General features: G+C 66.0%; 56 protein-coding genes and 2 tRNA genes (1 of these 58 cut by a window edge). 41 read left to right on the forward strand and 17 right to left on the reverse strand.

The genetic code is table 11. From position 1 onward, the window contains the following. Positions 1-19 precede the first annotated feature (19 nt). From AC1GI4_RS00005 to AC1GI4_RS00025, 5 genes are read right to left on the reverse strand one after another with little or no spacing between them, the layout of a single operon-like run. Positions 20-2098 carry a glycoside hydrolase family 97 protein gene (locus AC1GI4_RS00005; RefSeq protein WP_479628096.1) on the reverse strand — a complete coding sequence of 693 codons (2079 nt, stop codon included), beginning with the start codon at positions 2096-2098 and terminating at the stop codon, positions 20-22. Next, a complete protein-coding gene (locus tag AC1GI4_RS00010; RefSeq protein WP_479628097.1) occupies positions 2095-3708 on the reverse strand; it encodes an alpha-glucosidase family protein in 1614 nt (537 codons plus the stop codon). Before AC1GI4_RS00010 ends, AC1GI4_RS00005 begins: the two co-directional genes overlap by 4 nt. Then, entirely contained in the window at positions 3708-5501 is a 1794-nt protein-coding gene (locus tag AC1GI4_RS00015; RefSeq protein WP_479628098.1) for an alpha-amylase family glycosyl hydrolase, read from the reverse strand. The genes AC1GI4_RS00010 and AC1GI4_RS00015 overlap by 1 nt, the downstream gene beginning before the upstream one ends. Further along, positions 5498-7024 (reverse strand): tryptophan halogenase family protein, encoded by a 1527-nt coding sequence (locus AC1GI4_RS00020; protein WP_479628099.1) that lies wholly within the window; start codon positions 7022-7024, stop codon positions 5498-5500. The genes AC1GI4_RS00015 and AC1GI4_RS00020 overlap by 4 nt, the downstream gene beginning before the upstream one ends. Before the next feature lie 59 nt (positions 7025-7083). After that, entirely contained in the window at positions 7084-9822 is a 2739-nt protein-coding gene (locus tag AC1GI4_RS00025) for a TonB-dependent receptor (protein WP_479628100.1), read from the reverse strand. 205 nt (positions 9823-10027) lie between these two features. Between AC1GI4_RS00025 and AC1GI4_RS00030 the strand changes: the two genes are divergently transcribed. Beyond that, positions 10028-11059 carry a LacI family DNA-binding transcriptional regulator gene (locus AC1GI4_RS00030; protein WP_294272228.1) on the forward strand — a complete coding sequence of 344 codons (1032 nt, stop codon included), beginning with the start codon at positions 10028-10030 and terminating at the stop codon, positions 11057-11059. A gap of 32 nt (positions 11060-11091) precedes the next feature. Next, positions 11092-12573 carry an MFS transporter gene (locus AC1GI4_RS00035; RefSeq protein ID WP_479628101.1) on the forward strand — a complete coding sequence of 494 codons (1482 nt, stop codon included), beginning with the start codon at positions 11092-11094 and terminating at the stop codon, positions 12571-12573. 129 nt (positions 12574-12702) lie between these two features. Here AC1GI4_RS00035 and AC1GI4_RS00040 read toward each other — a convergent pair whose 3' ends face one another. The 5 genes from AC1GI4_RS00040 to AC1GI4_RS00060 form a co-directional block, all read right to left on the reverse strand. Then, on the reverse strand, positions 12703-13998 hold the full coding sequence (locus AC1GI4_RS00040; protein ID WP_294272265.1) for a sensor histidine kinase: 1296 nt from the start codon (positions 13996-13998) through the stop codon (positions 12703-12705). Positions 13999-14047: 49 nt separating this feature from the next. Further along, a complete protein-coding gene (locus AC1GI4_RS00045; protein WP_294272235.1) occupies positions 14048-14767 on the reverse strand; it encodes a response regulator in 720 nt (239 codons plus the stop codon). A gap of 81 nt (positions 14768-14848) precedes the next feature. Beyond that, the gene (locus tag AC1GI4_RS00050; RefSeq protein ID WP_479628102.1) at positions 14849-15376 is read right to left on the reverse strand and encodes an EF-hand domain-containing protein; all 528 of its coding nucleotides are present in this window, start codon (positions 15374-15376) and stop codon (positions 14849-14851) included. 117 nt (positions 15377-15493) lie between these two features. Continuing rightward, the gene (locus AC1GI4_RS00055) at positions 15494-16735 is read right to left on the reverse strand and encodes a TetR/AcrR family transcriptional regulator (RefSeq protein WP_479628103.1); all 1242 of its coding nucleotides are present in this window, start codon (positions 16733-16735) and stop codon (positions 15494-15496) included. Positions 16736-16905: 170 nt separating this feature from the next. Next, positions 16906-17811 (reverse strand): acyl-CoA thioesterase, encoded by a 906-nt coding sequence (locus AC1GI4_RS00060; protein ID WP_433910286.1) that lies wholly within the window; start codon positions 17809-17811, stop codon positions 16906-16908. Between the two features lie 133 nt (positions 17812-17944). Between AC1GI4_RS00060 and AC1GI4_RS00065 the strand changes: the two genes are divergently transcribed. The 4 genes from AC1GI4_RS00065 to AC1GI4_RS00080 all read left to right on the forward strand — a co-directional run bounded on the left by AC1GI4_RS00065 (position 17945) and on the right by AC1GI4_RS00080 (position 19725). Next, positions 17945-18121 carry a hypothetical protein gene (locus tag AC1GI4_RS00065; RefSeq protein WP_175311425.1) on the forward strand — a complete coding sequence of 59 codons (177 nt, stop codon included), beginning with the start codon at positions 17945-17947 and terminating at the stop codon, positions 18119-18121. A 90-nt stretch (positions 18122-18211) separates the two neighbouring features. Beyond that, positions 18212-19432, forward strand: coding sequence for an AI-2E family transporter (locus tag AC1GI4_RS00070; protein ID WP_479628104.1), 1221 nt, complete (start codon positions 18212-18214; stop codon positions 19430-19432). A 57-nt stretch (positions 19433-19489) separates the two neighbouring features. Continuing rightward, positions 19490-19566: transfer RNA gene (locus AC1GI4_RS00075), tRNA-Asp, on the forward strand. An 82-nt stretch (positions 19567-19648) separates the two neighbouring features. Then, positions 19649-19725: transfer RNA gene (locus tag AC1GI4_RS00080), tRNA-Asp, on the forward strand. A 314-nt stretch (positions 19726-20039) separates the two neighbouring features. Here the strand turns inward: AC1GI4_RS00080 and AC1GI4_RS00085 are convergent. The 4 genes from AC1GI4_RS00085 to AC1GI4_RS00100 form a co-directional block, all read right to left on the reverse strand. Further along, positions 20040-20240 (reverse strand): DUF2842 domain-containing protein, encoded by a 201-nt coding sequence (locus AC1GI4_RS00085; RefSeq protein ID WP_294272252.1) that lies wholly within the window; start codon positions 20238-20240, stop codon positions 20040-20042. Further along, on the reverse strand, positions 20237-20770 hold the full coding sequence (locus tag AC1GI4_RS00090) for a 5-formyltetrahydrofolate cyclo-ligase (RefSeq protein WP_479628105.1): 534 nt from the start codon (positions 20768-20770) through the stop codon (positions 20237-20239). Before AC1GI4_RS00090 ends, AC1GI4_RS00085 begins: the two co-directional genes overlap by 4 nt. A gap of 205 nt (positions 20771-20975) precedes the next feature. Continuing rightward, entirely contained in the window at positions 20976-21296 is a 321-nt protein-coding gene (locus AC1GI4_RS00095) for a cell division protein ZapA (RefSeq protein ID WP_294274312.1), read from the reverse strand. Further along, positions 21296-21493, reverse strand: coding sequence for a hypothetical protein (locus tag AC1GI4_RS00100; protein ID WP_175311420.1), 198 nt, complete (start codon positions 21491-21493; stop codon positions 21296-21298). Before AC1GI4_RS00100 ends, AC1GI4_RS00095 begins: the two co-directional genes overlap by 1 nt. A 188-nt stretch (positions 21494-21681) precedes the next feature. Between AC1GI4_RS00100 and gap the strand changes: the two genes are divergently transcribed. Genes gap through AC1GI4_RS00115 form a run of 3 tightly spaced genes read left to right on the forward strand, consistent with a single transcriptional unit; the run spans position 21682 to position 24364 of the window. Then, complete coding sequence (gene gap, locus AC1GI4_RS00105) at positions 21682-22692, forward strand: type I glyceraldehyde-3-phosphate dehydrogenase (RefSeq protein WP_042483227.1); 1011 nt, start codon at positions 21682-21684, stop codon at positions 22690-22692. Further along, entirely contained in the window at positions 22692-23168 is a 477-nt protein-coding gene (locus AC1GI4_RS00110) for an MOSC domain-containing protein (protein ID WP_479628106.1), read from the forward strand. The genes gap and AC1GI4_RS00110 overlap by 1 nt, the downstream gene beginning before the upstream one ends. Beyond that, complete coding sequence (locus tag AC1GI4_RS00115; protein ID WP_479628107.1) at positions 23165-24364, forward strand: phosphoglycerate kinase; 1200 nt, start codon at positions 23165-23167, stop codon at positions 24362-24364. The genes AC1GI4_RS00110 and AC1GI4_RS00115 overlap by 4 nt, the downstream gene beginning before the upstream one ends. Positions 24365-24496: 132 nt before the next feature. Here the strand turns inward: AC1GI4_RS00115 and AC1GI4_RS00120 are convergent, their stop codons facing one another. After that, on the reverse strand, positions 24497-25015 hold the full coding sequence (locus AC1GI4_RS00120; RefSeq protein ID WP_479628108.1) for a TlpA family protein disulfide reductase: 519 nt from the start codon (positions 25013-25015) through the stop codon (positions 24497-24499). A 117-nt stretch (positions 25016-25132) separates the two neighbouring features. Between AC1GI4_RS00120 and relB the strand changes: the two genes are divergently transcribed. From relB to AC1GI4_RS00260, 28 genes are all read left to right on the forward strand, one after another. After that, positions 25133-25363 carry a type II toxin-antitoxin system RelB family antitoxin gene (relB, locus tag AC1GI4_RS00125; RefSeq protein ID WP_294274304.1) on the forward strand — a complete coding sequence of 77 codons (231 nt, stop codon included), beginning with the start codon at positions 25133-25135 and terminating at the stop codon, positions 25361-25363. After that, entirely contained in the window at positions 25360-25698 is a 339-nt protein-coding gene (locus tag AC1GI4_RS00130) for a type II toxin-antitoxin system PemK/MazF family toxin (RefSeq protein ID WP_479628109.1), read from the forward strand. Before relB ends, AC1GI4_RS00130 begins: the two co-directional genes overlap by 4 nt. 36 nt (positions 25699-25734) lie before the next feature. Beyond that, a complete protein-coding gene (locus AC1GI4_RS00135) occupies positions 25735-26643 on the forward strand; it encodes a class I fructose-bisphosphate aldolase (RefSeq protein ID WP_433910291.1) in 909 nt (302 codons plus the stop codon). 103 nt (positions 26644-26746) lie between these two features. Beyond that, the gene (gene thiE, locus AC1GI4_RS00140; protein ID WP_479628110.1) at positions 26747-27430 is read left to right on the forward strand and encodes a thiamine phosphate synthase; all 684 of its coding nucleotides are present in this window, start codon (positions 26747-26749) and stop codon (positions 27428-27430) included. A gap of 90 nt (positions 27431-27520) precedes the next feature. Further along, positions 27521-27661 (forward strand): hypothetical protein, encoded by a 141-nt coding sequence (locus AC1GI4_RS00145; RefSeq protein ID WP_479628111.1) that lies wholly within the window; start codon positions 27521-27523, stop codon positions 27659-27661. A gap of 44 nt (positions 27662-27705) precedes the next feature. After that, positions 27706-28269 (forward strand): M23 family metallopeptidase, encoded by a 564-nt coding sequence (locus AC1GI4_RS00150; protein WP_479628112.1) that lies wholly within the window; start codon positions 27706-27708, stop codon positions 28267-28269. A gap of 74 nt (positions 28270-28343) precedes the next feature. After that, a complete protein-coding gene (gene efp, locus AC1GI4_RS00155; RefSeq protein ID WP_058716349.1) occupies positions 28344-28907 on the forward strand; it encodes an elongation factor P in 564 nt (187 codons plus the stop codon). Positions 28908-29036: 129 nt separating this feature from the next. Further along, a complete protein-coding gene (locus tag AC1GI4_RS00160) occupies positions 29037-29849 on the forward strand; it encodes an inositol monophosphatase family protein (protein ID WP_056438117.1) in 813 nt (270 codons plus the stop codon). Positions 29850-30046: 197 nt separating this feature from the next. Continuing rightward, entirely contained in the window at positions 30047-30421 is a 375-nt protein-coding gene (gene ndhC / locus AC1GI4_RS00165) for an NADH-quinone oxidoreductase subunit A (RefSeq protein ID WP_056438114.1), read from the forward strand. Beyond that, positions 30412-30996, forward strand: a complete 585-nt coding sequence (locus tag AC1GI4_RS00170) for a NuoB/complex I 20 kDa subunit family protein (RefSeq protein WP_433910294.1) — start codon at positions 30412-30414, stop codon at positions 30994-30996. The genes ndhC and AC1GI4_RS00170 overlap by 10 nt, the downstream gene beginning before the upstream one ends. Further along, a complete protein-coding gene (locus AC1GI4_RS00175; RefSeq protein WP_479628113.1) occupies positions 30993-31748 on the forward strand; it encodes an NADH-quinone oxidoreductase subunit C in 756 nt (251 codons plus the stop codon). The genes AC1GI4_RS00170 and AC1GI4_RS00175 overlap by 4 nt, the downstream gene beginning before the upstream one ends. After that, positions 31745-32980, forward strand: a complete 1236-nt coding sequence (locus tag AC1GI4_RS00180; protein WP_479628114.1) for an NADH-quinone oxidoreductase subunit D — start codon at positions 31745-31747, stop codon at positions 32978-32980. Before AC1GI4_RS00175 ends, AC1GI4_RS00180 begins: the two co-directional genes overlap by 4 nt. Beyond that, the gene (locus AC1GI4_RS00185; protein WP_479628115.1) at positions 32980-33654 is read left to right on the forward strand and encodes a complex I 24 kDa subunit family protein; all 675 of its coding nucleotides are present in this window, start codon (positions 32980-32982) and stop codon (positions 33652-33654) included. The genes AC1GI4_RS00180 and AC1GI4_RS00185 overlap by 1 nt, the downstream gene beginning before the upstream one ends. After that, positions 33654-34964: an NADH-quinone oxidoreductase subunit NuoF gene (nuoF, locus tag AC1GI4_RS00190; RefSeq protein WP_042483195.1), complete on the forward strand. Its 1311-nt coding sequence runs from the start codon at positions 33654-33656 to the stop codon at positions 34962-34964. The genes AC1GI4_RS00185 and nuoF overlap by 1 nt, the downstream gene beginning before the upstream one ends. Beyond that, positions 34964-36982, forward strand: a complete 2019-nt coding sequence (gene nuoG, locus AC1GI4_RS00195) for an NADH-quinone oxidoreductase subunit NuoG (RefSeq protein WP_479628116.1) — start codon at positions 34964-34966, stop codon at positions 36980-36982. Before nuoF ends, nuoG begins: the two co-directional genes overlap by 1 nt. Further along, positions 36979-38034, forward strand: coding sequence for an NADH-quinone oxidoreductase subunit NuoH (nuoH, locus tag AC1GI4_RS00200; protein ID WP_479628117.1), 1056 nt, complete (start codon positions 36979-36981; stop codon positions 38032-38034). The genes nuoG and nuoH overlap by 4 nt, the downstream gene beginning before the upstream one ends. Beyond that, the gene (gene nuoI, locus AC1GI4_RS00205) at positions 38031-38516 is read left to right on the forward strand and encodes an NADH-quinone oxidoreductase subunit NuoI (protein WP_007403979.1); all 486 of its coding nucleotides are present in this window, start codon (positions 38031-38033) and stop codon (positions 38514-38516) included. Before nuoH ends, nuoI begins: the two co-directional genes overlap by 4 nt. A 49-nt stretch (positions 38517-38565) precedes the next feature. After that, positions 38566-39177 (forward strand): NADH-quinone oxidoreductase subunit J, encoded by a 612-nt coding sequence (locus tag AC1GI4_RS00210; RefSeq protein ID WP_007404217.1) that lies wholly within the window; start codon positions 38566-38568, stop codon positions 39175-39177. Continuing rightward, the gene (gene nuoK / locus AC1GI4_RS00215) at positions 39174-39482 is read left to right on the forward strand and encodes an NADH-quinone oxidoreductase subunit NuoK (protein WP_007404079.1); all 309 of its coding nucleotides are present in this window, start codon (positions 39174-39176) and stop codon (positions 39480-39482) included. Before AC1GI4_RS00210 ends, nuoK begins: the two co-directional genes overlap by 4 nt. Next, on the forward strand, positions 39482-41596 hold the full coding sequence (gene nuoL / locus AC1GI4_RS00220; RefSeq protein WP_479630313.1) for an NADH-quinone oxidoreductase subunit L: 2115 nt from the start codon (positions 39482-39484) through the stop codon (positions 41594-41596). Before nuoK ends, nuoL begins: the two co-directional genes overlap by 1 nt. 7 nt (positions 41597-41603) lie before the next feature. Beyond that, on the forward strand, positions 41604-43154 hold the full coding sequence (locus AC1GI4_RS00225) for an NADH-quinone oxidoreductase subunit M (RefSeq protein WP_433911301.1): 1551 nt from the start codon (positions 41604-41606) through the stop codon (positions 43152-43154). Next, entirely contained in the window at positions 43154-44617 is a 1464-nt protein-coding gene (nuoN, locus tag AC1GI4_RS00230; RefSeq protein WP_479628118.1) for an NADH-quinone oxidoreductase subunit NuoN, read from the forward strand. Before AC1GI4_RS00225 ends, nuoN begins: the two co-directional genes overlap by 1 nt. Next, entirely contained in the window at positions 44584-45327 is a 744-nt protein-coding gene (locus AC1GI4_RS00235; protein ID WP_479628119.1) for a biotin--[acetyl-CoA-carboxylase] ligase, read from the forward strand. Before nuoN ends, AC1GI4_RS00235 begins: the two co-directional genes overlap by 34 nt. 9 nt (positions 45328-45336) lie before the next feature. Then, positions 45337-46119, forward strand: a complete 783-nt coding sequence (locus AC1GI4_RS00240; RefSeq protein ID WP_479628120.1) for a type III pantothenate kinase — start codon at positions 45337-45339, stop codon at positions 46117-46119. A gap of 138 nt (positions 46120-46257) precedes the next feature. After that, positions 46258-47892 (forward strand): ribonuclease J, encoded by a 1635-nt coding sequence (locus AC1GI4_RS00245; RefSeq protein ID WP_479628121.1) that lies wholly within the window; start codon positions 46258-46260, stop codon positions 47890-47892. A gap of 4 nt (positions 47893-47896) precedes the next feature. Then, positions 47897-48172: a DUF1467 family protein gene (locus tag AC1GI4_RS00250; protein ID WP_479628122.1), complete on the forward strand. Its 276-nt coding sequence runs from the start codon at positions 47897-47899 to the stop codon at positions 48170-48172. A gap of 1 nt (position 48173) precedes the next feature. Next, positions 48174-48899, forward strand: a complete 726-nt coding sequence (locus AC1GI4_RS00255) for a helix-turn-helix transcriptional regulator (protein WP_479628123.1) — start codon at positions 48174-48176, stop codon at positions 48897-48899. Positions 48900-48931: 32 nt separating this feature from the next. Further along, a complete protein-coding gene (locus tag AC1GI4_RS00260; protein WP_479628124.1) occupies positions 48932-49300 on the forward strand; it encodes a VOC family protein in 369 nt (122 codons plus the stop codon). Positions 49301-49407: 107 nt separating this feature from the next. On the opposite strand, the gene AC1GI4_RS00265 is transcribed toward AC1GI4_RS00260, so the two are convergent. Further along, the gene (locus tag AC1GI4_RS00265) at positions 49408-51744 is read right to left on the reverse strand and encodes a coiled-coil domain-containing protein (RefSeq protein WP_479628125.1); all 2337 of its coding nucleotides are present in this window, start codon (positions 51742-51744) and stop codon (positions 49408-49410) included. A gap of 102 nt (positions 51745-51846) precedes the next feature. On the opposite strand from AC1GI4_RS00265, the gene AC1GI4_RS00270 reads away from it, so the two are divergent. The 4 genes from AC1GI4_RS00270 to AC1GI4_RS00285 are packed head-to-tail and all read left to right on the forward strand — an operon-like array spanning position 51847 to position 55816. Then, entirely contained in the window at positions 51847-52140 is a 294-nt protein-coding gene (locus tag AC1GI4_RS00270) for an Hpt domain-containing protein (protein ID WP_479628126.1), read from the forward strand. A 54-nt stretch (positions 52141-52194) separates the two neighbouring features. Next, entirely contained in the window at positions 52195-53379 is a 1185-nt protein-coding gene (locus AC1GI4_RS00275) for a hypothetical protein (protein WP_479628127.1), read from the forward strand. 35 nt (positions 53380-53414) lie between these two features. Then, entirely contained in the window at positions 53415-54467 is a 1053-nt protein-coding gene (locus AC1GI4_RS00280; protein ID WP_479628128.1) for a hypothetical protein, read from the forward strand. 5 nt (positions 54468-54472) lie between these two features. Then, positions 54473-55816, forward strand: a complete 1344-nt coding sequence (locus AC1GI4_RS00285; RefSeq protein ID WP_479628129.1) for a sensor histidine kinase — start codon at positions 54473-54475, stop codon at positions 55814-55816. Between the two features lie 48 nt (positions 55817-55864). On the opposite strand, the gene AC1GI4_RS00290 is transcribed toward AC1GI4_RS00285, so the two are convergent. Next, a protein-coding gene (locus AC1GI4_RS00290) for a hypothetical protein (protein WP_479628130.1) crosses the window boundary here: on the reverse strand, positions 55865-55906 show its 3' end. It continues 171 nt past the right edge of the window; 42 of the gene's 213 nt are visible here — the last part of the coding sequence; its start codon lies beyond the right edge, outside the window; the stop codon is at positions 55865-55867.

Genomic DNA, 55906 nt, shown 5'->3' on the forward strand with positions numbered 1-55906 from the left:
TATGGGGGAGGAAGATGTTTCAGAGCGCCTTCAACCGGATCGCCTGGCCGCCGCCGGGGGCGAGCGACAGGGTGAGGGTGTCGCCCTTCTTCACCCGCCTGGTCTCGAACGCGATCGAATGCCGCGCATCGGTGGCGTAGGTCGCGCCGGGGCCATCCTTGTACACCTGCGCCTCATAGGTCTTGCCCGAATCGAGGAAGTCGAGCGTCACGGTCATCTCTCGCGCATTCTCGTCGGTGATCGACCCGACATACCAGTCGCGGCTCTTCCGATCCCGACGCGCGAAGGTGACGTAGTCGCCGACTTCGCCGTTCAGGACGCGGCTGTCCTCCCAGTCCACCGGCACGTCGGCGATGAACCGGAAGGCTTGCGGATATTTCGCGTAATTCTCCGGCGTGTCGGCCGCCATCTGCACCGGCGAGTAGAGCACGACGTAGAGCGCCAGCTGCTTGGCGATGGTCGACTGGATCGGGCTGTTGTCGCTGCCGGTCAGGCTGAGCACGCCCGGCGTGAAGTCCATCGGGCCTTCGAGCATCCGGGTGAAGGCCAGGTTGACCTCATGCTCGGGCGGGTTCTTGCCCGGCCAGGCGTTGTATTCCATGCCGCGCGAGCCCTCGCGCGCCAGCCAGTTGGGATAGGTGCGGCGCAGACCCGTGTCCTTGACCGGCTCATGGCTGTCGATCGACACCTTATATTTGGCGGCAGCCTCCAGCACGCGCAGATGGTGGTTCACCATCCACTGGCCCTCATGCCACTCGCGTGACACCGAGCCGTCCGGGTTCACCCGCTCGATCTGCCCGGCATCGGCGACATAGCCGGTCTTGACGACATGCTCGCCATGATCGGCGGCGAACTTGAAGGCCGGGTCGAACTGGCTCTCATAATGGCTGACTGCGCCGCCCGTCTCGTGATGGCCGATCAGCGAGACGCCCTTGGCCTTGGCGTACTCCGCCAGCGCGTCGGCATCGAAGTCCTCCGCCGGGGTCGCGAACTGCATGGCCGAGCCGTTGCCCGCCCAGTCGCCGTCCCAGCCGATATTCCATCCCTCGACCAGCACGCCGGGAATGCCGTATTTCGATGCGAAGTCGATATAGGTCTTCACATTCGCGGTCGTGGCACCGTGGCGAGGGCCGCGCGCCCAGCTCCATTCGCCCTTAATCATCTTCCACCAGACGCCGACGAACTTGCCCGGCTTCACCCAGGATACGTCGCCCAGCTTGTTGGGCTCGTTCAGGTTCAGCATCAGGTGGCTCATATAGAGGCCGCCCGCATCGGGCGCGATCAGGAAGGTGCGCCACGGCGTCGTCCAGGCGCCGGTCTTCACGACCTTGGGCGCGCCCGAGCCGGGGGTCAGGACCGCCTTGAAGCTGTTCCCCTCGGTCTTCATCACCGCCATGCTGGCATAGTCGACCAAGGCCGCCTCATGGATGGCGATGTGCGTGCCGTCGTCCAGCTTCATGGTGATCGGCGTCGCCGCCGTGCCGACCGCGCTGATGGGCGTGCGGTTGTAGAGATACTCCTCTCGATTCCACAGGAAGGCGGGCTTCCACCAGGCGGTTCCGTTCTGCGCGATGTTGAACTCGGTCAGCTCCTCGGCGATGTTCGCATGGGGCATCGCCTGCTGCTCGGGAAATTCGTAGCGGAAGCCGACGCCATCGTCCTGCACGCGGAACACTACGTCATAGCGGCGATGGAGCGCGCTCGACTCCATCAGGCGGACGCGCATCTCGCGGTGATTGTCGCGAATCGTGCGCCATTCGCCCCAGGGCTGGGTCCAGCTGCTGTCCGACTTGGCGTGGGTCACCGTCTCGATCTTCAGCCCACGCTCGATCTTGGGCGCGTCGGTGAACATCATGCCCAGGCGTGAGGGCGCGACGATCGCCTTGCCGTTCCGCGCGATCATATAGACCGCGCGACCGTCATTGTCGGTCGAGACCTGCACCGTGATCTTGCCGTCGGGCGAGGTTTCCACCGCGTCGGGCTGTCCGGCGGGCTTGGCGAATTTGAACGTCTCGTTGACCGCTGGGTTGGCGGGGCCGTTCTGGGCCTGGGCGGCGCTGGCGATCAGGCCGAGTCCCAGAGCGATGGTGGTCTTCATGCAGTCATCTCCCGGATCGCCGCCCCGAACGCGCCCAGGCGTTCGTCGGTGGCGCTATTGATCTGGACTAGCACCCGCCCGCCGCGTGGCAGGGCAGGGGGCAGGGTCACGGGCGTGTCGCCCAGATTGAACAGGCAGAGCAGGCGCTGGTCGCCCTCGCGCCGCTCGAACGCGAGCAACTGTTCGTCGGCGTGGAGCAGCGTCAGGTCGCCGACCGCCAGCGCGGGCGTCTCGGCCCGCAGGCGGACGAGGTGGCGGGTGAGGTTCAGCAGCGAGTCCGGGTCGCCGTCCTGCCGGTTGACCGCCAGCCCGGCATGGTCCGGCCCGACCGGCAACCAGGGCTCGGCATCCGAAAAGCCGCCGTTGATCGCGTTGCTGCTCCACGGCATCGGCGTGCGCACACCGTCGCGCGACAGGGTCAGCGGCCAGTTGGCGATCGCTTCCGGGTCGACCAGTCGCTCGAATGGTACGTCTACCTGGGTCAGCCCCAGTTCCTCGCCCTGATAGACAAAGGCATTGCCGCGCAAGCTGAGCAGCAGCAGCATCTTCATCCGCGCGAACGCCTCGCGATGCTCGGGCGTCGTCCAGCGCGACACGGCGCGCGGCGCATCGTGATTTTCGAACGCCCAGCTCGGCCAGCCCATGCCCGGCTCGGCGGGCCATTTCGCCACCGCCTCGGCTACGATGCGCGGGGTGAGGCGATCGGCATAGAGGAAGTCGAAGCCGTAGGCGGTGTTCAGCCGATGGTCCCCGGCGGTGAACAGCTTCATCTCGCGATCCGCCTCGTCGCCGCCGACTTCGGCCACGGTGAAGCGGTCGCCATAATCGTCCAGCGTGGCGCGAATCCGCTCTAGCAAGGGGACGATGTCGGCGTGGCTCTGGTTGTAGAGCTTCAGCTGGAAGTCGAAGGGCCGGGTGCGCGTCTTGCCATTATCCGGCGCGGGTGGGTTATCGCGCAAGGACGGCTCGTGCATCATGAAGTTGATCGCATCGAGCCGGAAGCCATCGACGCCCCGGTCCAGCCAGAAGCGCGCGGTCGCGAGCAGTTCGGCCTGCACGTCCGGATGATGGACGTGAAGCTGCGGCTGTTCCTTCAAGAAATTGTGCAGATAATATTGCCCGCGCCGCGCGTCCCAGGTCCAGGCGGGGCCGCCGAATACCGACTGCCAGTTGGACGGCGGCGAGCCGTCGGGCTTGGCATCGGCCCAGACATACCAGTCGGCGCGTGCATTGGTGCGGTTGGCGCGGCTCTCGGTGAACCAGGGGTGCTCGTCCGAGGTGTGGCTATACACCTGGTCGATGACGACCTTCAGCCCCAGCGCGTGCGCCCGCGCGACCAGCGCGTCGAAATCGGCCAGCGTGCCGAAGATCGGATCGACATCGCGGTAATCCGCCACGTCATAGCCGAAATCCTTCATCGGCGAGGTGAAGAAGGGCGACAGCCAGATCGCGTCCACGCCCAGGCTGGCGACATGGTCCAGCCGCGCGGTGATGCCGGGCAGGTCGCCGATGCCATCGCCATTGCTGTCGGCAAAGCTGCGCGGATAGATCTGGTAGATCACCGCGCCCTTCCACCAGGGGCGGGGGGCGGTGGGAACGCTCTCGGTCATCAACGGCTCTCCGCCGCGCAGACGGCATAGCCGAAGGCGGGCAATTCCAACATCAGGCTTCCCGGCGCGGCGGCGCTGGGCGAGCAGGTTCCGGCCATGGTCGCGAAGCGCGTCGACCCGGTTTCCACCTGTACGGCCTGGGCGATCGGCTTGGCCGAGGTGTTGAACGCGATCAGATATTCGCGGCCCGTGGCGGGATCGAAGCGCGAGACGGCGAACAGGCCGGGCGCATCACCGCGCGCGCGGATGAGCTGCCGCCCCCGCGTCAGCGCCGGATTGGCGGTGCGCAGCCGGGCTAGCATCGCGATTTCGCGGTAGAGCGGGTGGCTGGGCACGAAGCTGTCGGTCGCGGTCGTCTTGGTCGTGCCGACCAGCTTGTTGTCATTGTAGCTCGCGACCTTGCTGGCGAACATGTCCTCGCGCGCGTCCTGGTCGTTGCCGTCGCCCGCAAATCCCTGTTCGTCCCCCGAATAGATGGTCGGCACGCCGCGTAGCGTCAGCAGCATGGCATGGCCGAGTTCGACCCGCTTCAGGATTTCGTCGTCAGACGCGTTGGGGTTCGCGGCCCGAACGTCGCGGGCGAAGCGGCCATGATCGTGATTGCCGAGGAAGGTCGGCAGGATATCCGCCGTCGCTTCTTCCTTGGCATACAGCACGTCACCCTCGAACAGATTGGAAAGCACGCGCGTCGGCTTGTTCTCCGCGACCGTCTGGATCACCGCGTTCATGAAGGCGAAGTCGAGGACGGCCGGATAGTCGGCGATCTTGGTCCAGCGCGCGAGATAGCCGGGCTCCATCCCCGCCGTCACCTCGCCGAAGATGTGGAAGTTCGGAATGCCCTTGGCCTTCGCGCGCGCCAGCATGGCGGGCACGAAGCTGCGCCAGAACTCCGGGTTCACATGCTTTGCGGTGTCGATGCGATAGCCGTCGATGCCGAAGCGGTCGATCCAGCTGCCATAGATGTCGATCATGCCCGAAATGACGCGCGGATTTTCGGTGTAGAGATCGTCCAGCCCGGAAAAATCGCCGGTGGTCGAGCTTTCGTCCTCGAACGTCGTGTTGCCGCGATTGTGGTAATAGACGGGCTCGTTGAGCCAGGCAGGCGTCTTGGCGTTCTTCTCCGACGCCGGAACGTACGGCGTGTAGGCGTAATTCGGATCGGTCAGCTTCGCGAAGTTCGCCGGGGTCTGGACATCGTCGCCCAGAAAGCCCGGATTGATCGCCGCGCCCTTCACCCCGCCGCGGCGCTGATAGGGATAGCTCGCGCGGTCACGATACGGACAGGGCGAGCCTTCGCCGCATTCGCGATACTGGATCACGTCCGCCGTATGGTTGACGATGATGTCCATATAGACCTTCATCCCCCGGCCATGCGCGGCGTCGATGAAGGCGTGCAGATCGGCCTCGCTGCCCAGATGCGGGTCCACGGTCGTGAAGTCGGTGATCCAGTATCCGTGATAGCCCGCGCTCTCCTGCCCCTTGGCGCCCTGCACGGCCTTGTTCTTGAAGATCGGCCCCAGCCAGATCGCGGTCGCGCCCAGGCCCTGGATATAGTCGAGCCGCTTGGTCAGGCCCTTCAGGTCGCCGCCATGGTAGAAACCCTTGTGCGTCGGATCGAAGCCGGTGGTCAGCGGGCCACCCTTCAGGCCGCCGCGATCATTGGCGGTGTCGCCATTCTCGAAGCGATCGGGCAGCACGAAATAGATCACCTCGTCCTGGGGCAGGCGCTGGCGGTAATCCTGTGCGGCGAGCGGCGTGGCGGTCGCCAGCAGGGCGAGCAGCAGCTTTTTCATGCGAAAACCTTTTGGGCAGGGGCGGCGCCATGCGCGGCGAGGAAGGCGTCGTGCGTCGGCAGCCGGGCGGCCACCTGCGCGGCATGACGCCGGGTGAGGTTGAGGAAATCGTCGAGCTCATGCGCCGACAGCGTCTCCGGGAGCGCATGATGGCCTGCGGGCAGGATACCCTGACCGATCATCACCTGCAGCCAGGCCGCTTCGGCGAACAGCTCATCGCCTTCGCGCCGAAAGCGGCCATTGGCGCGGAACAACGCGATCCGGGCTGCCAGACTTTCGGGCAGCGGCACCGCGCGGCGCTCCGTCCAGAACGCTTCGTGCCGGGCGTTGGCGTGATAGTGGAGGATCAGGAAATCACGGATGGCCAGCCATTCGGCCGCCGTTTCGCGATTATAGGCGTCGATCTCCACCGGCTGGAGCGTCTGGCCGGGCCAATACTCCAGCAGCCGCGCGATCCCCGACTGGATCAGGTGGATGCTGGTCGACTCCAACGGCTCCAGGAAACCCGCCGCCAGTCCCAGCGCGACGCAGTTGCCGACCCAGGCGCGCTTCCGTCGCCCGGTGGTAAAGCGCAAGGGGCGCGGCGCGCCGATCGCTTCGCCGCCCAGCGCGGCCAGCAGGCGGTCGGCCGCTTCGTCGTCGGACAGATACCGGCTGTCATAGACGAGGCCGTTGCCGGTGCGATGCTGAAGCGGAATGCGCCAGCGCCACCCGGCACCATGCGCGATGGCGCGGGTATAGGGGGGCAGGGGGGAGGCGCGCTCGCCCGTCACCGCCAGCGCGCGGTCGCACGGCAGCAACTCGGACCAGTCGTCGAACGGCTCGGCCAGTGTCTCGCCGATCAGCAGCGCGCGAAAGCCCGAACAGTCGATGAAGAGGTCGCCCGGCTCGCGGTGTCCGCTCTCCAGCGCGACATGGTCGACCCGTCCGGCCGCGTCGCGTGCGACCGACGCGATCTTGCCTTCGATCCGCACGACGCCCACCGTCTCGGCATGACGGCGCAGCAGCGCGGCGTACAGGCTGGCGTCGAAATGATAGGCCCAGGCGAGGCCGCTGGGCAGGTCGGGGCGGCCGGGATCGGGGGCGAAGCGGCCCGCCATCGCGGCTTGTGCGCCCGGACTATGGCCCCAGAGCGAGGCGGGGTTCGCCGCGCCGCCGCCGCGCAGCCAGTAATGGTGGAAGGGGACCAGCCCCAGCGCGCGACCGATGCTGCCAAAGGCGTGGAGATAGCCGCTGCCTTCGCCAGACCAGCCCTCGAACCGGATGCCCAGCTTGAAGCTGCCATGGGTGGCGCGCAGGAACTCGGCTTCGTCCAACCCCAGCATCTGGTTGAACAGGCGAATGCCGGGGATGGTTGCCTCGCCCACGCCCACCGTGCCGATCGCGTCGGATTCGATCAGGGTGATACGGGTGGAGGCTGGCACGAACCGCGCCAGCGCCGCCGCCGTCATCCATCCGGCGGTGCCGCCGCCGACGATCACGACCCTTTGGGCGATATGGTCAGCGGCGGGGCGGGAGTCCATGCGGCGTCTCACAGTCGGGAATCCCGCGCCGGGTGGGCACCCGGCGCGGGAAACGGGTATCAGAAGCGATAGGTAAACCCGGCCAGGAACCGGCGGCCATAGCTCTGATAATCGATCACCTCGTCACGGCGACCGCCATTGGTGGTGACGAAGGGCGTGTCGGTCAGATTCTGACCCTGGACGAACAGTGACAGGCCCTTGAACGTGCCTTCCTGGAAGTCATAGCCGATCTGGCCGTCGACGATCGTCTCGTCGATCGCGCGGCGACGGACGCGGTTGGCGCCGAAGCCCGACAGCTCACCCACGAAGGTCGAACGGTAGCGAACCGAGCCGCGGATGTTCAGGCCCCACTTCTCGAAGAAGGCGGTGCCGTTCGCCACCCAGCGCGAATAGCCGGGAATATCCTCGGGATCGCCACCCGGCGTCGGGGTGATCTCGGTCTTGGTGTACGAGCCGCCGCCGGTCAGGCCGAAGCCGTCGAGGAAGCCGACCAGCTGGCCCAGTGGCAATGTGCCCGCCAGCTCGACACCATAGATCTTGCCGCCGGTGCCGTTGATCGGGCGAGTGATCCGCCCCTGCGTCGAGATGCCGACCGGCACGGCGGCGGGCAGGGGTAGGCCCGCATAGTTGTAAGGCTGCTCAAGATTGTAAACGAAGCTCTTGAGATCCTTGTAGAAGCCCTGCGCTGCCAGATAGCCGCGTGTGCCGAAATATTTCTCGACGGTCACGTCGAACGAGTTCGAGCGGATCGGGCGCAGATACGGGTTGCCGCCATTGCCCGAGATGATGCCCTGCGCCGCATCGAAGCCATAGGAGAGTGCGACACGCATATCGTCGAAGCGCGGTCGCATCATCTGACGCGCGGCGGCGACGCGGAACACCCAGTCGCTAGGCAGACGCAGCGACAGGTTAGCGCTGGGCAGGATGTCCCAATAATCGTCGCCCTGAACGATGTTGGTATAGCCGGTACCGTTATAGACCAGCCCGCGCGACTTCTGCTCGGTGCCGACCGCCTGCACGCCGACATTGCCGGTCAGTTCGGCCGAGCCCAGCTGCGCCTTCAGGTCCGCCTGGATATAGGCGGTCATCAGATGCTCGGTGGTGGTGTACGCCTTGGCGGGCACGTCCGGGCTGGTGTTGGGCGTCAGAACGATCACACCGCCCGCCAGCAGCGCACGCGGATCATAGCTGAGCATCGGCCCCAGACCCAGATAGGTCAGGTCGGTCGGCGCCTGGCGATATTGTTGCGGCAGCGGGGCGATGAAGGCGCCGCCCGGCAGCGTGACGAAGGACTCGTTGGGCGCCAGCGACTTGGCGTGATCGGTATAGTTCAGGCCGAAGCGCAGCGCGCTGACGATTGGCGTCTCGACCTCGCGCTCGATCTCGACCCGGTACTGCTTGATCTCGTCGGTGATCTTGCGGTCGTTGAAATAGCCGGTCTGGCGCGTCGAGCCGCCCCAGCCCAGGGGGTCGGTCAACTGGATCAGGTTCGGATCGGAATAGTTCAGCGTCGGCTTGAATACGGTGCCGGTGCGGCCGGTGGTGAAGCCGATCGTGTCGGTCGCGCCCTTGCCCTGCCCATAGCCGGTGCCGCTATAGGTCTCCAGCGTCACTTCGTCGCGGTCGGTGCGCGAATAGCTGAGGTCGATGAACGCGCTCCAGCCGTCATCGCCCTTATACTTGCCGTTATAGCCGAACGAATAGAGCTTGGCCTTGCGCTGGAACGAGTCGTTCCGGATCACGCCCTCGACATTGTTGAAGGTGCCCGAAGTGACCAGGCCGTTGTTGACGACGGCATTGGTCAGCGACGTACCCGAACCCCATTGCAGCGGCAGTTCGATACCGCGCTTGATCTGGTCGTCGTTGAAGTCCGAATAGAAGCCGTCGAGCGTGCTGGTGAAGGTGTCGCTCATCCGCCACTGCACCGTGCCCGAAAGACCCAGCCGCTTCAGCGTGGTCGAGGTGACATAGGATTTGGACCCGCCAATGACGTCGACCGGCTGGCCGCCGACCGTGGTCTGGGCATAGCCCCAGGCATTGCCTTCCTGAATCTGGTACGGTTCGTTGAGGTAGCTGGCGGACAGCGCGACGCCGATCGTATCGTTCGCGAACTGGTCGACATAGGTCGCGCTGGCGCGGTAGCCGAAGTCCTTCGACCCCGCATTCAGCTTGCCGATATCGGCATAGGTGCCGCGCGCGCCGACCGAGATCACGCGCTTGCCGTAATCGAGCGGACGGATGGTCTTCAGGTCGACCGTGCCCGACAGGCCCTGGCCGATCAGCCCGGCATTGGCGGTCTTGTAGATCAGGACCTGGTTGACGACTTCCGCGGGATACTGGTCATATTCGACCGCGCGATTGTCGCCGGTCGAGGTCTGCTCGCGGCCGTTCAGCAGCGTGGTCGAGAAGTCGGGTGCAAAGCCGCGGATCGAGATGGCGTTGGAGCGGCCGTTGACGCGCTGCGACGTGACGCCGGGCAGGCGGGCGATCGACTCGGCGATCGAGGCGTCGGGCAGCTTGCCGATATCCTCGGCCGAGACGGACTCGACGACCAGATCGCGGTTCTTCTTCTCGGCGACGGCGTTTTCCAGCGCGGCGCGAAAGCCGGTGACGACGATATCGCCGGGTTCCGCCTCGGCCTGAGCCTGCTGGGCGGCGGTGTCGGGGGAGGCGGGCGCGGGGACGATGGTGGTCGTCTGCGCGAAGACCGGCGCGGCGATGACCATGGCCAGCGTGCTGACCCCGAGCTTCAGGAACGAGCGCGCGGCATCGGCCGGCGCCACAGGGCGAACCGTCATGAAATCCCCTCCAGGAAACCCCGCCTTCATTCAAGGGACGGGTATGGTTGTTGCCCTCCCTGTGAAATTGTTCGGGTCGAAAAGGAATGAAGCCGCATACGTATTCAATGCGGCCGTTTCGGCCTGTTGCATTATTACGACAGCACTTCGACTTACCCCGCATCAGGAAAGCCGGTAAGCGAAGTGGAGAGGAGGAAGCACGGATTTGGCTGGTTCGCGTAAGCCCACGTCGTTCGACATCGCGCAAATGGCGGGCGTATCGCAGCCGACGGTAAGTCGTGCCCTGCGCGGCAGTCCTTCGGTCAGCGCCGCGACTCGCGCGCGGATCGAGGCGATCGCGAAGACCCTGAACTACACGGTCGATCGGGCCGCTTCCAATTTGCGCAGCGGCCAGACGCGGACTCTGGCGCTGTTGCTGTTCCGCGATCCCTCGCCGGGGCGGACGCTTATCAATCCCTTTTTCCTCGGCATGTTAGGCTCGATCATGGAGAGCTGTGCCGAGGTCGGGTACGACCTGCTCGTCTCGTTCCAGAATCCGACCAGCAACTGGCAGGCGGATTATGAGGACAGCCACCGGGCCGATGGGCTGATCCTGCTGGGCTATGGTGATTATGCCGCCTATCGTGAGCAATTGGAGACGCTGGTGGCGCGCGGCACGCATTTCGTGCGCTGGGGTTCGGTCGCGCCGGGGCAGCCGGGGCTGACCATCGGCTGCGACAATCATGCGGGCGCCCTGGCGGCGACGCGGCATCTGGTCGCGCAGGGACGCAAGCGGATCGCCTTTCTGGGCGATGCGACCGACCATTATCCCGAATTTCACGACCGCTATCGCGGCTATTGCGATGCGCTGGCCGAGGCGGGGCTGACCTGCGACCCCGCATTCCAGGTCGGCGCGATCTCGAGCGAGGAAGAGGGCGAGCGGGCCGCGCGCGAATTGCTGGCGCGGGGCAAGCCGTTTGACGGTATCATGGCGGCGAGCGACCTGATCGCGCTGGCCGCGATGCGCGTGCTGGCCGAGGCGGGGCTGCGCGTACCGGGCGATATCTCGGTGGTCGGCTTCGACGATATTCCGGCGGCCAGCTTTGCGCATCCGCCGCTGACGACCGTGGTGCAGGATGCGGCGGCGGCGGGCCGGTTACTGGTTCGCGCGCTTCTCGCCGAAATTGTCGGCACATCGCCGACGCCCAATCTGCTGCCCGCCACCCTGGTCGTGCGCGGGTCGAGCATCCGGCCATAAATCGCAACGATAACAGAAGTCTGGGAGAGGTTATGGAGAAGCCGCGTCAAGGCTTTTGGGGGTTGTGGAACACCTCGTTCGGCTTTTTCGGCATCCAGATCGGCTTTGCTCTGCAAAACGCCAATGTCAGCCGCATCTTCCAGTCGCTGGGTACGGCCGAGAAGGACCTAGCCTTTCTCTGGATCGCGGCCCCATTGACCGGGCTGCTCGTCCAGCCGGTGATCGGCCATTATAGTGACCGGACCTGGGGCCGTTTCGGGCGGCGGCGGCCCTATTTCCTGGCGGGTGCGGTGCTGGCGACGCTTGCGCTGGTGGGGATGCCCAATGCGGGCGGGCTGGTCGCGGCGGCCATGCTGCTGTGGTTGCTCGACGCCTCTCTCAACATCTCGATGGAGCCGTTCCGCGCCTTTGTCGGCGATATGCTGCCCAGCCGCCAGCGGACCTCGGGCTATGCGTTCCAGACCGGGTTCATCGGCGCGGGCGCGGTGCTGGGATCGCTGGCTCCGATGCTGCTGACCGATGTGTTCCATGTCGCCAATGTCGCCGGGCCGGGCGAGGTTCCGCCCTCGGTGCGCTACGGCTTTTACATCGGCGCGGCGGCGCTTTTCTGCGCCGTGCTATGGACCGTGCTGACCACGCGCGAATATTCCCCCGAGCAACTCGCGCGTTTCGCCGATAGCGACGAAGGCCAGGCGGTGCACAGCGATGCCAAGCCCAGCGGCACGATCCGCACGGCGCCTTTGTGGATCGTCGCGGGCCTCGTGGTGATCGCGGCGGTCAAATGGTTCACCCTCGACAAGCCGGTCTATCTGCTCGGTGGCGGCCTCAGCGCCTTCGGCCTGGCCCAGATCGTCAGCGCGATGCTGGTGCGGGCAGGCAAGGGGCGCAATGCCCTCAGCCAGATCCTGGCCGACCTGTCGGCCATGCCCTCCACCATGAAGCGGCTGGCGCTGGTGCAGTTCTTCACTTGGTCGGCGCTGTTCATCATGTGGATCTACACCACGCCGATCGTCGCCGAGCGCGTCTTCCACACTAGCGACGCCAACAGTGCGGCGTTCAATGCGGGTGCGAACTGGGTCGGCGTGCTGTTTGCGGTCTATAGCGGGGTGGCGACGCTCTGGGCCTTTGCTCTACCACCGCTGGCGCGGGCGATCGGGCGGCGGAACACGCATATCCTGGGCCTGCTGTGCGGCGCGACGGGGTTTGCGTCGTTTCTGGTCATTCGCGACGCGTGGTGGCTGATGGCGTCGATGGTGCTGGTCGGCATCGCCTGGGCGTCGATCCTGACCATGCCCTATGCCATTTTGTCGGCCGCACTTCCGGCAGAAAAGCTTGGGATTTACATGGGGTTGTTCAACATCTTTATCGTCCTGCCACAGTTGATCGTGTCGTCGATCATGGGCGCGGTGGTCGGGTATTTCTTTCCCGACAACCTCGTCTGGGCGATGGCGATCGCCGCCGGGGTGATGACGCTGGCGGCAATTGCGATGCTGCGGGTGGCGAGGGACGCGTGATCCTCCCCGGTACGGGGAGGGGGACCGCCGCGTAGCGGTGGTGGAGGGGGCGTGCCACTGAGGACATCCTTAGCAGGAGCCCCCCCTCCGTCAGGGCTTCGCCCTGCCACCTCCCCGTATCGGTGAGGATTAGCGTGGCAGGGTGATCGTCGCGGCCAGCCCGCCACCGGGCCGGTTGGCGAGGCGGATGTCGCCGCCCGCCTCGCGCACGATCGAGCGGGCGAGCGCCAGGCCCAGGCCGACCCCGCCGGTTTCGCGATTGCGCGAGGTTTCGAGGCGGGTGAAGGGATCGAACACCGTCTCCAGCTGATCCTCGGCGATGCCGGGGCCCTGGTCGGCGACGATGATCGCGACATGCTCGGCCTGCGCATCGATGCGGACATCGGCGGTCTGACCATATTTGACCGCATTCTCGATCAGGTTGCGCACCGCGCGCCGCATCAGCGAAGGGCGCAGCTTCAGCCGCAGCCGCCCGCCTTCCTCGAAGCTGACATCCTGGCCCAGATCGTGAAAGTCGGCGACGACGGCATCGACCAGCGCGTTCAGGTCGACATCGGTCGCCGCCTCGCTGGGGCGCCCCATCCGCGCGAGCGAAAGGATGTCCTCCAGCGTCTTGTTCATCTCGGCGATGGTGTCGGCCATACGCAGCCGGTCCTGCTCGTCCTCGACCGATTCGATCCGCACCCGCAGCGCGGCGAGCGGCGTGCGCAGGTCATGCCCGATCGCGCCCAGCATCCGGTCCTTCTCGTCCAGCATCGCCCCGATGCGCAGGCGCAGGGCGTTGAACGCGGCGATCAGGCCTGACACGTCGAGCGGCCCCTGTTCGGGGATCGGCTCGCCGCGTTCGCGCGGGTCGAACCGCTCGGCCGCGCGGGTCAGGTCGCGCAAGGGGCGCGAGATTCGGCGTCCGATCCACAGCACCGGCAGCAGGATGATGCCGTAGAGGATCAGCGTCTGCGTAATCAGCCGCCAGACCAGGAACAACCCGTCGCTGGGCCAGAAGGATCGTGTAACCAGCCAGCCGCCACCTTTTCGCTGCACGGCGATCAGCAACTCCTCGGCGGGGGGGCGCCGCTTGTCGAAGCGGCGGCGGGGCCAGTCGAAATCCTCCGGTCGGAACGGGCGCACGCCGGTGACGACCTGCTCGACGGGATGCCCCGCCTCGGCAAGACCTTCGCGGATCAGCGTTTCGACTTCCGGTACGCGGGGCAGATTGCGGCGGATCGGGTTGTTCAGCACGGCGCGCACCCGCCCGCGATCGGGCGAGATCGGCTTGCCGGTCGCGGCGCGGTCGATTGCATCGTTTAGACGCGCGATCGCCGGGCCGGAGGTCTGTTCGAGGAGCAGGCTGCGTCGCTCGCGCAGCAGCAGGGTAAAGCTGATCGCCTGCGCCACGAACAGCGCGATGGCGAGCAGCAGCGCCATCTGCGCCGCCAACCGACGCGGCCACAAACGCAAGCTCACAAACCGGCCTTCACAGGCGGGTGACTTCGGCGGCCAGCGTATAGCCGCCGCCCCAGACGGTCTTGATGATCTCGGGCGATTTCGGGTCCGCCTCGATCTTGCGGCGCAGGCGGCTGACCTGATTGTCGATCGCACGGTCGAAGGCGGCGGCCTCGCGCCCCTGGGTCAGGTCGAGCAGCTGGTCGCGGGTCAGCACCTGGCGCGGACGGCTGACCAGCGCGAGGAGCAGATTGTACTCGCCGGTCGAGAGCATCACCGACACGCCCTCGCGGTCGACCAGCGAGCGCTCGCCCGATTTCAGCACCCAGCCCGCAAAGGCATAGGAGCCGCTGTCGGGCGCATGGTGCCGCGCGCCGCCCGCCTGGGTCCGGCGCAGGACGACCTTAACTCGGGTCGCCAACTCGCGCGGGGAAAAGGGCTTTACGACATAATCGTCCGCGCCCATCTCCAGCCCGACGATCCGGTCGGTTTCCTCGGCGCGCGCGGTCAGCAGGATGACCGGCACCTCGCTGGTCGCCGCGACATGGCGGCACAAGCTGAGGCCATCCTCGCCCGGCATCATGATGTCGAGGATGACGAGGTCGATCGCATAGGCGGCCAGCCGGGTGCGTGCCGAGGCGGCATCGCCCGCCTGCGTCACGCGAAAGCCCTGCTTGGTCAGATAGACGGCCAGCGGCTCGCGGATCGAACGCTCGTCATCGACGAGCAGCAAATGCGGCGTTTCGGACATGGGTTCTGGATCTAGCATGACGGACGCAGGCCGCAAAAGGGACGGACAGCGGGAGAGCAGCCCGCCCCTTTCGTCACCGGCTCAGTTGGCGTCGGACTGCGACGGAGCCTGGCCGGGGGCCATCCCGCCGCGATGACGACCACCCCAGCGCGGCGCGGCGGCGCGTTCGGTCGCGTCGATCTTGCCGTCATGATTGGTGTCGAGCCGATCGAACATGGCGGTGGCGCGGGCGCGGAAGGCGTCGGCGGTCATGGGCTGCGGCGCCGGGCGAGCGGGCCGGTCTCCGCCTGCGCGGTCGCCACCGGGGCGGCGCGCGGCGTATTCGGCACGGCGCTGCTCGCGGTAGGCACGCATCTCGTCGGGGGTGACGGTGCCGTCGTGATTGGCGTCCATCGCGGCGAAGCGCTGATCGGCCGCGGCGATCGGGGCGGCGCGGGTGATGGTGCCATTCGCATCGGGCTGCACGCCCATCAGGCCGCCGCGCATGCCCCCATGCATTCCGCCGCCGGGCGGGGGCGGGGCGTCGGTCTGGGCCTGAACGGCGGTTGCGGACAGGAGCGCGGCGCCCAGCAGGAGGGCGGGGGAAAGGCCGAACATGGTCTTTCGCATGATTGGGGCATCCTCTTGGCGGCAAGGTGAAGTCCCTGCCGAACGATGCCCCTTCTGCGCCTCGGCTGTCGCCCGATCATGTCGGGTTGCCCGCGCTTTTGTCGCAAATTGTGCGGTTCAGTTCAAGAAACGGTCATCGAACATGCCATAGAGGATCGTTGAAGCGTAGAGCGCGATGGCGCGGGGGCGCTCCATGGTTCCGGCCCATTTGCGCATGTCGAAGGCGGCATTCTGGATCGCCATCAGCGCCTGGGCTGCGATCAGCGCGTCGACGGCGCGGATCGAACCTTCGCCGACCCCGTCCATGATCGTGCCCGCATAGCGCCGCGCGATCCGGTTCGATCGATCGACCATCTGCGCGCGCACTTCGCCCGACAGGCTGGACAGCGCGCTGGTGCGCAGGAGGGGGCCGCGCTCGGCGAACTGGATGTCGAGCAGCGTCGCGATCGCGCTCGACAGCCGGTGCCAGTGGCTGCCCCCGGCGGCATCGGCCAGTTGCTGCGCGGCGGTGATCGTGTCGAAGCTGCGGCGATAACAGGCCGCGACCAGATCGTCCTTGGCGTCGAGATGGTGATAGAAGCTGCCCTTGGTCACGTTCAGCTCGGAGGCGATGCGCTGTACGCTGGCGCCGCGATAGCCGAGCTGGTTGATGAGCCGCGTCGCGGCCAGCAGGAATGCCTCGCGTCCGGGCTCGCCGTCGCGCGCACCCGGCGCGTCCATGTCAAGCATGGTGGGGCGCCAGGTCGATCCGGGGGCGGCGATGCCATGGGTCAGCACGTCGAGCAGCCGTTCCTCGACCCGGCGATATTGGTCCGGTTCGTAGCGGTCGAGCCACATCGGCAGCCAGAACGTATTCTCCAGCAGGACATGGGCGCGTGCGCCGTACAGGTCAGTATGCGCACGGCTGGGAGCGGGGCCCCACAGGCTGCGGGTCGCGCGGAACACCTTCTGCCACCCGGCCATCAATTGGCCGCGCAGCGGCTCCTCCATGGCGCGCAGGTCCGACAGCACGGCGAAGGGCATTTCCTCGCCGCGTTCGATCCGGGCCAGTCGCTCCATGTTGATCGACAGATAGCGCGCGACGCGGGCCTGCGGCGTCGCTTCGCCGGCGGCCTCGGCCAGCATCTCCAGCAATCGTTCCAGCGTATGCTCGAACGCCGCCGCCGCCAGCTCTTCCTTGCGGCGGAAATAATAGGTGACGCTGGTCGTGTTCAGCCCGACCCGACGCGCGACTTCGGCAAAGGTCATGCCCTTGGCCGATTGCTCGTTGATGACCTGTGCCGCCGCCGCCAGGATGGCGTCACGCTTTTGCAGATAGCGGTCGGTATTCCGCCCCTCACCGACGGACGTCGCCGCCATGCCTTTTCATCCCCTCCGTCATCATCGGCCGCAGCGCGGGCGATCCACGGTATTTAGAAGCGAAAGTCTTGTCCGTCACCGTCATTTCACCGCTTTTGCGACGGAAGTCGGCGATTTCCCAAGGGTCGTCCTAAAGCCGGTATGTCCGATCGGGCCGTATGACGGACGCGTCAGGCTTGCGTCGCGGGTTTGCGGAGCCGGATCAGCCCCTCCTGCGCGACGCTGGCGACCAGTCGGCCGTCGGCGGCAAAGATGCGCCCCCGGTTGAACCCGCGCGCATGGCCCGCCCAGGGGCTGTCGGTCGTGTAGAGCAGCCATTCGTCGGCGCGAAACGGCTCGTGCAGCCATAGTGCATGGTCGAGGCTGGCGGTCTGCATGTCATGGATCAGCCAGTTGATCCCGTGCGGCAGCGTCGAGGTGCCGAGCAGTGCGAAATCGCTGGCATAGGCCAGGATGGCGCGATGGAGTGCGGGATCATCGCCAACCGGCGCGACCAGCCGGAACCAGATCGCCTGGACCGGCTCGCGTGGTTCGGGTGCGAGCAACTGGCGCGGATCGACGGTGCGGAGCTCGATCGGGCGCGGGCGCTCCAGAAAGGCGCGGATGGGGGCGGGGACCCGCTCGCCGAGACTGTCCAGCAGTTCGCGTTCGGAGGGCAGGGTGTCCGGCGCCGGGACATCGGGCATCGCGTCCTGATGGTGCATCCCATCCTCGGGCGTCTGGAACGAACACGCCAGGTTGAGGATCGGCTTGCCCTTCTGCATCGCGATCACGCGGCGGGTGGCAAAGCTGCGCCCCTCGAAATCGCGTTCGACCCGGTAGGTGATGGGGAAGCGCTCGTCGCCGGGACGCATGAAATAGGCGTGGAGCGAATGGGCCGTCTTCGGCGCCTCGGTCGACCGCTGGGCGGCCTGCAGCGCCTGAGCGATGACCTGCCCGCCAAAGACGCGCCCTTCGCCGCCGGGGCGTCGCGCGCCGCGATACAGGTCGGTGTCGATCTCCTCGACATCCAGTAGCGCGACCAGGCCCTGGGCCAGTTGCTCGGGCGTGAAACGGGGAGGGGTATCGCGGTCCATGATCGGCGTGATGCTGTACGTTGACGTAAACGTCAATAATGGCTTGGCCTTCGGGTCATGTCGGTCGGCCTGAAAGGGCTTTGACGCTGTTGGGGGGCTCGCTACACAGTCGGCAACGATCTGGGAGAAGGCGATGGACGGTTTGAACGAAGACGGCGTCTCTGAGCGCGCCGAGTTGCACTTCCTGGCGGCCCTGACCGAGGAGCTGATGCGCCACCTGATGGAGGCGGGGGTGCTCAGCCGGACCCAGCTCCAGTCGATCGAAAATGCGGTGGCCGAGCGCACTGGCGGCATTCCCCGCGCCTGGTAAGGCGACGGCATCCTTCTACATTACCAAAACGTCATGAAATGGCGGCGTTAGCGGCTTTCCTGCGTTCGGAAAGCCGCTAACGTGACTGTCATGAGTGACGCGCAAGACGAGCTGATCGACAAGGCCTATCCGGCCGGTGATTCGGTCCTGGGAACGCCGGTAGGGGTGGGGCCGCGCGATGCGGTGCGGATCGCCATGCGCCGCGACCGGCTGCTGGCCGGGCTGACCCTGACGGCGGGGGCGGGCTTCATCCTGGCCTTGCCCTTCGCGTTGCACGAGGGGGCCGAATTCTTCCTGCCGCTGACCACCGCGCTGGTCATCGCGATCGCGCTGGTCCCGATATTGGAATGGCTGGAGCGGCGGCGCGTGCCCTCGGCGCTGGCGGCGCTGATGTGCGTCCTGTTATTTCTGATCGTCGCCAATATCGCGCTGGCCGCGATCATCGTGCCCGCGACCGACTTCTTCCGCCTGCTGCCCAGCCGGATCGGGCGTATCCAGGACAATCTGGCACCACTGCTCGATCTTTACTCCAGCCTCGAGCGCTATGTGAACAAGGCGCTGCGCCAGGTCGCCTCGACCCCGATCCGCCAGCCGCAGACCGCCGCTGTCTCGCCCCCCAGCTCGATCCTCGAGCTGGCGGCGACCTCGGCACCGGGGCTGATCGTCCAGTTCCTGTTCGGGGTCCTCGTCGTCTTCTTCGTGCTGTCGGGTTGGACCCGGATGCGCAAGGAGACGATTCGTGGGCGCACCAGCTTCGACGGCGCGATGGCGACCGCACGGGTGATCCAGGAGGTCGTGGACGATGTTTCGGCCTATCTGGGCACCATCACCATCATCAACCTGACGCTGGGCGGGGCGGTGGCGGGCGCATTGTCGCTGTTCGGCATGCCCTATCCGCTGATGTGGGGCGGTATTGTCGCGCTGCTGAACTACATCCCCTATTTCGGGCCGGTGATCGGCGCGCTGTTGCTGGCGGTGGGGGGGCTGATGACCTTCAGCGACATCTGGGTCGCGCTGGCCCCCCCTGCGATCATGTACGGCATGCACCTGATCGAGGCGAACCTCATCACGCCCCTGATCGTCGGCCACCGCCTGACCATCAGCCCGGTGCTGATCCTGGTCTCGCTGAGCTTCTGGGGATGGGTCTGGGGCACGTTGGGGGCTTTGCTCGCGGTGCCGCTGCTCATCATCCTGCAAACCGTCCTGAAGGCCGCCGGAAAGCCCGATATTGCAGGCTTCCTGTTCGAGCATGGAACGCTCACCCATCTCGACCGTGAAACCGATCCGCAGGACGTTCCGCAAGAAAAATGAAATGATGCGTTGACAGGCTCGGGAGGCTCGCCTAGTTGGCGCGCCTCGACGCTTTCAGCGGGTGTAGCTCAGTTGGTTAGAGCGCCGGCCTGTCACGCCGGAGGTCGCGGGTTCGAGCCCCGTCACTCGCGCCACTCTCCTTGTGGGAATGGCTGAAAATATCGAAATCCCCATTGGGGCTGATGCCGATTATGGTTGGCATCGTATGGCTTTCAAGCGGGTGTAGCTCAGTTGGTTAGAGCGCCGGCCTGTCACGCCGGAGGTCGCGGGTTCGAGCCCCGTCACTCGCGCCATCCTTCGGGATGGCGCTTTTGTTTTCAGCAGACATGATTGGGCTGGGTGCTCACTTTGGTGTGAGCTAGCCTCGGTGTATGCGCTGCTCTGTTTCTGGAAGCCCTGCTTCCAACATCCCCACCCCCCGTCCAGCCTGAGCGCAGTCGAAGGCCATGCTAAACGCGCGCTGGGGCCGCCAGCCGTACATGGGCAAGCGTGGGGCGTGCACTTCGACTTCGCTCAGTGCGAACGGCCGTGGTGGTGTGCGGAAACCTCAAAAGGCTCAGGCCTATCGCAAAACCCGCTCAGTCTGAGCGCGGTCCAGACCCCCGCCTCAGCGCCCGCCCTCCATCCAGCGCAGCAGGGGCTTCATCGGCGTGATCCACACGATCCCCGCCACGACATAGAAAACCAGCTGCAACACCCAATGCCATTGGCCGACCATGCCCGACAGGCTGGCGACCAGCGCCGCCCAGGCGATGATGATCGCGACGATCAGCAGCATTCCGGCGGGTTTGCGCCAACTGGGGGTCATGGGACGATCCATTCCGATTCGGTGGCGATGGCGTGCAGCGGCACGTCCCAGCTGTCGGGCACCAGTTCCTCAACCTCCTGAACGCCCCAGGCGATGCCGACGCGCCAGGCATCGGGGTTGGCCGCGAAGGCGCGGTCATAATGCCCTGCGCCCTGTCCCAGCCGATTTCCGCGCCGGTCGAAGCCGACCAGGGGTGCCAGGATGATGTCGGGGCGGCATTCGGGAGCATCGGCAGCGGGCTGGTGCAGCCCGAAGGCCCCGACGCTTAGGTCTTCGCCGTCCGCCCATGTCAGGAACCGGATCGGGCTGGCGCGGTCGGTGACATGGGGCAGGGCGATCGTCGCACCGGCATGAAGTGCTGCTTCGACCCACAAGGCCGGGTCCGCCTCCGCGCCGAGCGGTCGATAGGCGGCAACGACCTGATTGGGGGGCAGGCGATCCAGAAAGGGCCGCGCCACCGGCAGCAGGCCGGGGCCATGCGCATCGCGCACCGCCCGCATCCGGGCGCGCAGGGCGCGCTTGTCGATCATGTCAGGAGAAGGCGGGTGGCGGGACCGCCATGGCCGTTTGCCGTAATATCCACCGACGCCCAATACGTCAGGTGGGGACCATGTACGTCGGACCAGGGTCCGGGCAGGGACAGCCCCCTTGGATGAAGAATAGCCTCAGGGATTATCGTGGCTCGTACCGGGCAGAGCCCGCCGCCGACCCATGTAGGCGAGGACTCCGCGTTACTCAAGGGCGCCCATCCTCCGAGCGGCCTTCTTCGTCGAGCGCATCGGCCAGCCCCTCCAGCCGTTCGGCGATGCGGGCGAGCGCCGCCTCACTGACCGCCGCACCCGCCGGAGGGCGCCGCTCCGCCTCTTCCAGCGCGTCGGCCAGCATCAGCGATACGAACAGCAACGCCCGCTCGCCATTATGGCCGCCCGAGGCGCGCAGGGCCGCCGACCAGCGCTGGTCGAGCATCTGGCCCAGCATCCGCACGCGGTCCTCGCCGCCGTCCTGGCAATAGACGGTGTGCGGGCGGTCGCCGACCAGGATCGTGACTTCGGCCATCAGGCGGCGCTCCCCCGGCTGATGACGTCGTCGAGCGCGCTCACCGCCTCGGCCATGCGCGCCTTCAACGCGGCGTGGCGGCGGGCAAGCGCGTCTTCCTTGGCGGCGCGGGTTCGGATCGCCCGTTCGATGCGGGCGATCGCGTGGTCGATCCGTTCGACGGAGGAAAGGACGTCGTCGGCAATGGGTTCGGGCATGAAACGGGCTTAGCAGGCTGGTTTCACGCGGCAACCCGGAATTGGACGGTTCGCCGCGTCGCGGCGGTTGACAGCGAACCCGTCGCCTCCGAAAGGCGTGGCGCGAACGATGGAATCACTCGACGATCCATCCAACCGGGGGCGGTGCCGTCCAAGGCACGGCCCGTAAGAGACAGGAGCTTGCTGGCATGACGGTCAAGGTTGCAATCAACGGTTTCGGCCGCATCGGCCGCCTGGTGGCGCGCGCGATCCTCGAGCGTGGCGAGGGCGCGCTGGAACTGGTCGCGATCAACGATCTCGCCGACGCCAAGTCCAACGCCTGGCTGTTCAGCCGCGACAGCATCCACGGCCGCTATCCGGGTGAAGTCTCGGCCGAGGGCAACGACATCGTGATCGACGGCAAGCGCATCCGCGTCACCGCCGAGCGTGACCCCGCGAACCTGCCGCACAAGGAACTGGGCGTCGACCTGGTCCTGGAGTGCACCGGCTTCTTCACCGACAAGGCGTCGTGCGAAAAGCACATCGCGGCGGGCGCCAAGAAGGTGCTGATCTCGGCGCCGGGCAAGAATGTCGACCTGACCGTCGTGTACGGCGTCAACCATGACAAGCTGACCGCCGATCACACCATCGTGTCGAACGCCTCGTGCACCACCAACTGCCTGGCGCCGGTCGCCAAGGTGCTGAACGATGCGATCGGCATCGAGCGTGGTCTGATGACCACGGTCCACGCCTATACCAACGACCAGAAGATCCTCGACCAGATCCACCCCGACCTGCGCCGCGCCCGCGCCGCCGCCATGTCGATGATCCCGACCACCACGGGTGCTGCCCGCGCGGTGGGTGAGGTTCTGCCGGAACTGAAGGGCAAGCTGGACGGCTCGGCCATCCGCGTGCCGACCCCGGACGTCAGCCTGGTCGACCTGACCTTCACGCCCGCGCGTGACACGACCAAGGAAGAGGTCAACGCGATCCTGAAGGCCGCCTCGGAGAGCGAGGCGCTGAAGGGCGTGCTGGTCTATACCGACGAGCCGCTGGTCTCGATCGACCTGATGCACTCGCCGCAGTCCTCGACCGTCGACAGCCTGGAGACGGCGGTGATCGACGGTAAGCTGGTGCGTGTCGTGTCCTGGTACGACAATGAATGGGGCTTCTCGAACCGCATGGTCGATACCGCGACCGCGATGGCGAAGTTCCTCTGATGACGGACGGGCGGGCGATGACCGGGCGTCTGGCCGGCATCGCCCGCCATGCCGTGCCGAAGGGACCGATGGAGGTGATCGATACCGCCATCGTCACCCTGGACGGCGGTATTGAAGGCGATGTGCGCGGGCAGGTGAAGCCCGGCGGTCGCGGGCGGCGTCAGGTGACGCTGATCGAGCGCGCCGACTGGGAGGCCGCACTCGCCGAGATCGACCGCGACATCCCCTGGCAGGAGCGCCGCGCGAACCTGCTGGTCGAGGATTTCGACCTTCCCCAAATTCCGGGCACCCGGCTTCGTATCGGGCCTGTCCTTCTGCAAATCACCATGGAATGCGATCCGTGCCACCGCATGGACGCGATCGCCGACGGATTGCGCGCGGCCCTGACCCCCGACTGGCGCGGCGGCGTATGCACGCGCGTGGTCGAGGGCGGCACGATCCGCATCGGCGATAACATCAGGATCGAGGAATCATGACCAAGGCCTTCAAGACGCTCGATGATATGGGTGACGTGTCCGGCAAGCGCGTGCTGGTTCGCGAGGATCTGAACGTGCCGATGGCCGATGGCCGCGTCACCGACGACACCCGCCTGCGCGCGACGATCGCGACTGTGACGGAACTGGCCGACAAGGGCGCGATCGTCCTGATCCTGGCCCATTTCGGCCGGCCCAAGGGGCAGCGTAACCCCGACTATTCGCTGGCGATGCTGACCCAGCCGTACAGCGACGTGCTGGGCCGCCCGGTGCGTTTCATCGATGACGTCGCAGGCGAGGCGGCCGAGGCCGCGGTCGCGACGCTGAACCCCGGCGATATCGCGATCCTGGAAAACACCCGCTTCCATGCGGGTGAGGAAAAGAACGACGCCGAGCTGGCCGCGCAGATGGCCAAGCTGGGCGACCTGTACGTCAATGACGCCTTCTCCGCCGCGCACCGCGCGCACGTCTCGACCGAAGGGCTGGCGCGCCAGCTTCCGGCGTTCGCGGGTCGCGCGATGGAGGCCGAACTCGACGCGCTGGAAAAGGCACTCGGCAAGCCCGAGCATCCGGTCGCGGCGGTGGTCGGTGGGGCCAAGGTCTCGACCAAGCTCGCCGTGCTCAAGCATCTGGTCGGCAAAGTCGATCACCTTATCATCGGCGGCGGCATGGCCAACACCTTCCTCGCCGCGCGCGGGGTCGATGTGGGCAAGTCGCTGTGCGAGCATGACCTGACCGGCACGGCGGAGGAAATCCTCGACGCCGCCGACAAGGCAGGCTGCACCGTGCACCTGCCTTATGACGTCGTCGTCGCCAAGGAGTTCAAGCCGAACCCCGAGACTCGCACCGTCAATGTCCACGAAGTCGCCGCCGACGAGATGATCCTTGACCTCGGCCCCAATGCGATCGAGGCGTTGGGCGACGTGCTCAAGAACTGCCGCACCCTCGTCTGGAACGGCCCGCTCGGCGCGTTCGAGACGCCGCCCTTCGACATGGCGACCGTCGCACTCGCCAAGACGGCGGCGGCACTGACCCAGGACGGCAGCCTCGTCTCGGTCGCGGGCGGCGGTGATACCGTCGCCGCGCTCAATCAGGCGGGCGTGGGGACGCAGTTCACCTTCGTCTCGACGGCGGGCGGCGCTTTCCTGGAATGGATGGAAGGCCAGGACCTCCCCGGCGTCGCCGCGCTGATGGCGTGACCTTCAATCCTCCCCATCTTCGATGGGGAGGGGGATCATGCGAAGCATGGTGGAGGGGCGAGGCCACAAGCCGTGACGCCCCTCCGTCACGACTTCGGCCCGCCACCTCCCCTTGCAGGGGAGGAAAAAAGCCTATGACCCCGTCGCCTCGGGCGGCGGGGTTTCCTTCAGCAGCGGCACGAGCAGTCGGTTGAGGTCATCCAAATCGAATGCTGCCGCCTGTGCGTATCGCACGCGTCCGGCGCGATCGATGATATAGTTGGTCGGTACGGCGCCCAGCGTGTTGTACGGCCCCTTGATCCGTTTGGCCGACGGCATGGCCAACGTCGCGAACAAGGGCTTCAGCTTGTAGACCGGCACCGAATCCTCGGTGGCGATCGCAAAGACCTTCAGCCCGTGTGGCCCCTGGATGCGATAATATTTGTCGAGCAGCGGCAGTTCCGCCCGGCACGGCCCGCACCATGTCGCCCAGAAGTTCAGCACGACCACCTGTCTGCGCAGGTCCGCCAGCCGGACATGGGTGCCGTCGATCAGCGTCAGGTCGAAATCGGGGGCCATCTCTCCTACCTTCGGATCCGACCGCACCAGCGCCGATGAACCCGTGGACGCCACGGCCAGCGCCGCCGCCGCAATCCATCGACGCCAAGCCATGCCCACTCCCCCCAATTGCCCCAGATCAGGATGATCCACCCGGCTCTGCCGTGCAAGACCGCTTGATCCCACTTGTCCGACTTGCTAGGTTAAACGCGTTAAACGAAGGAAGTGGCAATGCTCGGCGTCCGCCTCGATACCGAATTGGAAGAGCGGCTGGCGGCTGTCGCGCGCACCCAGGGGCGCAGCAAGAGCGATATCGCCCGCGAAGCCGTGCGCCGCTATGTCGACCTGCACGACGAGGCCTATCGTCGCGAAGCCCGCCGCCAGTCGACCCGTGCGTCGAAGCGCGACACGGCCGAGGATTTCGCTTTCTGGAACGCGCTGGCCAAGGATCCCGAAGCGTGAAGATTTCGCATGCCGCCATCGTGCTGGCGACGATCGGCCGTGATGGCGGCGAGGGGGATGACCATCGCCCGTTCCTGGTTGTTCAGTCCGATCTCTATAACGAGACGCACAACACCATCACCGTCTGCCCGATGACCTCGGTCGTCGGCGGCGAGGCGCTGTTCCGCGTTGCCTTTTCCCCGCGCGAGCATACCGGCCTGACCGTCGAGTGCGAGGTGCAGGTGGACAAGATCCTGTCCATCCCGCGCAATCATATCGTCAAAGTCATCGGCCATGCTTCGCCCACCCGGATGGAGCAGGTCGACCAGGCGCTGCGCCGCTGGCTGATGCTCTGACACCTTTATAGCCCGACACCAATCTGGAGAGACATGATGACCCCGACCGTGAAGGCCATTCTCGACAAGTACGAAGGCACGCCCGCCGCGGTGAAGGCCAATCTCGCCCGCATCCTGATGCAGGGCAAGCTGGGCGGCACCGGCAAGGTCATCATCCTGCCGGTCGACCAGGGTTTCGAACATGGCCCGGCGCGCAGCTTCGCGGTCAACCCGCCTGCCTATGACCCGCATTACCATTTCCAGCTGGCGATCGACGCCGGGCTGTCGGCCTATGCCGCGCCGCTGGGCATGCTGGAGGCCGGAGCCGACACCTTCGCGGGCCAGATCCCGACCATCCTGAAGATCAACAGCTCGAACAGTTGGGGCACGTCGATCACGCAAGCCGTGACGGGCAGCGTGCAGGACGCGGTGCGGCTGGGCTGCTCGGCGATCGGCTTCACCATCTATCCGGGCTCGGACGGCATCTTCGATGCGATGGACCAGATCGCGATCCTGTCGGCCGAGGCGCGGGAGGCGGGTCTGGCCACCGTCATCTGGAGCTATCCGCGCGGCGGCAAGCTGACCAAGGACGGCGAACTGGCGCTCGACGTCGGTGCCTATGCGGCGCACATGGCAGCCCTGCTCGGCGCGCACATCATCAAGGTGAAGCTGCCCAGCGACCATATCGAACAGGCCGAGGCCAAGAAGGTCTATGAGGGCACCGACTGGTCCAACCAGGCCGACCGCGTGCGCCACGTCGTCCAGTCCAGCTTTGCGGGCCGCCGCATCGTCGTCTTCTCGGGTGGCGCCGCCAAGGGTGCCGATGCCGTCTATCAGGACGCGCGCGATATCCGCGACGGCGGCGGCAACGGCTCGATCATCGGTCGCAACACCTTCCAGCGTCCGCGCGACGAGGCGCTGGCGATGCTCGACAAGCTGATCGCGATCTACAAGAACGAAGAATAAGTTCTTGCTAGGGTTGGGCGTTCCGGTTGGGGAACCGGGACGCCCATTCCCCGTCCGCGCCGGGGAGGTGACGGACGCTGTGTCAGGCGCTAGGGGGAGGGGCATGACGCTTGAAGACGATCCCCTGGGCCCCCTCGATCCGCAATTCGCCGACGCCTTTGTGCGCGACATGCGGCGGCCGCCCTGCCAGCTTTACCTGATCTCGCCGCTCGACGTGACCGGCGGCTTTGCCGACCGGCTGGCGCGCGCGCTCGATGCCGGGCCGGTTGCGGCCTTCCAGTTCCGCGTCAAGGACATGGACCAGCACGCCGCGGCCAAGCTGGCCGAGCCGCTCCAGCGTATCTGCGCCGACCGCGAGGTCGCCTTCATCGTCAATGACAGCATCAGCCTGGCCAAGCGTCTGGGCGCGGATGGCGTGCATCTGGGCCAGGACGATGGCGACGCCCGCGAAGCGCGCGACGTGCTGGGCCCGACGGTACAGATCGGCGTGACCTGTCACGACAGCCGTCACCTGGCGATGCAGGCGGGCGAGAATGGCGCGGACTATGTCGCCTTTGGCGCTTTTTACCCGACCACCACCAAGGAGACGAAGCATCGGGCTGAGCCGGTGGTCCTGTCCTGGTGGTCCACGCTGTTCGAACTGCCCTGCGTCGCGATCGGCGGCATCACCCCCGCCAATGCCGCGCCGCTGGTCAAGGCGGGCGCGGATTTCCTGGCGGTGTCGGGGGCGGTCTGGAACGGCGATGAGGCCGCGGCGATCAAGGCCTTTGGCGAGGTTCTAGGCTGAACCTCCTTCCGGCATAGCCGTTGCGCATCGGAAACAAGCGCCGAGGCTTCGCGTTTACCCTGTGAGCGATCCACGGGGTAAGGAGCGGGCGTGAAGAGACTGGCAATCGCCCTTGTCGGCGGCGTGGCAATGGCACTGGTCGCGGTGGGCACGCATCCGGCGGCCGATCGGCCCAGCGCCGATGCGTCGCACCAGCCGATGGTGGGTGCGGCGAGGGGCGCGACCCGATGAGTCGGGCCGGGGGCAGGGGGCCATTGTCGCGTTTTGGTTGGGTGATGCTGGCGCTGATCGTGATCGTGGTCGGTGGCTTCTTGTCGATGCTGTCCTTCGGCTCGGGCGAGGTCGTGGTGCCTGACGTTGCGGCCCCCGCCAGACAGGCGGCGACGGGCAGCTCGGCGGCGCTGGCGATGCCGATCGCCAATTACCCGGTTTCCGCGCTCCACCACGACTGGGGCGATCCGCGCGAGGGGGGCAAGCGCAAGCATCAGGGGCTCGACCTTATGGCGCCGAGCGGAACGCCCGTCGTCGCCGCGCTGTCCGGCACGGTCGAGAAGCTGTTCGACAGCGATCGCGGTGGTCACACCCTGTATATCCGTTCGCCCGACCGCCGCTGGATGCTCTATTATGCCCACCTCAAAGGCTATGCGCCGGGGCTGGCCGAGGGGCAGTCGGTCAAGCAGGGGCAGGTCGTCGGCTATGTCGGCGACACCGGCAATGCGGGGGCGGGCAACATGCATCTGCATTTCGCGGTCAACTGGATGCGCGCCGGGGACGGCTGGTATCAGGGCGAGCCGGTTGATCCCTATCCGCTGCTTGCCGGAAAGACCGCTTCGAGCTAAAGCGGCCGACACAGGAGGCCGGATCGCGTTTCTCGCGCCGGTGTCCTTCGCTCTTTCCAGCAGGTTGAAGACCCATGAAGATCAGCGGCGTGGACATTCGTCCCGGCAACATCATCGAGTATGAAGGCGGCATCTGGCGCGCCGTGAAGATTCAGCACACCCAGCCCGGCAAGGGCGGTGCGTATATGCAGGTCGAGATGAAGAACCTCATCGACGGCCGCAAGACCAACGTCCGCTTCCGCTCCGCCGAGACGGTCGAGCGCGTCCGCCTGGATACCAAGGACTTCCAGTTCCTGTTCGCCGAGGGTGACGACCTGACCTTCATGGACAAGGAAACCTATGAGCAGATCACGCTGCCGCGCGACCTGCTGGGCGATGCCGCTGCCTTCCTGCAGGACGGCATGGACGTCGTGATGGAACTGCACGAGGAAAAGCCGATCTCGGTCCAGCTTCCCGACCAGATCGAAGCGACGATCGTCGAGGCCGATGCCGTGGTGAAGGGGCAGACCGCCTCCTCCTCGTACAAGCCCGCGATCCTCGACAATGGCGTCCGCGTGATGGTGCCGCCGCACATCGCCAGCGGCACGCGCATCGTCGTCGACGTGTACGAACAGACCTACGTCCGCCGCGCGGACTAAGCACGATCGGCGGATGACCGGCGCGACCTGAGCGCGACCCCGTCATCCGCCGTCCCGGCCCGTCGTTCGCGGCGGGCCTTTTCAATTGCAGCGCCCTGGGCAAGCAGCGGCGCGATCGAAAGGACGATCATGGCCTCGCACTCCGGGCTTCTCACCATCATGGAACGCGCCGCGCGCAAGGCCGCCCCGCGTCTCCGCCGCGACTTCAACGAGGTTCAGCACCTCCAGGTCAGCCGCAAGGGCCCTGCCGACTTCGTGTCGATGGCCGACAAGCGCGCCGAGGAAACCGTCTTCGAGGAACTGAAGAAGGCGCGTCCCGACTGGAACTTCCTCATGGAGGAGGGCGGCGAGATCAAGGGCGATCCGTCCAAGCCGCGCTTCATCATTGATCCGCTAGACGGCACCTCGAACTTCCTGCACGGCATCCCGCACTTCGCCATCTCGATCGCCGTCGAGGAGCCGCTGGCCAACGGCAAGCGTGAGGTCACGACCGGCCTGATCTATCAGCCGCTGACCGACGAGAGCTTCTGGGCCGAAAAGGGCCGGGGCGCTTGGTTGCAGGACGGCCGCCTGCGCGTATCGTCGCGCCGCGACCTGTCCGAGGCGCTGATCGCCACCGGCATCCCGTTCCTGGGTCATGGCGACTTCGTTCAGTGGAGCCGTATTTTCGGTGCGATCGCGCCGCAGGTTGCCGGTATCCGCCGCTTCGGCTCGGCCGCGCTCGACCTCGCCTGGGTCGCGGCGGGCCGCTATGACGGCTTCTGGGAGTCGGGCCTGAAGCCCTGGGACGCGGCGGCGGGCATGTTGCTGGTCCGCGAAGCGGGCGGTTTCGTCAGCGACTTCCGCGGCTCGGACAAGTCGCTCGAGCGCGGCGAGTATCTGGCCGCGAACGAGGGCCTGCATTCCAAGCTGCACAAGCTGCTGGCCAACGCGCTGCGTTAAGGTTTTTTGAAGGAATTTGAGCGCGACGGCTCGCTGCCATTGCGCTTAATCCTATCAAATCCCATCTGAAATTCCGTCGAATGGGATGAATGGCACGGTTCAGTTGCGATTCATTCTCATGCCTCCGCTGGCTTGCTCCGGCCGACCCATCGGCCTAAAGCCATCCGCATCCAGTTCCGCATCTGCGAGAGAAAAACTTGGTCGATCTGTCGCAATATCTGCCGATCCTCCTGTTCCTGGGCGTTGCCCTGGTTCTGTCGACGGCCTTCGTGTTTCTGCCCATGCTCGTGGCGCGCCTGACGGGTGCCCATAAGCCCAACGAGCAGAAGCTGTCCGAATATGAGTGCGGCTTCCCCGCGTTCGAAGACCCGCGCAGCCAGTTCGACGTGCGTTTCTACCTCGTCGCCATCCTGTTCATCATCTTCGATCTGGAAGCGGCGTTTCTGTACCCCTGGGCGGTCAGTGTCTTCAGCCTCGGCTGGACCGCCTGGTTTTCGATGATGATCTTCATCGGCGAGCTCGCGCTGGGTCTCGTCTATGCGTGGAAGAAGGGAGCGTTGGATTGGGAGTAAATCTTCACTCCGGTCCGGTTGAGTTCAAGCCGCAGGCCCATGGCGGAGCAGCCCATGATGGCCAGGCCGTCATTCAGCCCGATCAGGGCTTTTTCGACGGGCTGAACGGCGAGCTGACCGACAAGGGCTTCCTCGTCACCTCGACCGAGGAGCTGTTCCAGTGGGCGCGCACCGGCTCGCTCTGGTGGATGACCTTCGGTCTGGCATGCTGCGCGGTGGAGATGATCCACGTCAACATGCCGCGATACGACATGGAGCGCTTCGGCGCAGCGCCGCGCGCGTCGCCGCGCCAGTCGGACGTGATGATCGTCGCGGGCACGCTGTGCAACAAGATGGCTCCGGCGCTGCGTCGCGTGTACGACCAGATGTCGAACCCGAAATACGTCATCTCGATGGGCAGCTGCGCCAATGGCGGCGGCTATTATCATTACAGCTATTCGGTGGTGCGCGGCTGTGACCGGATCGTGCCCGTGGATATCTATGTCCCCGGCTGTCCGCCGACCGCCGAAGCGCTGCTGTACGGCGTGATGCAGCTGCAGCGGAAGATCCGCCGCGCCGGGAGCATCGAACGGTGAGGGCGCCTGCTCCCCGCTTCGCCGCGAATGACGGCGTGATCGATGCCGCGCGCGCCGCGCTCGGCCCTTGGCTGGTCGATGCGCGCGAGCATGTCGGTGAGGTCGCGCTGGTCGTCGATCGTGCGAACCTGGTCCCGGCGATGACCGCGCTGCGCGATACCAAGGGGCTGGAATATCAGCAGCTGATGGAAATCGCAGGCGTCGATTACCCGGAGCGCGACGAGCGTTTCGAGGTGGTCTATTGCCTCCTCTCGCTGACCCGCAACCACCGCCTCCATGTCCATGTCTCGACCGACGAGGACAAGCCGGTTCCGTCGGTGACGGGGCTGTGGCCGGTCGCGGGCTGGCTGGAGCGTGAGGTCTATGACCTGTACGGCGTGCTGTTCTCGGGCAATAGCGACCTGCGTCGCATCCTGACCGATTACGGCTTCCGTGGCCATCCGCTGCGCAAGGACTTCCCGCTGACCGGCTATACCGAGCTGCGTTACTCGGAAGAGGAAAAGCGCGTCGTCTATGAGCCGGTGAAGCTGGCGCAGGACTTCCGCAACTTCGACTTCCAGAGCCCCTGGGAAGGCGCCGACTACGTCCTGCCGGGCGACGAGAAGGGCACGATGCCCAAGGCCGCCGAGGCCAAGACCACCGAAGCGCCGAAGCAGACGGGCGCGGGTCAGCCGCACCCGGGCAACAAGGCCGAGGACAAGCCCAAGGACCCGGACGTCGTGCCGGGCAAGGGCGGAGGACAGAATCAGTGAGCGACTACGTCGACGAACTGCTCCACAAGACCGACGCGGCCGACCCGACCACGGGCGACGTGTCGATCCAGAACTATACGATCAACTTCGGCCCGCAGCATCCCGCGGCGCACGGCGTGCTTCGCCTCGTCATGGAGCTGGACGGCGAGATCGTCGAGCGGGTCGATCCGCATGTCGGCCTACTGCATCGCGGCACCGAGAAGCTGATCGAATACAAGACCTATTCGCAGGCGCTGCCCTATTTCGACCGCCTCGATTACTGCTCGCCGATGTGCATGGAGCACAGCTATGTGCTCGCGGTCGAAAAGCTGCTCGACCTCGAGGTGCCGTTGCGCGCGCAATATCTGCGGACGTTCTTCGCCGAGCTGACGCGTATCTCGAACCACATGCTCAACCTGGGCAGCCATGTGATGGATGTCGGCGCGATGACGCCGAATCTGTGGATGTTCGAAATCCGCGAAGACTGCATGAACTTCTATGAGCGGGCCTCGGGCGCGCGCATGCATGCGAATTACTTCCGCGTTGGCGGCGTCCATCAGGACGTGCCGCTCAAGCTGCTGACCGATATCGCCGACTGGCTTGATACGCGTCTGCCGCAGCTGTTCGAGGATGCGATCGGCCTCGTTGCCAACAACCGCATCTTCAAGCAGCGCAACGTCGACATCGCGGTCGTGAACCGCGAGGACGCGATCAAGTGGGGCTTTTCGGGCCCGATGATCCGCGGCTCGGGCATTCCGTGGGACCTGCGCAAGTCGCAGCCTTACGACGCCTATGACAAGGTGGACTTCGACGTGCCGGTGGGCACCAGCGGCGACTGCTATGACCGGTTCATGGTGCGCGTCGAGGAAGTGCGCCAGTCGGCCCGGATCATGAAGCAGTGCCTGGCGCAGATGCCCGAGGGGCCGGTGCTCGCCACCGACCGCAAGGTCACGCCGCCCAAGCGCGCCGAGATGAAGCGCTCGATGGAAGCGCTGATCCACCACTTCAAGCTCTATACCGAAGGGTATCACGTTCCCGCCGGTGAGGTGTATGTCGCGACCGAAAGCCCCAAGGGCGAGTTCGGCGTCTACCTCGTCTCCGACGGGACCAACAAACCCTATCGCTGCAAGATCCGCCCGACCGCGTTCAGCCATCTCCAGGCCATGGAATTCATGTCCAAGGGGCACATGCTGGCCGACACGACCGCGATCCTGGGCGCGATGGACATCGTTTTTGGTGAATGTGACCGCTAATGGCTGACGCACCCAACATCCCCGACGAGGCCGAAGTCCGCGCCCGCTGGGGCAATTTTGCCTGGACCGACGAGAACCAGCGGAAAGCGAACGAGATCCTCGCGCGCTACCCCAAGGGACGCGAACAGTCCTGCTCGATCCCGTTCCTCGATCTGGCGCAGCGTCAGGTCGGTGCGGAGACGCAGACGCAAGGCTGGCTGCCGGTTCCGGTGATCGAGTTCGTCGCGCGTCAGCTGGGCGTTGCGTATATGCGCATCTACGAGGTCGCGACCTTCTACACGATGTTCAACCTCGCGCCGGTCGGCCGCTATCACGTCCAGGTGTGCGGCACGACGCCGTGCATGCTGCGCGGGTCGGACGATGTGCTGGCGGCGTGCAAGAACAAGGGGCTGATTAAGGGCAAGACCACGCCCGACGGCCTGTTCACGCTGACCGAGGTCGAGTGCATGGGCAATTGCGCCTCCGCGCCGATGGTCCAGATCAACGACGATAATTACGAGGATCTGGATTACGACCGCACGGTCACGATCCTGGAAGCGCTGGCCCGTGGCGAGAGCCCGAAGACCGGCACGCAGGAGCCGGGTCGCCACACGGTCGAGCCGATCGGCGGCCCGACCACGCTGACCGCCATGGTCGGCGACAATCACGACTATCGCGGGGAGTGGGGCGCATAATGCTCGCTGACAAGGACCGCATTTTCACCAATCTCTACGGCTATCAGCCGTGGAACGTCGACGCGGCGATGAAGCGTGGCGATTGGGACAATACCAAGGCGCTGCTGGAGCTGGGCCAAGACAAGATCATCGACGTCATCAAGGCTTCGGGTCTGCGCGGGCGCGGCGGTGCGGGCTTCCCGACCGGCATGAAGTGGAGCTTCATGCCCAAGGAACCGCGCCCCGACCGGCCGAGCTTCCTGGTCATCAACGCCGACGAGTCGGAGCCGGGTTCGTGCAAGGACCGCGAGATCATCCGCCACGATCCGCACAAGCTGATCGAGGGCGCGTTGGTCGCGGGCTTCGCAATGCGCGCGCGGGCGGCCTATATCTACATCCGCGGCGAATATATCCGCGAGGCCGAGACGTTGTTCGCGGCAGTCGCCGAGGCTTATGACCGGGGCTTCCTGGGCAAGAATGCCTGCGGCTCGGGTTACGACTTCGACGTCTTCGTCCATCGCGGTGCCGGCGCGTACATCTGCGGCGAAGAGACCGCGATGATCGAAAGCCTGGAGGGCAAGAAGGGCCAGCCGCGGCTTAAGCCGCCTTTCCCGGCGGGTGCAGGCCTCTATGGCTGCCCGACGACGGTCAACAACGTCGAATCGATCGCGGTCGCCCCGACCATCCTGCGGCGCGGGGCCGAGTGGTTCTCCTCCTTCGGGCGTGAGAACAACAAGGGCACCAAGCTCTTCCAGATCTCCGGCCATGTCGATCGCCCCTGCGTGGTCGAGGAAAGCATGTCGATCAGTTTCCGCGAGCTGATCGAGAAGCATTGCGGCGGCATTCGCGGCGGCTGGGACAATCTGCTCGCGGTGATCCCGGGCGGTTCCTCGGTGCCGCTGGTGCCCGCCGCCGAAATCATGGACGCGCCGATGGATTTCGACGGCCTGAAGGCGGTCGGATCGGGCCTCGGCACGGCGGCCGTGATCGTTATGGACAAGTCGACCGACATCGTCCGCGCGATCAGCCGTCTGTCCTATTTCTACAAGCATGAGAGCTGCGGCCAGTGCACGCCGTGCCGTGAAGGCACTGGCTGGATGTGGCGCGTGATGGAGCGGATGCGCACCGGCGACGCCGATGTGTCCGAGATCGACACGCTGTTCCAGGTGACGAAGCAGGTCGAAGGCCACACCATCTGCGCGCTCGGCGACGCGGCGGCCTGGCCGATCCAGGGCCTGATCCGCCACTTCCGCCCGGAGATGGAACGCCGCATTCGCGAACGCAAAGGCGAGACGGGCGGCAACGCCCCGATGATGGAAGCTGCCGAATAATGCCTAAGGTCAAAGTCGACGGCGTCGAGATCGAGGTGCCGCAGGGTGCCACCGTGCTCCAGGCCTGTGAGCTTGCGGGCAAGGAAATCCCGCGCTTCTGCTATCATGAGCGGCTGTCCATCGCGGGCAATTGCCGCATGTGCCTGGTCGAGGTGAAGCCTGGCCCCCCCAAGCCGCAGGCGTCTTGCGCGCTTCCGGCGGCGGACAATCAGGAAATCTTCACCACCACCCCGATGGTGAAGGCCGCGCGCGAAGGCGTGATGGAATTCCTCCTGATCAACCACCCGCTGGACTGCCCGATCTGCGATCAGGGCGGCGAGTGCGATCTGCAGGATCAGTCCATGGCCTATGGCAAGGGCCATAGCCGCTATGACGAGAACAAGCGGGCCGTTACCGAGAAGTATATGGGTCCGATCGTCAAGACGGTCATGACCCGCTGCATCCAGTGCACCCGCTGCGTCCGTTTCGCCGAAGAGGTTGCGGGCGTGGAGGAGATCGGCGCGATCTACCGCGGCGAGAATATGCAGATCACTTCGTACCTCGAACAGGCCGTGTCGAGCGAACTGTCGGGCAATGTCGTCGACCTGTGCCCGGTGGGCGCGCTGACGTCCAAGCCCTATGCGTTCGAGGCGCGTCCTTGGGAGCTGAAGAAGACGCTCGCCATCGACGTGATGGACGCGGTCGGCACCAATATCCGCCTCGACAGCCGGGGTCGTCAGGTGCTGCGCTGCGTGCCGCGCATCAATGACGAGGTGAACGAGGAGTGGGCGAGCGACAAGACGCGTCACGCGATCGACGGCCTGGTCCGTCGTCGTCTCGACCGTCCGTTCATCCGCCGCGACGGCAAGCTGGTTCCCGCCACCTGGGACGAGGCCTTCGCCGCGATTCGGGACGTGAACGCCGGTTCGAGCGTCGCCGCGATCGCCGGCGATCTGGTCGATTGCGAGACGATGTTCGCCGCCAAGGCCCTGCTCGCCAAGATGGGTTCGACCCTGCTCGAAGGCCGTCAGACCGGCATGGATTATGACGTGTCCAGCCTGGCCGCGGTCAACTTCAACACGACCATCGCGGGCGTCGAGAAGGCCGATGCGATCCTGCTGATCGGCACCAACCTGCGCTGGGAAGCGCCGCTGGTAAACACCCGCATCCGCAAGGCGATCAAGAAGGGCGCCAAGGTCTTCGCGATCGGTCCCGAGACCGACCTGACCTACAAGGTCGAATGGCTGGGTGCCGATCTGTCGGTGCTGGGCAACTTGCCCGAGGCCGTGACCGAGCTCTTCGGCAAGGCCGTGCGTCCGATGGTGGTCGTCGGTGGCGGTGCGCTGAAGGGGGCGCATGGCGCGAGCCTGAAGCTGGTCGACCAGTTCAATCTGGTGCGCACGCTGGAAGATGGCTCGGCCTGGAACGGTTATAATGTTGTTCACATGGCGGCGGCGCGCATGGGCGGGCTGATGCTCGGCTATGCGCAGAAGGGCGGCATCGCCGACGTGGTTGCGGCCGCGCCGAAGCTGGCCTTCTTGCTGGGTGCCGACGAGGTCGACTTCGCCAAGTTCGGCAGCAGCTTCAAGGTGTTCGTCGGCCATCATGGCGACAAGGGTGCGCATCACGCCGATGTCATCCTGCCGGGCGCGACCTATGCCGAGAAGTCGGGCACCTGGGTCAATCTGGAAGGCCGGGTGCAGCGCGGCGACCGTGCGGTGTTCGCGCCGGGCGACGCGCGCGACGACTGGACGATCTTCCGCGCGCTGTCCGAAGTGCTGGGCCAGACCCTGTCGTTCGACACGCTGGACGAACTCCGCGCCGCCATGGCCGCCGAGGTTCCCGCGCTGGGCCAGGTCGGTCTCGTCACCTTCGACTGGTCCGCGCCGTCGCTGAACGCGACCGCGTCGGGCACGATCGAGGGCTATCCGATCAAGGACTTCTACCTCACCAACGCGATCTGCCGCGCCAGCCCGACGATGCAGCGCTGCTCGGCCGAACTGATCCATGGTGAGAGCTATGCGGAGGCAGCGGAGTGACCGCGTTTTTCAACACGACGCTCGGCCTTCCTTATGGCTGGGCCTGGACGATCGCGACGCTGGTCGGGATCCTGGCGATTGCGCTGCCGCTGATGCTTGCGGTGGCGATGGTCATCTATGTCGACCGCAAGATCTGGGCGGCGATGGCGCTGCGCCGTGGTCCGAACGTGGTCGGTCCTTTCGGCCTGCTCCAGTCCTTTGCCGACGGTCTGAAGGTCTTCCTGCAGGAAACCATCGTTCCGGCCGCCGCCAATCGCGGGCTGTTCCTGCTGGCGCCAATCATCACCTTCACGGTCGCGCTGATCGTCTGGGCGGTGGTGCCGTTCCAGCCGGGCGTGGTCGTCGCCAACATCAATGTCGGCCTGCTCTATGTTCTCGCGGCCTCGTCGCTGGGCGTATACGGCGTGATCCTGTCGGGCTGGGCGTCGAACTCGAAATATCCCTTCTATTCGGCGCTTCGTGCGGCCGCGCAGATGGTGTCCTATGAAGTCGCGATCGGCTTCATCCTGATTTCGGTGGTGATGTGGTCGGGCAGCTTCAACCTGACGACCATCGTCGAGGCACAGAAGAGCGTGCTGAACACGGGCGTCAACGGCTTCTTCCTGAACCCGCTGCTCTTCCCGATGGCGATCATGTTCTTCATCTCGGCGCTGGCCGAGACGCAGCGCGCGCCGTTCGACCTGACCGAAGCGGAGTCGGAGCTCGTCGCGGGCTACCAGACCGAATATAGCTCGATGTCGTTTGCGCTCTTCTGGTTGGGTGAATATGCCAACGTCATCCTGATGTGCGCGCTGAACGCGATCCTGTTCTGGGGCGGCTATCTGCCGCCGCTGAATTGGGCGCCGCTCTACGTCGTGCCGGGCATCGTCTGGCTGCTGCTTAAGATGTGCTTCTTCTTCTTCGTCTTTTCCTGGGTGAAGGCGACCGTACCGCGCTATCGGTACGACCAGCTGATGCGGCTGGGCTGGAAGGTGTTCCTGCCGGTGTCGCTGTTCTGGGTATTCTTGGTGTCTGGCGTGCTGATGTATGCGCGCGTGGGAGTTCCGGCATGAGCGTCGCTCAGTACGTCAAGGCTTTTACGCTGTGGGAGTTCGTGAAGGGCCATGCGCTGACCCTTCGCTACTTCTTCAAACCGAAGGCGACGATCAACTATCCGTACGAGAAGAACCCCATCTCTCCGCGCTTCCGGGGTGAGCACGCGTTGCGTCGCTACCCCAATGGCGAGGAGCGGTGCATCGCGTGCAAGCTGTGCGAGGCGATCTGCCCCGCTCAGGCGATCACGATCGAGGCGGAACCCCGCGACGACGGCAGCCGCCGCACGACGCGCTACGACATCGACATGACCAAGTGCATCTATTGCGGGCTGTGCCAGGAGGCTTGCCCCGTGGACGCCATCGTCGAAGGTCCGAACTTCGAATTTTCGACCGAGACCCGCGAAGAGCTGATCTACGACAAGTCGAAATTGCTCGATAACGGTGACCGCTGGGAAAGCGCGATCGCGGCGAACCTTGCCGCCGATGCGCCGTACCGTTAAAGCCCGCGACCAACGGTTCGGGGCGGACAGAAAAGGGGCCTGACAGGCAGTGATACAGGCTATCGCCTTCTATATTTTCGCGACCGTGGTGATCGTGTCCGCAGGGCTCACGATCGCGTCGCGCAATCCGGTGCACTCGGTCATGTGGCTGATCCTGGCGTTCTTCAACGCCGCGGGCCTCATGGTGCTGTGCGGGGCCGAGTTCATCGCGATGCTGCTGGTCATCGTGTATGTGGGCGCGGTCGCGGTGCTGTTCCTCTTCGTCGTCATGATGCTCGATATCGAGGTCGCGGCGATGCGGGCGGGCTTTGCGCGCTATCTGCCGCTGGGCCTCGCCCTGGCGGTAGCGCTGCTGGCCGAGGTCATCATCGCGTTCCAGGCATGGAGCGTCGGCGGCGTGCAGCTGGCGGCCCGTGCGGCCCCGATCGCGCCCGAGGTGTCCAACATCCAGGCGATCGGCAACCTGCTGTACACGCGCTATCTGTTCATCTTCGAAGGCGCGGGCCTGGTCCTGCTCGTCGCGATGATCGGCGCGATCGTGCTCACCCATCGCAAGCGGGGCGGCGTCCGTCCGCAGAACATCGCCAAGCAGAATGCGCGTCAGCCGCATGAGGCGATCCGCAACATCAATCAGCCCATCGGGCAGGGGGTGGAACTGTGACGATCGGTCTCGTCCATTATCTGGTCGTTGCAGCGATCCTGTTCACCATGGGGGTGCTGGGTATCTTCCTCAACCGGAAGAACCTGATCGTCATCCTCATGGCGATCGAGCTCATCCTGCTCGCCGTGAACCTGAACCTCGTCGCCTTCTCGGCCGCGCTTCAGGATCTGGTGGGGCAGGTCTTTGCCATGTTCGTGTTGACCGTGGCCGCCGGTGAATCGGCGATCGGTCTGGCGATCCTGGTCATCTATTTCCGTGGCCGCGGCACCATCGCGGTCGACGACGTCAACCGGATGAAGGGGTAATCGGGTTGATCCTCGCTATCGTCTTCCTGCCGTTGCTGGCCGCCGCAATCGCGGGGTTCGGCAACAAGGCCATCGGGAACGTGCCCGCCAAGGTCGTCACGACCGGCGCGCTGTTCATTTCCTGCGCCCTGTCATGGCCGATCTTCATCGGCTATCTGTCGGGCCATAACGTCGCGACGGTGACGCCGGTGCTCCACTGGATTACCAGCGGCACCATGTCGGTCGACTGGGCGCTGCGCGTCGACTCGCTGACCGCGATCATGCTGGTGGTCATCACCAGCGTCTCGGCGCTCGTCCACCTCTATAGCTGGGGCTATATGAGCGAGGAGCCGGATCAGCCGCGCTTCTTCGCCTATCTCTGCCTCTTCACCTTCGCGATGCTGATGCTCGTGACGGCGGACAATCTGGTCCAGATGTTCTTCGGCTGGGAAGGCGTGGGCCTCGCGTCCTACCTGCTGATCGGCTTCTGGTTCCGCAAGCCGTCGGCCAATGCGGCCGCGATCAAGGCGTTCGTGGTCAACCGTGTCGGCGACCTGGGCTTCATGCTCGGCATCTTCGGCACTTTCCTGGTGTTCGGGACCGTCTCGATCCCGGCGATCCTGGCCGCCGCGCCGGGCATGGCGGGTTCGACCATCGGCTTCCTGGGCTATCGGTTCGACACGATGACCGTGCTCTGCCTGCTGTTGTTCGTCGGCGCGATGGGTAAGTCGGCGCAGCTGGGTCTCCACACTTGGTTGCCTGACGCGATGGAAGGTCCGACCCCGGTGTCGGCGCTGATCCACGCGGCGACTATGGTGACCGCGGGCGTATTCATGGTGTGCCGCCTGTCTCCGATGTTCGAAACCTCGCCGACCGCGCTGGGCGTCGTGACGGTGGTGGGTGCCTGCACTTGCTTCTTCGCCGCGACGATCGGCACGGTGCAGACCGACATCAAGCGCGTCATCGCCTATTCGACCTGTTCGCAGCTCGGTTACATGTTCTTCGCGGCGGGCGTCGGCGCTTACGGCGCGGCGATGTTCCACCTGTTCACGCACGCCTTCTTCAAGGCGCTGCTGTTCTTGGGCGCGGGCTCGGTGATCCACGCGATGCACCATGAGCAGGACATGCGCTATTATGGCGGCCTGCGTCGTCACATCCCGCTCACCTTCTGGGCGATGATGATGGGTACGCTGGCGATCACCGGCGTTGGTATCCCGGCGCTGTTCGGCAATCCGATGGCGTTCGGCTTCGCGGGCTTCCATTCGAAGGATGCTATCATCGAGGTCGCCTATGCGGGTGGTTCGGGCTTCGCCTTCTGGGCGGGCGTGATCGCCGCACTGCTGACCAGCTTCTATTCGTGGCGCCTGATGTTCCTGACCTTCTGGGGCAAGCCGCGCTGGACCGGGTCGGAGCATATTCAGCACGCGCTGCACGACGCGCATGGCCACGGCCATGACGATCATGCGCACGGACACGCTCATGATGCGCATCATAACGACGCGCATTCGGAAGATGCCGGTCACGAGCCCCACGCCCATGGTGCAGGCCATGCCGATATGCCCGAGGGCACCGGCGGCTATCATCCGCATGAGAGCCCGCTGGTCATGCTGATCCCGCTGATCGTCCTGTCGATCGGTGCGATCGCGGCGGGCTTCGTCTTCCACGGCTGGTTCATCGAGCCGGACGCGGGCGAGACCTATTGGAAGGGCGCGATCGCCTTCAACGAGCATCTGATGCACTCGATGCACGGCGTGCCGGTGTGGGTGAAGCTGTCGGCGACGGTGGTGATGCTGCTCGGTCTGCTGACCGCGTATCTGACCTATATCCGTGCACCGGAGTTCCCGGCCAAGTTCGCGGACCAGTTCCGCATCCTGTACCGCTTCCTCCTCAACAAATGGTATTTCGACGAGATCTACCATTTCCTCTTCGTGCGCCCCGCCTTCGCGATCGGCCGGTTCCTGTGGCACCGTGGCGACGAGAAGACGATCGACCGCTTCGGCCCCAATGGTGTCGCCTGGCTCGTCCAGCTCGGCAGCAAGGGTGCGGCGCGCTTCCAGACGGGATACCTCTACAGCTATGCCTTCGTCATGTTGATCGGCCTGACCGCGGCCGTCACCTGGGCCATTTTGGGTTGATCGCGTGATGCAGGGCTTCCCGATCCTCTCCGTCATGCTGGCGGTCCCGGCTGTTGCCGCGATCGCCTGCCTCTTCCTCACCGCGCAGGGCGCGCGCCTGCTGGCGCTCGCCGCCACGCTGATCGACTTCGCCCTGGGCATCGTGCTCTGGACTCAGTTCGACGTGGGCGGCGCCCAGTGGCAGTTCGTCGAACATGCGCCTGGCCTATTCGGCCCGTTCGGCTGGTCGCTCGGCATCGATGGCTTTGCGCTGCTGCTCATCATGCTCAGCGTGTTCCTGATGCCGATCTGCATCGGCGCGAGCTGGCGTGCGATCGACAAGCGGGTGCCCGAATATATGGGCCTGTTCCTGTTCACCGAGGTGCTGATGATCGGCACCTTCGCGGCGCAGGACCTGTTCCTCTTCTACGTCTTCTTCGAAGCCGGCCTGATCCCGATGTATCTGATCATCGGTATCTGGGGCGGGGCGAACCGCATCTACGCGTCGTACAAGTTCTTCCTGTACACGCTGCTCGGCTCGCTCCTCATGTTCGTGGCGATGCTCTATATGGCGCGCACGGCGGGCACGACCTCGATCCCGGCGCTTCTCGCCTATGACTTCCCGGCCTCGGTGCAGACCTGGCTGTGGATCGCCTTCTTTGCCTCGTTCGCGGTCAAGATGCCGATGTGGCCGGTCCACACCTGGCTTCCCGATGCGCACGTGCAGGCGCCGACGGCGGGTTCGGTCATCCTGGCGGGCGTGCTGCTGAAGCTCGGCGGCTACGGCTTCCTGCGCTTCCTGCTGCCGATGTTCCCGGAGGCGAGCGGCCAGCTGACCTGGCTGATCTTCGGCCTGTCGGCGGTGGCGGTGATCTATGCCTCGCTGGTCGCGCTCGTGCAGTCCGACATGAAGAAGCTGATCGCCTATTCGTCGGTCGCGCACATGGCGATCGTGACCATCGGCCTCTATGCCTTCAATCAGCAGGGCATCGAAGGCGCGATGATCATGATGCTCAGCCATGGTCTGGTATCGGGCGCGCTCTTCCTGTGCGTCGGCGTCATCTATGACCGGCTGCACACCCGTGAGATCGCGCGCTATGGCGGGCTGTCGATCAACATGCCGCGCTATGCCGTGTTCTTCCTGTTCTTCACCATGGCGTCGATCGGTCTGCCGGGCACGAGCGGCTTCGTCGCCGAATTCCTGTCGCTGATGGGGACCTATCAGGTGTCGACCTGGACGGCGTTGCTCTGCACCACCGGCATCATCCTGGGTGCGGCCTATATGCTCTATCTCTACCGGCGGATCGCTTATGGCGAGATCAAGTCGGACGAGGTCGCCGCCATGCCCGACATGTCGGCGCGCGAGCTGTGGCTGCTGGCCCCGATCGCGGCGGTGACGCTGTGGATGGGTGTGTACCCGGAAAGCTTCCTCGCGCCGATGCGCAAGGACGTCGCGATCCTGCTGCAGCGCGTCGACCGGGCAAATCCGGGCTCGGACAGCCGTCCGACCGCGGGTAACCCTGCGCTGGCCACCACCCATGCCCCTGAGCACCAAGCTGCGCACGGGGAGGCGCACTGATGAGCTATTCGTTGAACCTTCTGATGGTCCTGCCCGAGCTGGTGCTGACCCTCGGCGCGATCGCGCTGATGCTCGTCGCCGCCTCGGGTGGGACGAACGCCACGCGCGGCATCTCCATCGCGGCGGTGTTCGTGCTGGCGGGGGCGATGGTCGCTCTGACCGGGCCTGCGACCACGGGCGGGCTCGCCTTTGGCGGCCTGTACCGGGCCGATGCCTTTGCCGGTTTCGCCAAGGTGCTGATCTATCTGGCGACCGCGGTGGCGATCATCATGGCGCCCCGCTTCTTCGCCCGCTCGCCGGGTGAGGATCTGCGTCCCGAATATCCCATCCTGATGCTGCTCTCTTCGGTCGGCATGGGCATGATGGTGTCCGCGGGCGATCTGCTGACGCTCTATGTCGGTCTCGAACTGCAGAGCCTGTCGGCCTATGTGCTGGCGAGCTTCATGCGTCGCGACGGCCGTTCGGCCGAAGCGGGCCTGAAGTATTTCGTCCTCGGCGCGCTGGCCTCGGGTATCCTGCTCTACGGCATCTCGCTTGTCTACGGCTTCACCGGCTCGACCGATTTCGCACAGATTGCGGGCGCTTATGGCCGTGACGCGGCGATGGGCACGCGGTCGCTGGGGCTGATGTTCGGTCTGGTGTTCGTGTTCGCCGGTCTCGCGTTCAAGATGTCGGCGGTGCCGTTCCACATGTGGACCCCGGACGTCTATGAAGGCGCACCAACCCCGGTGACGGCCTTCTTCGCCTCGGCCCCCAAGGTCGCGGCGATGGCGCTGGCCGTACGCGTCGCCGTCGAGGCGATGGGTTCGGCCGCGCAGCAGTGGCAGCAGATCGTGACCTTCGCCGCGCTGGCGTCGATCATCCTGGGTGCCGTGGCCGCGATCGGGCAGACCAACATCAAGCGGCTGCTCGCCTATTCGTCGATCAACAATGTCGGCTTCGCGCTGATCGGTCTGGCGGCCGGTACGGCGCAGGGTGTCGCGGCGGTGCTGACCTATCTGACCATCTACGTCATCATGACGCTGGGCGCGTTCCTGATCGTCATCCGTATGCGTGACGAGAATGGCAACCCGCTGGAGTCGATCGCCAGCCTGTCCGGCTTGTCGCGCACGCGTCCCGGCCTGGCCTGGGCGATGGCCTTCTTCATGTTCTCGGTCGCGGGCATTCCGCCGCTGCTCGGTTTCTATGCCAAGTTCGCGGTGTTCAATGCGGCGGTCGCGGCGGGCCTGTTCCCGCTGGCGGTGATCGGTGTCGTCGCCTCGGTGATCGGTGCTTTCTACTATCTGCGCATCGTCAAGACGATGTTCTTCGACGAGCCCGTCGGCTCCTGGGCCAATACCGAGGCTGAGCCGGTCGAGAGCGGCCTGATCGCGCTGTCGGCGCTGTTCGTCTCGCCGGTCGGCTATCTGGCGATCCCGCTGCTCGGCGCATGGTCGCTGGCGGCGGCACGGACGCTGTTCTGAGCCGATTGCTGCACGTCCCGGAAACGGGATCGACCAATGCCGATCTTCGCCAGCTCGCGGAAGCGGGCGGCGAAGACGGCCTATGGCTCCGCGCCGACCGCCAGACGGCGGGGCGCGGACGCCAGGGGCGGGACTGGTCCTCGCCCTCCGGCAACTTCTACGGATCGACCCTGGTGCGGCTGCGCCCCGGCGATCCGATGGCCGCCACGCTGGCGCTGGTCGCGGCGGTGGCGATCGAGGAGGCGGTTCGCGCCTGCCTGGCCGAGGTCGGCTCCCGTCTGGCGCTCAAATGGCCCAATGACCTGTTGATCGACGGTGCGAAACTGTCGGGTATCCTGTTGGAGCGCACCGGCGATGCGATCGTCATCGGCATGGGGATCAATCTGGCGTCGGCCCCGAACTTATCCGATCGCGTCACGGCCGCGCTGGGCGATCATGGCGTCGCTGTCCCGCCCGCGGAAATGCAGGCGCTCCTGGCCGATGCCATGACACGTTGGGTCGCGATCTGGCGGACGCAGGGGCTGGCCGCCGTCATCACACGCTGGGAAGCGCGCGCGCATCCGCGTGGCACCCCGCTCACCGCCAGACTGCCCGATGGACAGGTGCTGACCGGCACCTTCGACGGTTTGGCGAGCGACGGCGCGCTTAGGCTCGGCTTGGCGGATGGCTCATCGCATGTCATCCATGCCGGTGATATCTTCCTGGTCTGAGGGACTTTCATGCTGCTTGCCATCGATGCCGGGAACACGAACGTGGTCTTCGCGCTGCTCGACGGGCGGACGATCAAGGGCCGCTGGCGCATCGCAACCGATCCGCGCCGCACGGGCGACGAATATGCGGTGTGGCTCAGCCAATTGCTCGCGCTGGAAGGCTATGCGCGCGAGGACGTGACGGGCGTCATCATCGCCACCGTCGTGCCGCGCGCGCTCCACAATCTTCAGGTGCTGGCGCAGAAATATTTCAAGGTTGATCCGCTGATCGCCGGACGTGCGCCGGTGGAATGGGGGATCGCCATCGACGTCGACGAACCCGCCTCGCTGGGCGCGGATCGCGCGGTCAACACGATCGCGGCGCATGCGCTCTATCCCGGCGACCTCATCACGATCGACTTCGGCACGGCGACGACGTTCGATATCAGCGACTATCAGGGCGCGTACAAGGGCGGGATCATCGCACCGGGCATCAACCTGTCGCTCGATGCGCTGGTGACGGCCGCCGCCAAGCTGCCCCGCATCGCGATCGAGGCACCGGAGAGCCGCAGCGTGATCGGCCGCAACACGGTCGACCAGATGCATATCGGTATCTTCTGGGGCTATGTCGCGATGATCGAGGGGCTGGTCGCGCGGTTGAAGGCACAGGTCGGTCGCCCGGTGAAAGTGCTGGCGACCGGCGGACTGGCGGCGCTTTTGAGCCCGCACACCGATGTTTTCGATCATATCGAGCCCGACCTGACCATTCAGGGGCTGGCGATCCTGTGGGAACGCGCCCATATTGCGCATTGAAGTTTCGGATCGGGCAGCCCGCGAAAAGCCGCAGGGCGTCCGTATCCGCGAAAGAATGACCGCGCCCTGACCGGCGCAAAACCTAATGCCCCTGAACCTCGCTTGCAGCGGGGAGGGGCTTCCATTGTCAGGAAGTGAATGACTCCCAAGAAAGAATTGCTGTTCTGCGCGCTCGGTGGATCGGGCGAAATCGGCATGAACGTGAACCTGTACGGCACCGAAGGTAAGTGGGTGATGGTCGATTGCGGCATCACCTTTGCCGATCCGGCCTATCCCGGCATCGACGTGATCCTGCCCGACCTGAGCTTCATTGAGGATCGTCTGGACGACCTGGTCGGCATCGTGCTGACCCATGGGCATGAAGACCATATCGGCGCGCTGCCCTATCTGGCCGAAGACCTGGGCGTGCCCATCTATGCAACTGCCTTCACCGCCGGGCTCGTCCGCGGCAAGCTGGAGGAAGAGGGCAGCGCCAATCGCGTCAAGCTGCGGGTTATGGAGACGGGCAAGACGTTCGAGGTCGGCCCGTTCGACTTCACCTTCGTGCCGCTGTCGCACTCGATCCCCGAGGCCAATGCGCTGCTGATCGAGACCGCCGTCGGTCGCGTGTTCCATACCGGCGACTGGAAGCTCGACCAGACCCCCGTCATCGGCAAGCCCGCCAGCCCCGCGCAGCTGTCCTCGATCGGCGACATGGGCGTCGACGTGCTGGTGTGCGATTCCACCAACGCCTTCAACACCGAAGCCTCGGGTTCGGAAGCCAGCGTCCGCCCCGGCATCGCCGAGACGGTCGCCAAGGCCAAGGGACGGGTGGTCGTCACCACCTTCGCCTCCAACGCCGCGCGTCTGGTGACGCTGGGCGAGGTCGCCAAGGAAACGGGCCGCAAGCTGTGCGTCACCGGCCGCTCGCTCGACCGGATCCTGAAGGTCGGCAAGGCCTGTGGGTACTTTAAGGGCTTTCCCGAGACCGTCGATCCCGAAACCGCGATGCGGCTTCCCAAGGACCGCGTGCTGATCGTCGCGACCGGCGGCCAGGGGGAGCCGCGCGCGGCCCTGTCGCGCATAGCCGAGGGCAGCCATACGATCCGGCTCGACACCGGCGACACGGTGATCTTCTCGGCGCGCCAGATTCCGGGCAACGAGACGGCGGTCGGCCGTATCCAGAACATCCTGGCGGGCAAGGGCGTCCGCATGGTCACCGAGCGTCAGGCACATGTCCATGTCTCGGGCCATCCGGGCCAGCCCGAACTGGCGCAGATGTACAAGTGGCTGCGCCCGCGCACGCTGATGCCCGTGCATGGCGAGATGCGGCACATGATGGAGCATGCCCGCTTCGCCACGACGCAGGGCGTGCCCGCCACGATCGTCCAGTCGGACGGCGACATGGTCCGCCTGCTGCCCGGCAATGCCACCAAGATCGGCAATGTGCCGGTCGGTCGTCTTGTGCTCGACGGCGACGTCATTCTGCCGTCGGACGGCTCGACGATGAACGAGCGGCGCAAGCTGGCGATCAACGGCCAGATTTCGGTCGGTGTCGCGGTCGCCAAGGGGCGGCTGGTCGGCAGTCCGCAGGTGCGCGTGCAGGGTGTGCCGGTCGAGGACGAGCGTGACGCCTTCATCGCCGAGGCGGTGGCGGCTGCGGCCAAGGCGGTCGATGGCCCACGCCGCGCGACCGACAAGCTGCGTGAGGATATCCGCCTGTCGGTGCGCAAGGTCGCGACGCGCTGGACCGGCAAGAAGCCGATCGTCGACGTCCTGCTGATCGAGGGATAAGACCATGCACTGGACGTCGGCCCTCGCGATCTACGTCCTGTTCTGGTTTCTCGCCGTGTTCCTGGTCCTGCCCTTCGGGGTCAGGACCACGCACGAGGTCGGCGCGGAGCATATCCCCGGCACCGCCGAGAGCGCGCCGCATGTCTTTCTGATCGGCCGCTTCTTCCTGCGCACGACGATCGTGGCGACGGTGATGTTCGTGCTGTTCTACCTGAACTATGTCTATGGCTGGATCACGGCCGACATGCTCGACTGGAGCGGGGTGAGCGGACGCGTCTGACATGGCGCGCGCATCCCGCCTGTTCGATCTGCTCCACCTGCTCCATCGTCAGAGCGGCGTCGTTTCCGGACGGCACCTGGCCGAGCAGCTCGGCATTTCCCTTCGCACCCTGTACCGCGACATCGCGACGCTTCAGGCGATGGGCGCGGATGTCGAGGGCGGGGCGGGGTTCGGCTATCGGCTGAAGCCGGGCTTCATGCTGCCACCGATGCGTTTTCCCGTCGAGGAGATCGAGGCGCTGGTCCTTGGCGCACGCTGGGTCGCCGAGCGGGCGGACCCGGCGATGGGGCAGGCGGCGCGCAGTGCGGCCGCGCGGATCATGCGCGCGATGACGGCGGAACAGGCCGATGCGATGCGCGATACGGCTCTGTTCATTGCCTCGCGCGCCGAACCGTATGAAGCGGCGGTCGACCCGGCCCCCTTGCGCGCTGCGATCCGGGCGGAGCGTCGATTGTCGCTCCTCTATCGCGACGCCGAAGGTCACGCGTCCGAGCGTATCATCTGGCCGATCGCGATCGCGCTGTTCGACCGCGCCGATGTGCTGCTGGGTTGGTGCGAACTACGCAGCGCCTATCGGACGTTCCGCATCGACCGGATCGTCACGGCCCGGACTTTACCCGAGCGTTACCCCCGTCGTCGCGCCGTCATGCTCCGCGAATGGCGCGAGGCGGAAGGCATTCCCCAGGAGCGTTTCCTGCTGACGGAAACTGACGCGGCGGTCGGATAGGCGGTGCTCCTCTCGAACGAAGGAGCCTTTCCATGACCTGCCCCGCCACCACCATTTTGCTGCACGTCGCCGACATGGTGGCCAGTACCGATTTTTATCGCGGGATATTGCAGCGTGAGCCGGTCGATGCGGGTGACGCGTTCACCCTGTTCGTGATGGATTCCGGCACGACTCTTGGCCTGTGGCGGCGTGATGTGATCGATCCGCCTGCGCACGGCGCGACCGGCTCCATCGAACTGGGCTTCCGGCACGATCATGACGCGGTGGATGCCTGTCACGCGAAATGGACGGCGCAGGGTGTCGCCATGATGATGCCGCCGACGGATCGGCCATTCGGGCGGAGTTTCGTCGCGCTCGACCCGGATGGGCATCGGTTGCGGGTTTATGCGCTGAACGGGTGAAGATTACCCTTGGCCTTCGACTTCGATCAGGCTGAACGGCGGAGGGGGTGATTGCTTCAGCCCTCCGTTCGCACTCAGCGAGGGCGAAGGGCAAGGGATTCCCGCCGTTACCGCAACCGCTCGATCGCCTGTGCCAGCGCCACATAGAGCTTGCCCATATCCGACGACAGCAGCGTCACGCCCAGCGGTGATCCGTCACGCTGGGCGAGCACACCGCGCAGCATCGCCTCGAAGTCGTGAATATAGCGGTTCACATGATCGCGGAACTTGGGGTCTTCGTCATACAGGTCGGCGATGTCACGGGCCTGGTGCGAGTCCAGGATCCGCACCGCGCGCCGGGTAAACACGCCGCGATCGCCCTTCAGATAGGCGGCCCAGGCGCTGTCGGTGATCTCGGGCGCATAGATCTTGGTGATGTCGATCGATGCGGAGTTGAGCGATTCGACGAGAAGAGAAGCGCGGCGCGCGAAATTGTCGCGATCAGATTCTTCGCGCTCGGTTCGCGCTTCCTCAATCCGTGATTCGACGATCGCGGTCTTCTCGACGATCATGTCGGCCTGCCGCGCCAATCGTTCGGTCGCGCGGGTCGCCGCCTCGACGGCATTTTGCGTGGCGTCGACGATCGCATGGACCTGCCGCTCGACGGTGTCGCCCGTTGCGCGCCGCATCGCCTCGGCACTGGCGATTTCCAGCGCGCTGGCGGCTTGCGGGATCACATCGGCCAGCGTCTCGCGCGCCTTTTCGGCGGCCGTCGCGGCGGTTTCGCGAACCCGCAGCAGCGCATCGACCAGCTTGGGCGCCGCCTCGTCGGCGAACTGGTGCGACCGTTCGATCGTCTCCTCTACCATCATGCCCAGCGCATCGGCCTTGGCGCGGCCCGTCGACAGGGTTTCGATCAGCGAACCCGACAGAGTTTCCAGCGTCTGGCGCTGTTCGGCGATGACGTCGGCAATGGCCTCGATCGCTTCATGCGTGCTCTCGGCCGCAGCGACCAGCGCGAGGAGTTCGGGCTTGGTTTCGACCACGACCTCATGGCTGGCGTGCATCCGCTGGTCGAGGCGCCCGAGCGCCTCGGGCAGCGTCTCGTCGATTTCGCGCGCCGCGGCATCGAGAGCGATCAGCAGCGTCTCGGTCGTGCCGATGACGCGGTTGGCCATGGACTCGCCCGCCTCCAGTGCGCCGGTCATGGCATCAGCCGAGCCGCCGAGCGCGCTGATCGAGGCAGCCAGCATCTGCGACTTTTCGGTGCCTTGGGCATGGAGTACCGCGATGCGCGTCTCGACCCGCTCCAACTCGGTATCGAGCGTGTCGATCATCGTCTCGCCCGCGATACGCTGCGCCTCGAGTTCGGCCGACAGGCGCGCCACCGCGCCGTCCACCGTGGTCAAGCGCTCGGCAAGCGCGTCGGCGCTGTCGCGCGCGGCACTGTCGAGCGCGGCCTGATTGGCGGCGACCATAGCCAGCATCGCCTCACCTTGCGCGGCGATGCCCTTGCGGGACTGGTCGATCGCCTCGGCAGTGCGATCGAGCAGCGCGTCAATCGTCGTCGCGACATTGGCGGTGACGTTTTCCAGATGTTCGCTGGCCGTGCGGCTGGTCGCCTCCATCTGTTCGAGGTGCGTCGCCAGGCGAAGCGCGGCGCCGCTGGCGATGGTATCGGCATCCTGCCCGCGCCGCCCGAGCGCCACGAATTGGGCATCGAGCGCCGAGGCGTGGATTTCGGCCGATCGGGCGGCTTCCGCCATTCGGTCGCTGGCTTCGCCGACCTCGTCGGCCGCGCGGGGCAGGGCGTCGAGCAATTGGGTCAGGCTGGCCTGGCTGGTCCCGGCTATATCGGCCAGCGTCCGGCCATGCGCCTCGACCATCTGGATATCGTCGGCCAGATCGCGGGCGATCGTGTTGAAGCGGGTCTCGGCCGCGTGCGCCATTTCGGACAGGGCGATCGCCTGCGCCGACAATTCCGAGCGATTGGCAGCAAGGGCCTGCCCGATCGCGGCGACCGCGCGCTCCAGCGCGACGGCTTCGGCGCGCATGTCGCGGGCGGTCAGCGCGAAGCGGCGCTGTTCGGCCCGGCTGCTCCGTTGACCGACCAGCCACAGGATCGCGATGAGTATCGGCCCGGCCATCGCCAGCGTGACCAGCGGCGCGAGCGTCGATGGTGATAGCGACGCACTCGCGATGATGCCCCAGGTCAGGCTCGCCACCACCCACAGGACCGAGGCCAGGACGGCGACGATCAAGGGCCAGCGCGCGGGGGCTTCCTCCTCGACGGGCATCGTCCCCTCGTCCAGCCAGGGGCTGGGGGAGGACGGCATGGCGGCCTCGCCCCCCTCGTCGGGAGACGTCTCATCGGCGTGAGACAGGGGGGCATAATCCAGCATGTCCGCCTCCGCGTTCGGCATGTCCGACCTGTCCTGACGCTCCGCGCGCATATCGACGATCATCTGGGCCCCCGTGTCACAATGGGCCGGTTTATCACGTTTACGGATGGCAGAAAGCGAATTGCGCTATTCCGTGTTGCCATGGTTCGGGTTTAAGCGACGGCCATGACCTATGAGCACGGAACGATCGATTCTGCCCTGGCGGCGGTGGCCGGTGACGAACCGGCCGTAATTCAAGATCTTCGCCGCGCTTTCGTCGAGGGTGTGACCCGCGCGACGGAGGCCATGCACATGGCCGAGGATGCGGGCGAATGGCGTGAGGCGGCGTTGCGGCTGAAGGGGCTGGCGGCCAGCGTCAACGCCCTGCCGCTGATGACCCTGGCGGCCCAGGCGGCCGAGCGCGACGGGCGAGACCCGCAATTGCTCGATCGGATCGGGGAGCAGGTCGCGCGTCTTTGAGCGCAGGCCGGGACGGGGCTGGCATGGTGCGCGTCTAGCGCCTAACAGCACGCGATGCTCTCCGGTCTTCTCTTTGCGATTGACGATGCCGACGACCGCCCCGGGCGGTTGACGGCGACCCTGCCGTTCGCGGGTGTCACCCTGATCGAATATCAGGCCCGGCTGCTGGTCGCGGCGGGGACGGCGCAGATCATCATCGTCGTCGCCCGGCTGACCCCCGAACTGCTTGGCGCGATCGCCCGAATCGCCCAGCGCGGCGTGGTGGTCGACACGGTGCGTAGTGCGGTGGAAGCATCGGAAAAGCTTCACCCTTTGTCGCGGCTGCTCGTCCTGGCCGACGGCCTCATCACCACCGAGGATACGATCGCGCTGGTCCTGCGCGATGCCGGGCACGACGCGCTGGTCGTGCTGCCGGAGATGGAGGCCGAAGCCGGGCTGGAGCGGGTCGGCGGGCAGATGGCGTGGGCCGGTGTCGCGCGCCTCGACCCGCGTCGGATCGCCGAGGTGGCGGCGCTGCCGCGCGACTATGACCTGCAATCGACCCTGTTGCGGCTGGCGGCGCAGGCGCACGCGACCCATATCCTGCTGCCCCCCGATGCGGTGAAGGCGGGCCATGGCATCGTCCACCGGGCCGAGGCGCTGGAGGCGCGGGGCCGGGCGGTCGTCGCGCGGCTGGTCTCGGGGCGGCGGAGTTGGTTCGATCGCTATGTCCTGGCACCGATCGCGCGCCTGGCCTTGCCGCGTCTCGTCGAGCGTTCGGTGCCCGCCCATGTCGCAGGCGGCGTCGGGGCCGGACTGGGGCTGCTCGGGCTCGTTTTAATCCTGTTCGGCTGGCCTGCCTTCGGCCTGTTGGTGGTCATTGCGGGAACGCTGGGGCTCGGATTGGGGGAGACGCTGGCGGGGCTGCGCGACGAACAGGGTACGGCGCGCGCCGGGTCTGCGGCGATTGCCGCGTTGGCCGGACTGGCGGTCGCGGCACTGGGCTGGCAGGATTTTCGAATGTCGGGCGAGGATATTGGCCCGGTCCTGGCGTTGATGCTGATAATCCTGGGGATTCTGGCCGAGCGCGCCGGGCTGTATCGCTTCCGGCGACGCTGGTGGGCGAGCCCGCCCGCTTACTTGCTGGTGCTGTTTCCGACCGCTTTCCTGGGCCTCGCGCCCTGGGGGCTGGCCCTTGCCAGCATCTATGCGATCGTCACTTTGGCGTCCGCAATCGAGACATTGCGCGCCCAAGTTTAGTGTCGCTTTAACTCCAAAGGGGTTAGCGCTGCCCCATGGCGGTCGAACCAGACCCAGATCACGCCTCCGAATGGCATGCCGCGCGGCTATCCGACCGCGTGGATGCGGCGCGCGCGCGTGCCGCGGCGCGACGACGGGGGGCGGTGCTCGACCTGGGGCTGGACGAGGATTTGAGGCTGACCGATCAGGTCCGCTTCGAGGTCACGGCCCGGCTTCACCTGCTGGTCGAGACGATCGCCCGAGACTTGCTGCAACAGGCCGAGCGCGCGATGCCGGAGGGCACGCGCCATGCCGCGCCCGAAGACGTGATCGGGCGGCTGCACAGGGCGGGGGCCCTGGCGGACCCCGCACTGGTCGACGAACTGGTCGCGCAAGCCCGACAGAGCCTGATCGCCCGTGCGCTGCCCATCGAATCGATGGCGGGGGATGCACCCAGCCTGCTTGTCCGGTTGACCGAAGCGCCGGATCGGATCGTGGCGGCGGCGGCACGCGCCGTTCTGGTCGCCGAAGGCCAGGCGCGGGAAGCGGGCGAGGTGGCGAGCCTGCCGACACGATTGCACGATCGGCTGGTCTGGACCGTAGCGGCGGCGCTGCGTGGCGGCGACGATCCCGCCTGGGACGGGGCGCTCGCCCAAGCCGTCGAGCGGGTGCTGGCGGCGCAGGACGACGGCGACAGGCCGGGGGCGGCCGCCCTGCGGCTGGCGGCGGCGATCGATGCACGGCCGGGCGAACTGCCCGATCTACTCCTTGAAAGCCTGTCCGACCGGCAGCTGGGACTGTTCGTCGCGCTGCTTACCCATGCGTTGGGCATCGACCATGCCATGGTGCGCGAAATCGTGCTGGAGCCGGAAGGCGACCGACTTTGGCTGGCGCTGCGCGCGCTGGATCAGGAGCGACCGACCATCGCCCGGATCGGTCTGTCGCTGTGTGAAGCGGATCGGCGGCGCGACGTCGACGGCTTTGCCGAGGCGCTGGACGCGATCATCGCGATTTCGGCCGCAGCGGCGCGGCGGGCCATCGCATCGCTGACCCTGCCTGCGCCGTTTCGCGCGGCGATCGAGCGGTTGGAAGGTTCCGAACGTCGATGACATCGATGGATAGCCCGGGCGAATCGATGGTTGCGCGTGCCATTCTGGACGCGGGCGACCACATCCTGTCGGCCGATCCGCCGATCGAGCTGCTGCAAATCCGCGCGGGCGGCGGGGTCAGCGATCGCTTTGCGGTCGCCCCTATCGCGCGCATCGCGCGGCTCGCCCGGCGGCTGGGCATCCCGGTCGCGCGGCAGGTGATGGTGGCCGACGACGAAGGCGACCTCGACCTGTGGGTGCAGGCGCGGCCCGAAACCGGGCAGATCCGCCTCAGCGTCAGCGGATGGCGCGATCGCAACGCGTGGAAGCCGGGTGCGACGCCCCCGGACCACGCCGCGGCGGGGGCGGATTTCCGTTGGGAGACCGATGCGGCACTCCGGCTGACCTTCGTATCTCCGGGGGCGGGGCTCCGGCATGGCTTCGATGCGCAAGGTTTGTTGGGAAAGCCGCTGGGCGCACTGTTCGCGTTCGATTCCGGCACCGCACTGTTCGATGGAGGCGCGCCGCTTGACGGGCGGGGCGCGCGGCTGCGGCCGACGGATGCCCCGGTGCGGCTTTCGGCGGCGATCCGCCATGACGGTCTGGGCGGTATCGCCGGGCTGGTAGGCGCGACCTATCTGATCGACGAGCCGGGCGAAGCGGACGAGGACATGGCGCTGCATCCCGGCGGCTCCCCCCTGACCGAGAGCTTTACCTCCGGTCTTGACCGCGCGTTGCGCACGCCGCTGGCGCGGATCGTGGCCAATGCGGACAGCATCGCGGCGCGCAGCGACGGCCCGATCGCGGCCGAATATGCCGACTATGCCCAGGACATCGCCCATGCCGGGCGGCATCTGATGGGACTGGTCGACAATCTGGTCGAGCTGCAGGCGATCGAGCAGCCGGATTTCCGCCTGTCCGCCACCCCGATCGATCTGGCCGATGTCGCGCGCCGCGCCGCCGGATTGCTGGGCGTGCGTGCCGACGCCGCCAGCGTGACGATCCGCCGCCCGGCCGTCAGCGAGGGGATGCCCGCCATCGGCGATTTTGGCCGCTGTCTTCAGATTCTCATCAACCTGATCGGCAATGCCATCCGCTATTCCCCACGTGGCGGCGACGTGATCGTCACGGTCGAGCGGGATGGGGAATGGGCGCTGGTCAGCGTCGCCGATCACGGCAAGGGCATTGCGCCCGAAGACCAGGCCCGCATCTTCGAAAAGTTCGAGCGGGTCGACCCCAGCGAGCCCGGCGGTAACGGCCTGGGCCTCTATATCGCCCGGCGTCTGGCGCGGGCGATGGGCGGCGACCTGGGCGTCGAAAGCGTGCCGGGCGAGGGGGCGACCTTCCACCTGCGGCTGCGTTCGCGCTGACACAAAAAGGGCTCCCGAAGGAGCCCTTTTCCCATGCGTCCGAGCCGGTCAGCGCCGTCGCCGTGGCAGTCGCCTGGCGATCAGGATCAG

Source organism: Sphingomonas sp. 77B (assembly GCF_056497825.1).

Bases quoted from the DNA above. Each gene is read 5' to 3' on its own strand.
- AC1GI4_RS00005 (WP_479628096.1), bottom strand. From the start codon at position 2,098: ATGAAGACCACCATCGCTCTGGGACTCGGCCTGATCGCCAGCGCCGCC.
- AC1GI4_RS00010 (WP_479628097.1), bottom strand. From the start codon at position 3,708: ATGACCGAGAGCGTTCCCACCGCCCCCCGCCCCTGGTGGAAGGGCGCG.
- AC1GI4_RS00015 (WP_479628098.1), bottom strand. From the start codon at position 5,501: ATGAAAAAGCTGCTGCTCGCCCTGCTGGCGACCGCCACGCCGCTCGCC.
- AC1GI4_RS00020 (WP_479628099.1), bottom strand. From the start codon at position 7,024: ATGGACTCCCGCCCCGCCGCTGACCATATCGCCCAAAGGGTCGTGATC.
- AC1GI4_RS00025 (WP_479628100.1), bottom strand. From the start codon at position 9,822: ATGACGGTTCGCCCTGTGGCGCCGGCCGATGCCGCGCGCTCGTTCCTG.
- AC1GI4_RS00035 (WP_479628101.1), top strand. From the start codon at position 11,092: ATGGAGAAGCCGCGTCAAGGCTTTTGGGGGTTGTGGAACACCTCGTTC.
- AC1GI4_RS00040 (WP_294272265.1), bottom strand. From the start codon at position 13,998: ATGGCGCTGCTGCTCGCCATCGCGCTGTTCGTGGCGCAGGCGATCAGC.
- AC1GI4_RS00045 (WP_294272235.1), bottom strand. From the start codon at position 14,767: ATGTCCGAAACGCCGCATTTGCTGCTCGTCGATGACGAGCGTTCGATC.
- AC1GI4_RS00050 (WP_479628102.1), bottom strand. From the start codon at position 15,376: ATGCGAAAGACCATGTTCGGCCTTTCCCCCGCCCTCCTGCTGGGCGCC.
- AC1GI4_RS00055 (WP_479628103.1), bottom strand. From the start codon at position 16,735: ATGGCGGCGACGTCCGTCGGTGAGGGGCGGAATACCGACCGCTATCTG.
- AC1GI4_RS00060 (WP_433910286.1), bottom strand. From the start codon at position 17,811: ATGGACCGCGATACCCCTCCCCGTTTCACGCCCGAGCAACTGGCCCAG.
- AC1GI4_RS00065 (WP_175311425.1), top strand. From the start codon at position 17,945: ATGGACGGTTTGAACGAAGACGGCGTCTCTGAGCGCGCCGAGTTGCAC.
- AC1GI4_RS00070 (WP_479628104.1), top strand. From the start codon at position 18,212: ATGAGTGACGCGCAAGACGAGCTGATCGACAAGGCCTATCCGGCCGGT.
- AC1GI4_RS00085 (WP_294272252.1), bottom strand. From the start codon at position 20,240: ATGACCCCCAGTTGGCGCAAACCCGCCGGAATGCTGCTGATCGTCGCG.
- AC1GI4_RS00090 (WP_479628105.1), bottom strand. From the start codon at position 20,770: ATGATCGACAAGCGCGCCCTGCGCGCCCGGATGCGGGCGGTGCGCGAT.
- AC1GI4_RS00095 (WP_294274312.1), bottom strand. From the start codon at position 21,296: ATGGCCGAAGTCACGATCCTGGTCGGCGACCGCCCGCACACCGTCTAT.
- AC1GI4_RS00100 (WP_175311420.1), bottom strand. From the start codon at position 21,493: ATGCCCGAACCCATTGCCGACGACGTCCTTTCCTCCGTCGAACGGATC.
- gap (WP_042483227.1), top strand. From the start codon at position 21,682: ATGACGGTCAAGGTTGCAATCAACGGTTTCGGCCGCATCGGCCGCCTG.
- AC1GI4_RS00110 (WP_479628106.1), top strand. From the start codon at position 22,692: ATGACGGACGGGCGGGCGATGACCGGGCGTCTGGCCGGCATCGCCCGC.
- AC1GI4_RS00115 (WP_479628107.1), top strand. From the start codon at position 23,165: ATGACCAAGGCCTTCAAGACGCTCGATGATATGGGTGACGTGTCCGGC.
- AC1GI4_RS00120 (WP_479628108.1), bottom strand. From the start codon at position 25,015: ATGGCTTGGCGTCGATGGATTGCGGCGGCGGCGCTGGCCGTGGCGTCC.
- relB (WP_294274304.1), top strand. From the start codon at position 25,133: ATGCTCGGCGTCCGCCTCGATACCGAATTGGAAGAGCGGCTGGCGGCT.
- AC1GI4_RS00135 (WP_433910291.1), top strand. From the start codon at position 25,735: ATGACCCCGACCGTGAAGGCCATTCTCGACAAGTACGAAGGCACGCCC.
- thiE (WP_479628110.1), top strand. From the start codon at position 26,747: ATGACGCTTGAAGACGATCCCCTGGGCCCCCTCGATCCGCAATTCGCC.
- AC1GI4_RS00150 (WP_479628112.1), top strand. From the start codon at position 27,706: ATGCTGGCGCTGATCGTGATCGTGGTCGGTGGCTTCTTGTCGATGCTG.
- efp (WP_058716349.1), top strand. From the start codon at position 28,344: ATGAAGATCAGCGGCGTGGACATTCGTCCCGGCAACATCATCGAGTAT.
- AC1GI4_RS00160 (WP_056438117.1), top strand. From the start codon at position 29,037: ATGGCCTCGCACTCCGGGCTTCTCACCATCATGGAACGCGCCGCGCGC.
- AC1GI4_RS00185 (WP_479628115.1), top strand. From the start codon at position 32,980: ATGGCTGACGCACCCAACATCCCCGACGAGGCCGAAGTCCGCGCCCGC.
- nuoF (WP_042483195.1), top strand. From the start codon at position 33,654: ATGCTCGCTGACAAGGACCGCATTTTCACCAATCTCTACGGCTATCAG.
- nuoG (WP_479628116.1), top strand. From the start codon at position 34,964: ATGCCTAAGGTCAAAGTCGACGGCGTCGAGATCGAGGTGCCGCAGGGT.
- nuoI (WP_007403979.1), top strand. From the start codon at position 38,031: ATGAGCGTCGCTCAGTACGTCAAGGCTTTTACGCTGTGGGAGTTCGTG.
- AC1GI4_RS00225 (WP_433911301.1), top strand. From the start codon at position 41,604: ATGCAGGGCTTCCCGATCCTCTCCGTCATGCTGGCGGTCCCGGCTGTT.
- nuoN (WP_479628118.1), top strand. From the start codon at position 43,154: ATGAGCTATTCGTTGAACCTTCTGATGGTCCTGCCCGAGCTGGTGCTG.
- AC1GI4_RS00235 (WP_479628119.1), top strand. From the start codon at position 44,584: ATGGTCGCTGGCGGCGGCACGGACGCTGTTCTGAGCCGATTGCTGCAC.
- AC1GI4_RS00240 (WP_479628120.1), top strand. From the start codon at position 45,337: ATGCTGCTTGCCATCGATGCCGGGAACACGAACGTGGTCTTCGCGCTG.
- AC1GI4_RS00245 (WP_479628121.1), top strand. From the start codon at position 46,258: ATGACTCCCAAGAAAGAATTGCTGTTCTGCGCGCTCGGTGGATCGGGC.
- AC1GI4_RS00250 (WP_479628122.1), top strand. From the start codon at position 47,897: ATGCACTGGACGTCGGCCCTCGCGATCTACGTCCTGTTCTGGTTTCTC.
- AC1GI4_RS00255 (WP_479628123.1), top strand. From the start codon at position 48,174: ATGGCGCGCGCATCCCGCCTGTTCGATCTGCTCCACCTGCTCCATCGT.
- AC1GI4_RS00260 (WP_479628124.1), top strand. From the start codon at position 48,932: ATGACCTGCCCCGCCACCACCATTTTGCTGCACGTCGCCGACATGGTG.
- AC1GI4_RS00265 (WP_479628125.1), bottom strand. From the start codon at position 51,744: ATGATCGTCGATATGCGCGCGGAGCGTCAGGACAGGTCGGACATGCCG.
- AC1GI4_RS00270 (WP_479628126.1), top strand. From the start codon at position 51,847: ATGACCTATGAGCACGGAACGATCGATTCTGCCCTGGCGGCGGTGGCC.
- AC1GI4_RS00275 (WP_479628127.1), top strand. From the start codon at position 52,195: ATGCTCTCCGGTCTTCTCTTTGCGATTGACGATGCCGACGACCGCCCC.
- AC1GI4_RS00280 (WP_479628128.1), top strand. From the start codon at position 53,415: ATGGCGGTCGAACCAGACCCAGATCACGCCTCCGAATGGCATGCCGCG.
- AC1GI4_RS00285 (WP_479628129.1), top strand. From the start codon at position 54,473: ATGGATAGCCCGGGCGAATCGATGGTTGCGCGTGCCATTCTGGACGCG.